54 protein-coding genes, 1 other RNA gene and 2 pseudogenes (1 of these 57 cut by a window edge) are annotated in these 57,671 nt (G+C 37.6%); 32 read left to right on the plus strand and 25 right to left on the minus strand.

Annotated features, from left to right (window positions below; all coding sequences use genetic code 11):
- Positions 1 to 21: 21 nt before the first annotated feature.
- From pyrH to lpxA, 11 genes are all read left to right on the plus strand, one after another.
- On the plus strand, positions 22 to 750 hold the full coding sequence (pyrH, locus tag ACQ7EO_RS09585) for a UMP kinase (protein WP_004719725.1): 729 nt from the start codon (positions 22 to 24) through the stop codon (positions 748 to 750).
- A gap of 125 nt (positions 751 to 875) precedes the next feature.
- The gene (gene frr / locus ACQ7EO_RS09590; protein WP_004719727.1) at positions 876 to 1,430 is read left to right on the plus strand and encodes a ribosome recycling factor; all 555 of its coding nucleotides are present in this window, start codon (positions 876 to 878) and stop codon (positions 1,428 to 1,430) included.
- A gap of 7 nt (positions 1,431 to 1,437) precedes the next feature.
- Entirely contained in the window at positions 1,438 to 2,190 is a 753-nt protein-coding gene (gene uppS, locus ACQ7EO_RS09595; protein WP_434279461.1) for a polyprenyl diphosphate synthase, read from the plus strand.
- A complete protein-coding gene (locus tag ACQ7EO_RS09600) occupies positions 2,190 to 3,014 on the plus strand; it encodes a phosphatidate cytidylyltransferase (RefSeq protein WP_004719733.1) in 825 nt (274 codons plus the stop codon). The genes uppS and ACQ7EO_RS09600 overlap by 1 nt, the downstream gene beginning before the upstream one ends.
- Positions 3,015 to 4,211, plus strand: a complete 1,197-nt coding sequence (gene ispC / locus ACQ7EO_RS09605) for a 1-deoxy-D-xylulose-5-phosphate reductoisomerase (protein ID WP_434279462.1) — start codon at positions 3,015 to 3,017, stop codon at positions 4,209 to 4,211. It abuts the gene before it with no gap.
- Between the two features lie 2 nt (positions 4,212 to 4,213).
- Positions 4,214 to 5,569, plus strand: coding sequence for an RIP metalloprotease RseP (gene rseP / locus ACQ7EO_RS09610; protein WP_151802364.1), 1,356 nt, complete (start codon positions 4,214 to 4,216; stop codon positions 5,567 to 5,569).
- Between the two features lie 36 nt (positions 5,570 to 5,605).
- Positions 5,606 to 8,134 (plus strand): outer membrane protein assembly factor BamA, encoded by a 2,529-nt coding sequence (bamA, locus tag ACQ7EO_RS09615; protein ID WP_239045481.1) that lies wholly within the window; start codon positions 5,606 to 5,608, stop codon positions 8,132 to 8,134.
- Positions 8,135 to 8,177: 43 nt separating this feature from the next.
- Positions 8,178 to 8,663 carry an OmpH family outer membrane protein gene (locus ACQ7EO_RS09620; RefSeq protein ID WP_004822135.1) on the plus strand — a complete coding sequence of 162 codons (486 nt, stop codon included), beginning with the start codon at positions 8,178 to 8,180 and terminating at the stop codon, positions 8,661 to 8,663.
- Positions 8,664 to 8,666: 3 nt separating this feature from the next.
- Positions 8,667 to 9,737 (plus strand): UDP-3-O-(3-hydroxymyristoyl)glucosamine N-acyltransferase, encoded by a 1,071-nt coding sequence (lpxD, locus tag ACQ7EO_RS09625; RefSeq protein WP_004822133.1) that lies wholly within the window; start codon positions 8,667 to 8,669, stop codon positions 9,735 to 9,737.
- A gap of 2 nt (positions 9,738 to 9,739) precedes the next feature.
- A complete protein-coding gene (gene fabZ, locus ACQ7EO_RS09630; RefSeq protein WP_004719745.1) occupies positions 9,740 to 10,225 on the plus strand; it encodes a 3-hydroxyacyl-ACP dehydratase FabZ in 486 nt (161 codons plus the stop codon).
- Positions 10,222 to 11,010, plus strand: a complete 789-nt coding sequence (gene lpxA, locus ACQ7EO_RS09635; RefSeq protein ID WP_004822130.1) for an acyl-ACP--UDP-N-acetylglucosamine O-acyltransferase — start codon at positions 10,222 to 10,224, stop codon at positions 11,008 to 11,010. Before fabZ ends, lpxA begins: the two co-directional genes overlap by 4 nt.
- Before the next feature lie 70 nt (positions 11,011 to 11,080).
- Here the strand turns inward: lpxA and ACQ7EO_RS09640 are convergent, their stop codons facing one another.
- On the minus strand, positions 11,081 to 11,938 hold the full coding sequence (locus ACQ7EO_RS09640) for a YbgF trimerization domain-containing protein (RefSeq protein ID WP_227504240.1): 858 nt from the start codon (positions 11,936 to 11,938) through the stop codon (positions 11,081 to 11,083).
- A gap of 379 nt (positions 11,939 to 12,317) precedes the next feature.
- On the opposite strand from ACQ7EO_RS09640, the gene ffs reads away from it, so the two are divergent.
- Positions 12,318 to 12,414: signal recognition particle sRNA small type (gene ffs, locus ACQ7EO_RS09645), an RNA gene on the plus strand.
- 384 nt (positions 12,415 to 12,798) lie between these two features.
- Here the strand turns inward: ffs and ACQ7EO_RS09650 are convergent.
- The 4 genes from ACQ7EO_RS09650 to ACQ7EO_RS09665 all read right to left on the minus strand — a co-directional run bounded on the left by ACQ7EO_RS09650 (position 12,799) and on the right by ACQ7EO_RS09665 (position 16,387).
- The gene (locus tag ACQ7EO_RS09650; protein ID WP_419285849.1) at positions 12,799 to 13,425 is read right to left on the minus strand and encodes a regulatory protein RecX; all 627 of its coding nucleotides are present in this window, start codon (positions 13,423 to 13,425) and stop codon (positions 12,799 to 12,801) included.
- A gap of 615 nt (positions 13,426 to 14,040) precedes the next feature.
- Entirely contained in the window at positions 14,041 to 15,084 is a 1,044-nt protein-coding gene (recA, locus tag ACQ7EO_RS09655) for a recombinase RecA (RefSeq protein WP_209826022.1), read from the minus strand.
- A 159-nt stretch (positions 15,085 to 15,243) separates the two neighbouring features.
- Positions 15,244 to 15,684, minus strand: coding sequence for an RNA-binding S4 domain-containing protein (locus tag ACQ7EO_RS09660; protein ID WP_004719756.1), 441 nt, complete (start codon positions 15,682 to 15,684; stop codon positions 15,244 to 15,246).
- Entirely contained in the window at positions 15,668 to 16,387 is a 720-nt protein-coding gene (locus tag ACQ7EO_RS09665; protein WP_434279463.1) for an HAD-IA family hydrolase, read from the minus strand. The genes ACQ7EO_RS09660 and ACQ7EO_RS09665 overlap by 17 nt, the downstream gene beginning before the upstream one ends.
- A gap of 287 nt (positions 16,388 to 16,674) precedes the next feature.
- Here ACQ7EO_RS09665 and ACQ7EO_RS09670 point away from each other — a divergent pair.
- The 5 genes and pseudogenes from ACQ7EO_RS09670 to ACQ7EO_RS09690 all read left to right on the plus strand — a co-directional run.
- Positions 16,675 to 16,806: pseudogene (locus ACQ7EO_RS09670) on the plus strand (transposase); the annotation flags it as partial.
- Positions 16,807 to 17,643: 837 nt separating this feature from the next.
- A complete protein-coding gene (locus ACQ7EO_RS09675; RefSeq protein ID WP_224963645.1) occupies positions 17,644 to 18,084 on the plus strand; it encodes a hypothetical protein in 441 nt (146 codons plus the stop codon).
- 491 nt (positions 18,085 to 18,575) lie between these two features.
- The gene (locus ACQ7EO_RS09680; protein ID WP_004719760.1) at positions 18,576 to 19,427 is read left to right on the plus strand and encodes a 3'(2'),5'-bisphosphate nucleotidase CysQ family protein; all 852 of its coding nucleotides are present in this window, start codon (positions 18,576 to 18,578) and stop codon (positions 19,425 to 19,427) included.
- 375 nt (positions 19,428 to 19,802) lie between these two features.
- Positions 19,803 to 20,531, plus strand: a complete 729-nt coding sequence (locus ACQ7EO_RS09685) for a histidine phosphatase family protein (RefSeq protein ID WP_434279464.1) — start codon at positions 19,803 to 19,805, stop codon at positions 20,529 to 20,531.
- Between the two features lie 365 nt (positions 20,532 to 20,896).
- Positions 20,897 to 23,854 carry a M66 family metalloprotease gene (locus ACQ7EO_RS09690; protein WP_434279465.1) on the plus strand — a complete coding sequence of 986 codons (2,958 nt, stop codon included), beginning with the start codon at positions 20,897 to 20,899 and terminating at the stop codon, positions 23,852 to 23,854.
- Positions 23,855 to 23,967: 113 nt separating this feature from the next.
- Here the strand turns inward: ACQ7EO_RS09690 and ACQ7EO_RS09695 are convergent, their stop codons facing one another.
- From ACQ7EO_RS09695 to ACQ7EO_RS09710, 4 genes are all read right to left on the minus strand, one after another.
- Complete coding sequence (locus ACQ7EO_RS09695) at positions 23,968 to 24,492, minus strand: protein tyrosine phosphatase family protein (protein WP_434279466.1); 525 nt, start codon at positions 24,490 to 24,492, stop codon at positions 23,968 to 23,970.
- Positions 24,493 to 24,566: 74 nt separating this feature from the next.
- A complete protein-coding gene (locus ACQ7EO_RS09700; protein ID WP_004719768.1) occupies positions 24,567 to 25,658 on the minus strand; it encodes a 3-deoxy-7-phosphoheptulonate synthase in 1,092 nt (363 codons plus the stop codon).
- Between the two features lie 143 nt (positions 25,659 to 25,801).
- The gene (locus tag ACQ7EO_RS09705; protein WP_239045491.1) at positions 25,802 to 26,680 is read right to left on the minus strand and encodes a sulfite exporter TauE/SafE family protein; all 879 of its coding nucleotides are present in this window, start codon (positions 26,678 to 26,680) and stop codon (positions 25,802 to 25,804) included.
- Between the two features lie 355 nt (positions 26,681 to 27,035).
- A complete protein-coding gene (locus ACQ7EO_RS09710; RefSeq protein WP_434279467.1) occupies positions 27,036 to 27,932 on the minus strand; it encodes a DUF4198 domain-containing protein in 897 nt (298 codons plus the stop codon).
- A gap of 101 nt (positions 27,933 to 28,033) precedes the next feature.
- Here ACQ7EO_RS09710 and ACQ7EO_RS09715 point away from each other — a divergent pair, with 101 nt between their 5' ends.
- The 3 genes from ACQ7EO_RS09715 to ACQ7EO_RS09725 are packed head-to-tail and all read left to right on the plus strand — an operon-like array spanning position 28,034 to position 31,744.
- Positions 28,034 to 29,590 carry a DUF2271 domain-containing protein gene (locus ACQ7EO_RS09715; protein ID WP_434279468.1) on the plus strand — a complete coding sequence of 519 codons (1,557 nt, stop codon included), beginning with the start codon at positions 28,034 to 28,036 and terminating at the stop codon, positions 29,588 to 29,590.
- 60 nt (positions 29,591 to 29,650) lie between these two features.
- Positions 29,651 to 30,241: a PepSY-associated TM helix domain-containing protein gene (locus tag ACQ7EO_RS09720; protein WP_151802376.1), complete on the plus strand. Its 591-nt coding sequence runs from the start codon at positions 29,651 to 29,653 to the stop codon at positions 30,239 to 30,241.
- Between the two features lie 12 nt (positions 30,242 to 30,253).
- On the plus strand, positions 30,254 to 31,744 hold the full coding sequence (locus ACQ7EO_RS09725) for a sulfite reductase subunit alpha (RefSeq protein WP_434279469.1): 1,491 nt from the start codon (positions 30,254 to 30,256) through the stop codon (positions 31,742 to 31,744).
- 206 nt (positions 31,745 to 31,950) lie between these two features.
- Here the strand turns inward: ACQ7EO_RS09725 and ACQ7EO_RS09730 are convergent, their stop codons facing one another.
- Both ACQ7EO_RS09730 and ACQ7EO_RS09735 read right to left on the minus strand, forming a co-directional pair.
- A complete protein-coding gene (locus ACQ7EO_RS09730) occupies positions 31,951 to 33,441 on the minus strand; it encodes an amidase (protein WP_434279470.1) in 1,491 nt (496 codons plus the stop codon).
- A gap of 22 nt (positions 33,442 to 33,463) precedes the next feature.
- On the minus strand, positions 33,464 to 34,939 hold the full coding sequence (locus tag ACQ7EO_RS09735; protein ID WP_034615571.1) for a GGDEF domain-containing protein: 1,476 nt from the start codon (positions 34,937 to 34,939) through the stop codon (positions 33,464 to 33,466).
- 253 nt (positions 34,940 to 35,192) lie between these two features.
- Between ACQ7EO_RS09735 and ACQ7EO_RS09740 the strand changes: the two genes are divergently transcribed.
- Positions 35,193 to 35,681 (plus strand): hypothetical protein, encoded by a 489-nt coding sequence (locus ACQ7EO_RS09740; protein ID WP_004821977.1) that lies wholly within the window; start codon positions 35,193 to 35,195, stop codon positions 35,679 to 35,681.
- A gap of 115 nt (positions 35,682 to 35,796) precedes the next feature.
- Here ACQ7EO_RS09740 and accC read toward each other — a convergent pair whose 3' ends face one another.
- From accC to ACQ7EO_RS09760, 4 genes are all read right to left on the minus strand, one after another.
- Positions 35,797 to 37,161, minus strand: a complete 1,365-nt coding sequence (gene accC / locus ACQ7EO_RS09745; protein WP_004719789.1) for an acetyl-CoA carboxylase biotin carboxylase subunit — start codon at positions 37,159 to 37,161, stop codon at positions 35,797 to 35,799.
- Between the two features lie 16 nt (positions 37,162 to 37,177).
- Positions 37,178 to 37,597, minus strand: a complete 420-nt coding sequence (locus ACQ7EO_RS09750) for an acetyl-CoA carboxylase biotin carboxyl carrier protein (protein WP_004719790.1) — start codon at positions 37,595 to 37,597, stop codon at positions 37,178 to 37,180.
- 17 nt (positions 37,598 to 37,614) lie between these two features.
- Positions 37,615 to 38,070: a type II 3-dehydroquinate dehydratase gene (gene aroQ, locus ACQ7EO_RS09755; protein ID WP_004719793.1), complete on the minus strand. Its 456-nt coding sequence runs from the start codon at positions 38,068 to 38,070 to the stop codon at positions 37,615 to 37,617.
- 235 nt (positions 38,071 to 38,305) lie between these two features.
- A complete protein-coding gene (locus tag ACQ7EO_RS09760) occupies positions 38,306 to 39,622 on the minus strand; it encodes a Y-family DNA polymerase (protein ID WP_034615569.1) in 1,317 nt (438 codons plus the stop codon).
- Between the two features lie 351 nt (positions 39,623 to 39,973).
- Between ACQ7EO_RS09760 and ACQ7EO_RS09765 the strand changes: the two genes are divergently transcribed.
- Positions 39,974 to 40,192 carry a hypothetical protein gene (locus ACQ7EO_RS09765; protein ID WP_178283360.1) on the plus strand — a complete coding sequence of 73 codons (219 nt, stop codon included), beginning with the start codon at positions 39,974 to 39,976 and terminating at the stop codon, positions 40,190 to 40,192.
- 132 nt (positions 40,193 to 40,324) lie between these two features.
- Here the strand turns inward: ACQ7EO_RS09765 and ACQ7EO_RS09770 are convergent, their stop codons facing one another.
- Both ACQ7EO_RS09770 and ACQ7EO_RS09775 read right to left on the minus strand, forming a co-directional pair.
- Positions 40,325 to 41,527, minus strand: coding sequence for a winged helix-turn-helix domain-containing protein (locus ACQ7EO_RS09770; protein ID WP_434279471.1), 1,203 nt, complete (start codon positions 41,525 to 41,527; stop codon positions 40,325 to 40,327).
- Positions 41,528 to 41,634: 107 nt separating this feature from the next.
- Complete coding sequence (locus ACQ7EO_RS09775) at positions 41,635 to 42,174, minus strand: LexA family protein (RefSeq protein WP_151802384.1); 540 nt, start codon at positions 42,172 to 42,174, stop codon at positions 41,635 to 41,637.
- 137 nt (positions 42,175 to 42,311) lie between these two features.
- On the opposite strand from ACQ7EO_RS09775, the gene ACQ7EO_RS09780 reads away from it, so the two are divergent.
- From ACQ7EO_RS09780 to hpaR, 3 genes are all read left to right on the plus strand, one after another.
- Positions 42,312 to 42,650, plus strand: coding sequence for an immunity protein Imm33 domain-containing protein (locus tag ACQ7EO_RS09780; protein WP_262086214.1), 339 nt, complete (start codon positions 42,312 to 42,314; stop codon positions 42,648 to 42,650).
- A gap of 19 nt (positions 42,651 to 42,669) precedes the next feature.
- Positions 42,670 to 43,050: a hypothetical protein gene (locus tag ACQ7EO_RS09785; protein WP_434279472.1), complete on the plus strand. Its 381-nt coding sequence runs from the start codon at positions 42,670 to 42,672 to the stop codon at positions 43,048 to 43,050.
- A 677-nt stretch (positions 43,051 to 43,727) separates the two neighbouring features.
- Positions 43,728 to 44,159 carry a homoprotocatechuate degradation operon regulator HpaR gene (gene hpaR / locus ACQ7EO_RS09790; RefSeq protein WP_004821962.1) on the plus strand — a complete coding sequence of 144 codons (432 nt, stop codon included), beginning with the start codon at positions 43,728 to 43,730 and terminating at the stop codon, positions 44,157 to 44,159.
- Positions 44,160 to 44,298: 139 nt separating this feature from the next.
- Here hpaR and dsbG read toward each other — a convergent pair whose 3' ends face one another.
- From dsbG to ACQ7EO_RS09815, 5 genes and pseudogenes are all read right to left on the minus strand, one after another.
- Positions 44,299 to 45,048 carry a thiol:disulfide interchange protein DsbG gene (gene dsbG / locus ACQ7EO_RS09795; RefSeq protein ID WP_434279473.1) on the minus strand — a complete coding sequence of 250 codons (750 nt, stop codon included), beginning with the start codon at positions 45,046 to 45,048 and terminating at the stop codon, positions 44,299 to 44,301.
- A gap of 57 nt (positions 45,049 to 45,105) precedes the next feature.
- A complete protein-coding gene (locus ACQ7EO_RS09800) occupies positions 45,106 to 45,936 on the minus strand; it encodes a prolipoprotein diacylglyceryl transferase family protein (protein ID WP_434279474.1) in 831 nt (276 codons plus the stop codon).
- 11 nt (positions 45,937 to 45,947) lie between these two features.
- Positions 45,948 to 48,008 carry a protein-disulfide reductase DsbD gene (gene dsbD / locus ACQ7EO_RS09805; protein ID WP_434279475.1) on the minus strand — a complete coding sequence of 687 codons (2,061 nt, stop codon included), beginning with the start codon at positions 48,006 to 48,008 and terminating at the stop codon, positions 45,948 to 45,950.
- Between the two features lie 68 nt (positions 48,009 to 48,076).
- The gene (locus ACQ7EO_RS09810; RefSeq protein ID WP_434279476.1) at positions 48,077 to 48,532 is read right to left on the minus strand and encodes a hypothetical protein; all 456 of its coding nucleotides are present in this window, start codon (positions 48,530 to 48,532) and stop codon (positions 48,077 to 48,079) included.
- A gap of 27 nt (positions 48,533 to 48,559) precedes the next feature.
- Positions 48,560 to 48,760, minus strand: a pseudogene (locus ACQ7EO_RS09815) (DUF7660 family protein); the annotation flags it as partial.
- A gap of 247 nt (positions 48,761 to 49,007) precedes the next feature.
- On the opposite strand from ACQ7EO_RS09815, the gene pepN reads away from it, so the two are divergent.
- Positions 49,008 to 51,617 carry an aminopeptidase N gene (gene pepN / locus ACQ7EO_RS09820; RefSeq protein ID WP_434279477.1) on the plus strand — a complete coding sequence of 870 codons (2,610 nt, stop codon included), beginning with the start codon at positions 49,008 to 49,010 and terminating at the stop codon, positions 51,615 to 51,617.
- A 114-nt stretch (positions 51,618 to 51,731) separates the two neighbouring features.
- Here pepN and xseB read toward each other — a convergent pair whose 3' ends face one another.
- Positions 51,732 to 51,926: an exodeoxyribonuclease VII small subunit gene (xseB, locus tag ACQ7EO_RS09825; protein ID WP_034615548.1), complete on the minus strand. Its 195-nt coding sequence runs from the start codon at positions 51,924 to 51,926 to the stop codon at positions 51,732 to 51,734.
- A complete protein-coding gene (xseA, locus tag ACQ7EO_RS09830) occupies positions 51,919 to 53,181 on the minus strand; it encodes an exodeoxyribonuclease VII large subunit (protein WP_434279478.1) in 1,263 nt (420 codons plus the stop codon). Before xseA ends, xseB begins: the two co-directional genes overlap by 8 nt.
- An 88-nt stretch (positions 53,182 to 53,269) precedes the next feature.
- On the opposite strand from xseA, the gene ACQ7EO_RS09835 reads away from it, so the two are divergent.
- Positions 53,270 to 53,596 carry a hypothetical protein gene (locus ACQ7EO_RS09835; RefSeq protein WP_434279479.1) on the plus strand — a complete coding sequence of 109 codons (327 nt, stop codon included), beginning with the start codon at positions 53,270 to 53,272 and terminating at the stop codon, positions 53,594 to 53,596.
- Between the two features lie 80 nt (positions 53,597 to 53,676).
- Positions 53,677 to 54,078, plus strand: coding sequence for a hypothetical protein (locus ACQ7EO_RS09840; protein WP_434279480.1), 402 nt, complete (start codon positions 53,677 to 53,679; stop codon positions 54,076 to 54,078).
- Between the two features lie 93 nt (positions 54,079 to 54,171).
- On the opposite strand, the gene ACQ7EO_RS09845 is transcribed toward ACQ7EO_RS09840, so the two are convergent.
- Complete coding sequence (locus ACQ7EO_RS09845; protein WP_434279481.1) at positions 54,172 to 54,636, minus strand: DoxX family protein; 465 nt, start codon at positions 54,634 to 54,636, stop codon at positions 54,172 to 54,174.
- Positions 54,637 to 54,846: 210 nt separating this feature from the next.
- On the opposite strand from ACQ7EO_RS09845, the gene ACQ7EO_RS09850 reads away from it, so the two are divergent.
- The 4 genes from ACQ7EO_RS09850 to ACQ7EO_RS09865 all read left to right on the plus strand — a co-directional run.
- Positions 54,847 to 54,972: a hypothetical protein gene (locus ACQ7EO_RS09850; RefSeq protein ID WP_004821939.1), complete on the plus strand. Its 126-nt coding sequence runs from the start codon at positions 54,847 to 54,849 to the stop codon at positions 54,970 to 54,972.
- 108 nt (positions 54,973 to 55,080) lie between these two features.
- A complete protein-coding gene (locus ACQ7EO_RS09855; protein WP_434279482.1) occupies positions 55,081 to 55,458 on the plus strand; it encodes a hypothetical protein in 378 nt (125 codons plus the stop codon).
- Between the two features lie 436 nt (positions 55,459 to 55,894).
- The gene (locus ACQ7EO_RS09860) at positions 55,895 to 56,275 is read left to right on the plus strand and encodes an MliC family protein (protein WP_004719841.1); all 381 of its coding nucleotides are present in this window, start codon (positions 55,895 to 55,897) and stop codon (positions 56,273 to 56,275) included.
- A 415-nt stretch (positions 56,276 to 56,690) separates the two neighbouring features.
- A protein-coding gene (locus ACQ7EO_RS09865) for an acetamidase/formamidase family protein (protein WP_096734281.1) crosses the window boundary here: on the plus strand, positions 56,691 to 57,671 show its 5' portion. It continues 246 nt past the right edge of the window; only the first 981 of its 1,227 coding nucleotides appear in the window; the start codon lies at positions 56,691 to 56,693; the stop codon falls past the right edge of the window.

The following is a 57,671-nucleotide window of genomic DNA, read 5'->3' on the forward strand; positions in this document are numbered from 1 at the left end:
TATAAGTATTGGAGTTTTGTGATGTTAGATTCTAAAAAGCCGCGCTATGAGCGAATTTTGCTGAAACTTTCGGGTGAAGCGCTTGCGGGTAATAAAGACATGGGGATTGATGCCCAAGTCTTAGATCAAATGTCTTTATCTATTGCTCACTTGGTTGGTTTGGGTGTGCAAGTGGGTATTGTGGTTGGTGGTGGTAACTTATACCGTGGTAGTCAATTACAAAAAGATGGTTTGGTTGGCCGTGTAACGGGTGATCAAATGGGTATGCTTGCTACGGTAATGAATGGTTTGGCATTACGTGATGCTTTGGTTCGCCGTAACATCAAAACCCGTTTAATGTCAGCATTGCCAATTGGTGCAGTAGTTGAAGCATATTCAAGCCGTGATGCAATTCGCCACTTAACTCAAGGTGAAGTGTGCGTATTTGTTGCTGGAACAGGTAATCCGTTCTTTACAACGGATACAGCAGCATGCTTACGTGGTATTGAAATTGAAGCAAACCTTATTTTAAAAGCCACTAAAGTTGATGGTGTCTACAATAAAGACCCAAGCAAATATGATGATGCTGTTAAATATGACCATTTAAGCTTTGATGAAGTTTTAGATGAGAAACTTGGTGTCATGGATTTAACTGCAATTTGCTTATGCCGCGATCACAATGTGCCACTTCAAGTATTTGATATGAACAAGTCTGGTGCTTTGCTTTCTGTGGTAATGGGCGAAAAAGAGGGCACTCACGTTACAAACTAATGTACGTGGGTAGTAAAGCTCTTTATACTACTGCAATTTTAGATTAGGGTGTATTGACACTTCGCCTGTTTATGAAATGTCATTAGACCCCATACACATTTAGATAAATAAGTAAGGAAGATCATATGATTAACGATCTTAAAAAAGACGCAGAAGACCGTATGAATAAGTCATTGGAGTCTTTGGAACATGGTTTTGCAAAGGTTCGTACAGGTCGTGCGCATCCATCCATCCTAAATGGAGTTATGGTTCCTTACTATGGTTCTGACGTGCCGTTAAACCAAGTGGCTAACGTGGGTGTTGAAGATTCACGTACTTTGTTAGTTCAACCATTTGAACGTTCAATGGTTTCTGCAATTGATAAAGCAATCCGTGAATCAGATTTGGGCTTAAACCCAGTAACTGCTGATGCGATTCGTGTGCCAATGGCAGCTTTGACAGAAGAAACACGTAAAGATATGCAGAAAGTTGCACGTAACGAAGCAGAAAATGCCAAAGTTGCGATTCGTAACATTCGTCGTGATGTTTTAGGCGATATCAAATCATTATTAAAAGATAAAGAAATTTCTGAAGATGATGAACGTCGTGCAGGCGATGATATCCAAAAAATTACCGATAAATTTGTTGCTGAAGTGGACAAACGTCTTGCTGCGAAAGAAGCTGAATTGATGAAGGTCTAAGATTTAAATGACCACATCTGAAGACAACCATCTTCCAAAACATGTTGCCATCATCATGGATGGCAACAATCGTTTTGCAAAAAAGAAACAACTGCAAAAAGGTGATGGACACCGTGAAGGTAAAAATGTCCTTGATCCGATTGTAGAGCATTGCCGTAAAGTTGGCGTTCAGGCGCTTACTGTGTTTGCTTTCTCAAGTGAAAACTGGAACCGACCGCAGTATGAAGTTGATTTGTTAATGAAATTGTTAGAAGACACAATTCATGAACAAATTCCACGGATGGAAAAATTCGAAATTTCGTTGAGATTTATTGGTGATCGTAGTCGGCTTTCTCCAGAGCTACGTGAATTAATGTTGCATGCTGAACAAATGACTGCTAAGTTCAGTAACATGACTTTAACAATTGCGATTAGTTATGGTGGTATGTGGGATATCGCAGATACTGCACGTAAACTTGCGCAACAGGTTAAAGATCAACAAATTGATGTGAATCAAATCAATACTGAGTTATTTGCACAACAAATAAGTTTGGGGGATTTGCCACCCGTGGATTTATTGATTCGTACAGGCGGTGATTACCGACTGTCTAATTTCTTACTGTGGCAGGCTGCATACGCTGAGTTATATTTTACTGAGACATTATGGCCAGAATTTACAGTGCAAGAGTTGGATCATGCGTTCAATATTTTTTCAGGGCGTGAAAGACGTTTCGGAAAAACCTCTGAACAAATTCAACAAGAACATATAGAGAATTTATAATGTTAGAGCGGATTATAACCGCATTGGTATTGGTGGCAGTTGTACTGAGTTGTATGTTTGCAACAAAATCTCAATATCCAATGTTAGTGTTAATGATTATCGCAGCTGGGGCAGCAGGTTATGAGTGGTTTAAACTCATGCCACATGAATCTGACCATGTGAAGAAAATTAAAGCTGCTGGATTCGGTGTATTGACCGCTTTTTTTTCAGGGTTAGCATTATATTTTAATGATTTGGCGCTTATTCTTTGGAGTGCCTCTATTCTCACTTGGTTGTGTAGTCTGTATTGGGTAAAACATTATCCTGAATATGATGGCTGGTACAATATCACTTTAAATATTGTTGGCTTGGTTTTAATCAGTGCCGCAGTTACCGCTATTTTTGAAGTTTGGAAAAGCTCTCCTTGGTGGTTGATGTACCTGTTCCTGTTGGTTTGGGGCGCGGACAGTGGTGCATATTTTGTTGGGCGTAAATTTGGTAAGCGTAAACTTGCGCCAGATGTGAGTCCAAACAAATCAATCGAAGGCTTAATTGGTGGGATTGTCACTGTTGCGATTGTGATCATCGTGGTTCAATCGATTTACCTACATTTAACGCTTCCACAACATATTCTTTTCCTAGTTTTGTCTATTGTGACTGTGTTTAGCTCTGTGCTTGGCGACTTGTTTGAATCTATGATCAAACGTCGTGCAGGAATTAAAGACTCAGGTCGTATCCTTCCAGGACATGGTGGGGTGCTTGATCGTATAGATTCATTGCTTGCTGCGGCTCCGTTTTTTGCGGCTGGCATGTATGTTTTAAAACTTATTGGTGTAGATTTATAGATGTCACAATCTGTTTGTATATTAGGTGTTACAGGTTCTATTGGGCGCAGTACTTTAAAAATTTTACAACAGCATTCGGACCAGTATTCAGTTTTTGCAGTGACTGGATTTAGTCGAATCAAAGAACTCAGTGAAATATGCAAACAATATCGACCGAAATGTGTTGTTGTACCATCGGATAAAGTAGATGAGTTACAACAGCTACTTGCTATACATCATATTTTTGATATCGAAATCCTTACAGATGAGGCAGGGCTTATCACCGTATCGGAACATCCTGATGTAGATGTGGTGATGGCAGCAATTGTTGGTGCAGCAGGATTGTTGCCGACTTTAGCCGCAGTGAAAGCAGGTAAGCGCGTTTTACTTGCCAATAAAGAAGCCTTGGTGATGTCTGGCGATATTATGCTTCAAGCAGCTAAAGATCATCATGCTTTGTTACTGCCTGTCGACTCTGAACATAATGCTATTTTCCAATGTCTTCCGCAAAATTATTTACAGATTCAACCCAATGGTGAGCCTCAATTGGGGGTCAAGCAAGTTTTGTTGACTGCTTCAGGCGGCCCATTTTTAAACTTTAGTTTAGAACAATTAAAAACCGTAACACCTGCACAAGCCTGTAAACATCCAAATTGGTCGATGGGACAAAAAATCTCGGTAGATTCTGCAACCCTGATGAATAAAGGTTTAGAATTGATCGAAGCATGTCATTTATTTTCAATTAAAGAACAATTTGTTACAGTTGTTGTTCATCCACAAAGTATCATTCATTCAATGGTTCAATATGTGGATGGTTCAACTTTGGCTCAAATGGGTAATCCTGATATGTGTACGCCGATTGCGCATGCACTTGCATGGCCTGAGCGGATTCAAACACATGTCTCGCCTCTGGATTTATTTGTCCATTCACAACTCGACTTTCAAGCACCAGATATTACGCGTTTTCCATCGCTTAAACTGGCTCGGCATGCTATGCAGGCGGGCGGATTGGCACCGTCTATTCTCAATGCTGCCAATGAAATTGCTGTGAGTGCTTTTTTACAGCAAAAAATTGCATTTTTACAAATTTCACAAGTGGTTGAACATACCTTAAATCACGTTCAAAATGGTTTGGCAGATTCGATTGACACGATTTTGCAGACAGATCAACTTGCGCGCCAAGTTGCTTCACAACGCATTACACAATTGGGAAGCTGATCATGAGTGTTCTATTTATCATTGTTGCTGCCATATTCTTACTTGGTCCGCTGATTGCGATTCATGAATTTGGGCATTATTGGGTTGCACGTAAACTCGGTGTAAAAGTACTGGTTTATTCGATTGGTTTTGGTCCAACTTTGTTGAAGTGGACATCGAAAAAATCAGGTATCCAATATCAACTTTCTGCATTACCACTGGGTGGTTATGTCAAGATGTTGGATGAGCGTGAGGGGAATGTTAGTGCGGAAGATTTGCCGTTAGCATTTAACCGTCAGCCACCATGGAAGCGTATTGCGATTGTTGCTGCAGGTCCATTGATCAATTTGATTTTTGCAATCGTCCTATTTTGGATTCTATTTCTGCCTGCACAAGAGCAATTAAATACTCGTGTTGGTGCAGTTCTACCCAATACACCAGCTGCAACAGCTCAAATGCAAATTGGCGATAAAATTGTTGCTGTAGATGGAACAGATGTCAGCACTTGGGAAAAACTCAACTATGCCATCGTTGATCGTGTTGGTGAAACAGGTCATATCGATGTTCAGGTTGAGCGCAATGGTCAGCCGCAGAGTTTTGCTTTACCAATCAAGAATTTCTTAAAAGACCAAAGTCAGTCACCATTTGATGTACTAGGTTTTACCCCATATCGTCCACAGATTCCTGCAACTGTTTATAAGTTAAGTAGTGATGGCGCTGCGATTCGTCAAGGGATGAAAGAAGGTGACCAAATCATTTCAATCAATCAGGTGAAAATGAAAGATTGGTTTGATGTGGTGGATGTGGTACAAAAATCACCTGAAAAGTTACTTAAAGTTGATGTGTTGCGTCAAGGGCAAATTGTACATTTACAAGTAATGCCGCAAGGTAAACGCGACAATATGGGAAATGTAACAGGTATGTTGGGTGTGCAAGCACAGACTGATAAACTGACAATTCCTACTGAATATAAACAAACAATTCAATATAATCCTGCTGAAGCTTTTGTTGTTGCTGTTGAAAAGACCGGGCAACTTTCAGCAATGATTTTGAATTCAATGGTGAAGATGGTACGTGGTTTAATTGGCTTAGATAATTTATCAGGTCCAATTACCATTGCAAAAGTCGCTGGTCAAAGTGCTGAAATGGGGTGGCAAACATTCATTTCATTTATGGCTTTGATGAGTGTGAGTTTGGGGATTTTAAATTTATTGCCTATCCCGATGTTAGATGGCGGTCATTTGGTTTATTACATTGTTGAAGCAATTCGTGGTAAACCTGTTTCTGAACAAATACAATTGGTTGGGTTAAAAATTGGTATGGTACTGCTTGGTAGCATGATGCTTCTTGCAATATTTAATGATTTTATGCGTTTATAACGCAATTGTGGATTAACTTACTGGAAAATAATAGGCATGCAGCACTCACATTTATTTATGCCATTAGCGCTCGTTAGTGCGATGGCAGCTGTACAGCAAGTACAAGCGGCAGATGAGTTCATTGCACGTGATATCCGTGTGGATGGCTTGGTTCGTTTAACGCAACAAAATGTTCTTGCACTTTTACCAATAAATAGTGGTGACCGTGTCAATGATCCTGCAATTGCGGATTCAATTCGTGCTTTGTACGCTTCAAATCTATTTGATGATATCCAAGCATCTAACCAAGACGGTGTCTTGGTGTTTAAAGTGATTGAACGTCCAGTAATTTCAAAAATTAATTTTAAAGGCAATAAACTAATTCCGAAAGAAGCTTTGACGGATGGTTTAAAGAAAATGGGCTTGGCCGAAGGCGAAGTGCTTAAAAAGTCTGCCTTACAAACCTTAGAAACTGAGTTAGAGCAACAATATGCTCAACAAGGTCGTTATGATGCAGATATTAAAGTTGAACAAGTTGCTCAACCTAATAACCGCGTTGAATTGAATATCAATTTTAATGAAGGTAAGCCTGCAAAAGTCTTTGATATCAATATTATTGGTAATACCGTATTTAAAGAAGACGACATTAAACAGGCGTTTGCGGTAAAAGAGAGTGGCTGGTTATCGGTTATTTCTCGAAATGACCGTTATGCACGTGAAAAAATGTCAGCAAGTCTAGAGTCATTGCGTGCGCTATATCTCAATAAAGGTTATATCAATTTTGATATTAACAGTTCAAATTTAAATCTTAGTGAAGATAAAAAACATATCTTTATTGAAGTTTCAGTCAACGAAGGCGAGCAGTTTAAATTTGGCGAAACTAAATTTTTAGGTGATGCACTTTATAAAACTGAAGATTTAAAAGCGCTACAAATCTATAAAGATGGCACAACGTATTCTCAAGAAAAAGTCAATGCTGTAAAGCAGTTATTACTTCGTAAATATGGTAATGCGGGTTACTACTATGCAGAAGTAAATGTCGTCCCTGAAATCAATAATGAAACCCATATTGTTGACTTAAATTACTATATTAATCCTGGTCAACAAGTGACTGTACGTCGTATTAACTTTACTGGTAATACTAAAACTGCGGATGAAGTATTACGTCGTGAAATGCGTCAAATGGAAGGTGCTTTAGCAAGTAACGAAAAAATCGACTTGTCTAAAGTTCGTTTAGAACGTACTGGTTTCTTTAGTAAAGTTGATGTTAAACCTGTTCGTGTACCGAACTTGCCAGATCAAATGGACTTGAATATTGATGTTGAAGAACAACATTCTGGTACCAGTACATTGGCTGTAGGTTATTCTCAGAATGGTGGTATCACATTCCAAGCAGGTTTAAGCCAAACCAACTTTATGGGTACCGGTAATCGTGTTTCTATCGATTTATCTCGTTCAGAAACCCAAGATTATTATAACTTAAGTGTGACTGACCCATACTTTACCATTGATGGTGTAAGTCGTGGTTATAACATGTACTACCGTAAAACCAAGTTAAATAATGATTATAACGTTAACAACTATGTAACGGACAGTATCGGTGGTGGTGTTACATTTGGTTATCCAATTGATGAAAACCAAAACATTAGTGCAGGTTTAAACGTTGACCAAACTAAAGTAACTACTGGTGCTTATGTTTCAACCTATGTACGTGATTACTTAAAAGCCCATGGTGGTAAAACTATTGGTACAAGTACATATTGTGATGGTGAGTGGAAAGCACTAGATTCTACAAAACCAGATGATCTTTCATGTGTTGATTCAGCAGGAAAGGTTAAAGATTTAACACCATTTGATTCTGAGTTTGAAGGTAAGTTCTTAACTTATAATTTAAATTTGGGTTGGTCATATAATACATTGAACCGTCCAATTTTCCCTACTAACGGTACCTCACATCGTGTCAATGCTGAAATTGCATTGCCAGGTAGTGATGTTGAATATCAAAAAGTTACTTACGATGCACAGACTTATTTCCCATTAGGCCGTGATTTCGTATTACGTGGCTATGGTAAGTTAGGTTATGGTAATGATTTACCATTCTATAAAAACTTCTATGCGGGTGGTTTTGGTTCAGTCCGTGGTTATGACAACAGTACATTGGGTCCAAAATACCCTGGTGTGACCTATAACGAAAGAAAAACCAAAGACTATGACCCTGAAGAAGTTGGTGGTAATGCTTTAGTACAATTCGGTACAGAATTGGCTCTACCTGTTCCATTTAAGGGTGATTGGGCGCGTCAGATCCGTCCGGTGATCTTTGCTGAGGGCGCACAAGTCTTTGATACAGACTGTAGCACAGCGACTGGTGATCTTTATCTAGATGGTTCAAAAACACCAATTAATGCAAAACAGTACTGTAAAGACAATAATGATTTTGACTTTGGTAACATGCGTTATAGTGTTGGTGTAGGCTTTACTTGGATTACCATGATTGGCCCACTTTCGTTGAGCTATGCATTCCCATTGAATGACAAACCGGGCGATGAAACTAAAAATATTCAATTCGAGATTGGTCGTACTTTCTAAGTGCGATCTTTTTACGAGATTTAACTTAATATAAGGAACAATGATGAAAACAATGAAAATGGCCATTATGGGCTTAGGCTTGGGTTTTGCTGGATTGGTTCAAGCGGCAGGTTTTGGTGTAGTTGATCTAGAAAAAGTTGTAGAAAGTAGCACCTACTTAAAGCAACAGAATGCAAGTTTAGAACAATCGGTTAAACCGCAAACCACTAAGCTTGAACAAATCACCAAAGATATTGAAGCGTTGAAACAAAAAGCACAGGCCCAAGGTGCAAATGTTCAGCAAATTAATGCGCAATACCAAGCAAAAGTGAATGAATTCCAAACGATTCAGCAAGGTGTTCAGGCGAAAGTACAGAGCACAATTCAAAACACCAATGCAACTTTTGAGGCTCGTGTAAAGCAAGCTGCTGAACAATTGCGCCAAGAAGCTGGATTAGACTTTGTTTTGAATAAAAATTCAGCACTTGCTTATGACGCAAAGAGTGATTTAACTGCTAAAATAATCCAAAAGGTTAATGCAATTAAATAATCAATGAAATCAAATCGTTTTCATCTCGATGAATTAGCTCAGCTTGTACAAGGTGAGCTAATTGGTCAAGCCAATTTTGTTTTAGATGGGCTTGCAAGTTTAGAACACGCGCAATCCAATCATATTTCTTTTGTAAATAACGACAAATATTTGAATGAAGCTCAAAATTCTAAAGCTGGCGCTTTGATCGTCACGGCGGAGTTAAAAGAACAGCTTACAAATTGCCAGAATTTTATTGTTGTTGCCAATCCCTATCTCGCTTTTGCGATTTTAACCCATCAATTTGAAGTTAAAGTAACTAAACGGGGTATCGAAAGTACCGCGCAAATCTCTCCTTCAGCAATTATTGCAGATGATGCTTATATTGGTCATTATGTTGTGATTGGTGATGATTGTGTGGTGGGTGCAAATACAGTTATCCAATCGCACAGCAAAATTGATGATGGTGTTGAAATTGGCAAAGACGGTTTTGTCGATTCTCATGTGACTATTACAGGCCAAACAAAAATTGCAGATCGTGTTCGGATTCATTCCAATACTGCAATTGGTGGAGAGGGCTTCGGTTTTGCACCTTATCAAGGAAAGTGGAATCGTATTGCTCAATTGGGTTCTGTACGTATCGGAAATGATGTACGTATAGGTTCAAATTGTAGTATTGATCGTGGTGCTTTGGACGATACAATCATTCATGACGGTGTCATTATTGATAACCTTGTGCAAATCGCCCATAACGTGCAAATTGGCGAAAATACTGCCATTGCAGCCAAGTGTGGTATCGCGGGTAGTACGATTATTGGCAAAAACTGTGTTCTTGCAGGTGCTGTTGGCATCGTAGGGCATATAAAAATCACAGATAATGTCACAATTACTGGAATGTCAATAGTCACAAAAAGTATTTCTGAAGCAGGTTCTTATTCTTCAGGTACTGGACAGTTTGAAACAAATCATTGGAAAAGAACGGTTGTGCGCTTAAGACAATTAGCAGATGTGCCATTGACCAAACTGGTGAAACAAATAGATCATATGCAGGCTCAAATTGAGTCCATTGAATCAACTTTAAAGTCGCGTAAATAATTATGACTGAGTCTAAATCTCTACCTTTTACGGTTCCTGAATTACCAATGCAAACCCAAACGATTCGCGAGTATTTGCCACATCGTTATCCATTTTTGCTTGTCGATCGTGTAACTGAAGTTACAGAGAATGGGATTGTAGGATACAAAAACGTTTCAATTAATGAAGAATTTATGCAAGGTCATTTCCCTGGCTATCCAATTATGCCGGGTGTTTTGATCGTTGAGGCGATGGCACAAGTTTCTGGTGTGCTTGGTTTTATCATGAATAATGAAAAGCCAAGACCAGGTTCCTTGTTCTTATTCGCTGGTGCTGAAAAAATACGATTTAAAAAACAAGTCGTACCAGGTGACCAACTCGTGCTAAAATCTGAATTACTCATGCAAAAACGTGGCATTTACAAGTATTTATGTACTGCCAGTGTTGACGGCGTGGTAGCAGCAACCGCTGAAATTATCATTTCTCATCAGAAATTAGAGCAGGCATGAGCAGTAACGACTTAATCCACCCAACCGCTATTATTGACTCTTCTGCAGTGATAGCACCAGATGTCCAAATAGGGCCATATTGTATTATTGGTCCACAAGTGACGATTGGTGCTGGTACCAAACTTCACTCACATGTTGTGATTGGAGGCTATACACGTATTGGTGAAAATAACGATATTTTCCAATTCGCAAGTGTAGGTGAAATTTGTCAAGATTTAAAATACCAAGGTGAAGAAACTTGGTTAGAAATTGGCGACAACAACAAAATCCGTGAACATTGCAGCTTACATCGTGGCACTGTTCAAGATCGAGGCCTAACCAAAATAGGAAGCAATAACCTATTGATGGTGAATACGCATATTGCACATGATTGTTTGATTGGAAATAACAATATTTTTGCAAATAATGTCGGCATCGCTGGCCATGTTCACATTGGCGATTTCGTCATTGTGGGCGGGAACTCAGGTATCCATCAATTCTGTAAGATTGATTCTTATAGTATGATTGGTGGTGCATCACTGATTCTTAAAGATGTTCCTGCTTATGTCATGGTTTCAGGCAACCCTGCGCATGCCTATGGTATGAACGTTGAAGGGATGCGTCGTAAAGGTTGGTCTAAGAATGTGATTCAAGGCTTAAGAGAGTCGTTTAAATTGATCTATAAAGAGAATTTAACCACTGAACAAGCCATTGAAAAAATTCGTCAAGAGATCCTTCCAGAAGTTGAAGAAGTCCAGTTATTGATTGATTCAGTATTAGAATCTAAGCGCGGTATCGTGCGTTAATTGTTAAAAATATCAATAAAAAATGCCTCTATTGAGGCATTTTTTTTGGTCTAAATTGTGAATAAGCGGATTAACCTTTTTTGAAAAAACCTGCTTCTTCTGATTTAGGGTAGGTGCTTAACAGTTTGCTTTTATAGACATTTGCAGTTTGTGTATTCTTGTTAACATCTTTGGCAATACTATAAAGTTGGTATAAAGCACGCGGTGCTTTAGACGAGTTTGGAAATTTAGCTGCCACGATTTCATAGTTTTTCTTGGCTTCATTATAGTTTGGTGGATCAATTGCCAATTGAAACTCAGCTAACCAAAAATAAGCATTTCCAGTATAAATACTGTTTGGGTAGTTTTTAATAAAGTTTTGCATAGGAGCGATGGCTTGTTTTGCACCGCCTTTTTTATAGGCATCTAAAGCAATGGTATAAGCTGCTTTTTCCAGTGCAACAGGATCACTGGTATTGTTACTGCTGTTGGCTGGTGTTGCTGGATTTTGAGCCGTTGTTGGTGCCGGGCTATTCGTTGTAGCTTTGCTTGCAGTGCTTGTTTGATCGGTTGCGGTTGAACTATCGACAGGTGCATTTTCAGCAGGTGCTTGTTCTGGTTGATTACTTTCAGGTTCAAGTTTCTGATTGAGCAGTTCAAGACGCTGATCTAAATCGGTATAGCGGTTGGTAAGTTCTTTGTTTAGTTGATCAATGGCATGATCTTGTTCTTCAATCTTGCCACGTAATTCACGAATTTGATTTTCTAATTGTTGATTCTTTTGTATTAAATCCCAATTCATATTTCCAGCAATAGGTGCTGGTGAATTTGCTACATCATTTCGAGATGATGCAGTATCACTTAATCCACGAGATTCTATAGGGATTGCATATAAAGATGCTGAACTGAGTAAAGCAATAGAAAACAGGGCATGCTTTTTTAGCATAATTTAAAATCCATCAAAGTCAAAATTTTTCAAATAGACTGATATGGGCTATTTGAAAATCAATAATTGTTATCATTAAAAACGGCTAGGGGCGGAATTGCAAGATGCTTTTACAATCTTCAGCTAATTCTAATGCAATATGAAGCTTTTTTGTATTTTAACACCTGCAATCTATGAAGTAGCGCTGAGATAAAATTCAGTAGGATATTGACTGATACTTGATAATTTTAATGGGCTATTGAAAAGAAAGTTAGAATTGCTGTTAAAAATTAACCATATTGATGATGAAATAAGCAAACGAATGAATAACTTGAGAAAATCACAATGTTTGGCTTGAAAGAAAATAAAAAATCTCTATACTCTGTTCTTGCAATGGCAGCCCTGCTGGTGGTTTCGCAATTGTACTCTGAAAACCCCGCCAGGACCGGAAGGTAGCAACGGTATCAGAAATACGATGTGCCGAAATTTTGCTAGTAGGGCTGCCACCAGATTTCTAAATCTACCAATAATAATAACTCAAGAGATCCATTCGATTTATATCCTACATTTTAAAACCATCTCTGCTATTTAATTCCTGAAAATTTTATATTCTCAATCTTTAGACCATCTGATTTAATTCAATCATCATTTTTTAGTCGTGACTAAAGATCTATCATCCTTATTGAGCTTATATTGAAAATACGCGTATAGTTTTACGGATGAATGAAATAATAGTTTGTACAGTGCTAAAAGATATTGGATCTGCTTAGAATTTATAAGAAATCAAAAGTGAGAAGAGAATTCTATCAATAGATTTTCAGCCTAAGATTCTCAACCTACCGTTTAATGAAAAGTTGATCTTGAATTGTATCGACTGACCATCATCAATCATCATTTGGTTTTTTTGAAATTGCTTTCATAATCGCATCCATTTCAAAACCACGATATTGTAAAAAGCGAATTTGTTTGGCTTTAATTTTTGGATCTTTGCTGACCTCTGTACCATATTTTTTAACTTTCAATTGATAGGCTTGTTCATACCAATCAATTTCTGCAATATCCTCTTGTACTAAGGCTCTATCCAGTTGTTTTGCGCGTAAAGCCAGTTTGATTCGATTCGGGCCTTTACCTCTACGGACTTGGCTACGTACAGTCATTTCTGCCACACGTTGGTCACTTTGGTAGTTATTCGCTGACAACTCATCAACCAAAGTTAAAACCTCCTCTCGGCTCTGCGCATAGGTCATCAGCTTTTCAATTAGATCAGCTTTGGAATATTCTTTTCGAGTCAACACCGCAAAAGCATAAGAACGCAAACGTGTACCGGTTAAGCCCTGTGGTTTGGGTGCAAGATCCTGTTCCGCATTAAAGGCGTGCTCATCATTTGCAATGCCAGATTCAGGTTCTGCAGGTTGAGATGTAGAATGCTGATATTCTGTCGTTTCCTGTTCACCAAATTGCTGTTTGAGTTTTTGGTAATCTAACAATTTGGGAAATTTTGCTTGGCTCATAGCTATTGATAACAATCTATTTATTTCAGAGATAAACGCTAGTTTAGCTTTAATTCATTTTTTTAACAGTGCAAATGCTATACGGATGAATTTTCCTCCGCCTAAATATCAAAGAATCTAAACCAGTATAAGAGGGGAAGATAAACAGATATCAGGGTTTAGATTTTTTATTTAAAGCGCTTCATGTCGAAGCTTAATAACGCCTAAACTGGCTTACCGATACTGTCCGTTTCTATTTGATCAATGATTCGAATTGATTTAGGGCGAGGGTAGCGAGGGGGATTTTTAAGTAATTCGCTATGTCGTAATGGTGCAACTGATGGACAAGTCTATACATGAGCAATTGATAAAACCCCTTCATTAATTTCGATTCAAATGCTACGAAATTGTTGTCTCAAACTCATCTTTGATAGGTCCTTTTTTAAATCATAGATCAACATAAAATTCCCCTCATCCTAGCCTTCTCCCGAGGGGAGAAGGGACTTTCAATATCAATATGATTGATTCGAAATGGTCATATTTTGGTTTATCAAATAAGATCTATTAGAGTTTATGATCCGGTATAAAAACAAAAAGCACCATGAGGTGCTTTTTGTGGAGCTTTAAATATGTGGATTACACATCTAAAAAGTCAGGCTCTTCTTCTTTCTCTTCTGCTGGTGCGGCATTAGCAGTAGTCAAAAGCTTTTCACGAATCATACGATCAAGATCTTGAGCCAATTGAGGGTTTTCCTCTAAATGTCGAATGACATTATTTTTACCTTGACCGATTTTGTCGCCTTGATATGAGTACCAAGCACCTGCTTTTTGTACAAGTTCTTGTCCAACTGCAAGATCAACCAATTCACCTAAGTGATTTACACCTTTACCATACATAATTTGGAAAAGTGCTTCACGGAAAGGAGGCGCCATTTTGTTTTTCACAACTTTGACTTTGGTTTCAGAACCTACAATTTCATCGCCTTCTTTAACTTGTCCAATACGACGAATATCTAAGCGTACAGAAGCATAGAACTTCAATGCGTTACCACCAGTTGTGGTTTCAGGGCTACCAAACATCACCCCAATTTTCATACGAATCTGGTTAATGAAGATAACCATACAGTTTGAACGCTTGGCATTACCTGTGATTTTACGTAAAGCTTGGCTCATCAAACGTGCTTGTAGACCCATATGAGAGTCACCCATTTCGCCTTCAATTTCGGCTTTAGGGGTTAACGCTGCTACAGAATCGACAACGATCATATCGACTGCACCTGAACGAACCAACATATCTGCGATTTCAAGTGCTTGCTCACCATTATCTGGCTGTGAAACTAAAAGGTTGTCTATATCTACCCCAAGTTTACGTGCATATTGTGGATCTAAAGCATGTTCCGCATCAATAAAGGCACATGTTCCACCTGCTTTTTGGCATTGCGCAATGGCTTGTAGCGTCATTGTCGTTTTACCAGAAGATTCAGGACCGTAAATTTCAACGATACGACCTTTTGGTAAGCCTCCAATACCCAATGCAATATCAAGTGTTAAAGAGCCTGTAGAGACCGCTTCAACCGCTTGAACAGTGTTATCACCTAAGCGCATCACTGTGTTTTTACCAAATTGCTTCTCAATTTGGCTCAGTGCCGCATTCAGTGCCTTGCTTTTGTTATCATCCATCTCGTAAACCTCAAACGATGTAATATCACTAATATCTTAAGTGGATGTCATTAAATTTGATCTTTCGTCCACGGCAGTAATAGTGACAGAAAATAAAAAATGGTTCTATATTAAAAAACATTAGTACGACATAAGATGTCGTACCCAACCTAAACGAATTCAGTCATCATCATAGGACCAAGATTGGTCAAATTGTTGATCATTTTCTTGTTTAAATTTGCTAATTTGTCGTCGATCTTTTTTACTTGGTCGATGATCAGGGCGCGCTAGATTATGCAATTTTCTTTGGGATGAAATCAACTCTCTACGTGCCACACTCACCTCAGTTTCTTCATAAAGTTGTTGGGCAATCGGTGCGCCGCCACGAACAACGGAGAGTGCTTTAATCACTACCGTTTTACGATCAAAACCTTGTTGTATGGTGAGCTCCATTCCAACACGAATCTCTTTTGAGACTTTAACACGCTCATTATTATGATGAACTTTACCACCCTCGATTGCATCTTTGGCAATAGAGCGTGTTTTAAAAAAACGTGCAGCCCAAAGCCATTTGTCTACACGCATTGTTTCAAGTTGTTGTTTCTCAGGCTGTTTTGACATCGACATCCTTATGTTCTAAATCTATTGACTGTAAATTTGCTAACGCTAAGTTTTTCAGTAATGGTAAAAGCTCAGTTAAATGATTAATTGCAGGGTATTCCAATTCTAATTGATGACGCGCAACACGACCACTGGAAGGTTGGGTAATCGTGATTAAGTGCGCTATACCAAACTTTTCAGCACCTTTTAATACTGGGATGGTGTCATCCACAAAACATGCATTTTGTGGATTAAATGGATGCTTTTGCTGCAGGATTTGCCAAAACTCAATAAACTCTTTGGAATAGCCAATTTCTTCACTACTGATCATTACTTCAAAATAAGGGCTGAGATCAACATTTTCAAGTTTAAGTTTTAAGCCAGCACAATCTGCATTGGTCAGTAACCAACAATGATAACCTTGTGCTTTTAATTGTTTTAATAATTCAAAACAGCCCGTTCTTGGGGTGATTTTATCTTTAAAATCATATTGTAACTGTAGGACATCAACCCCAACTTTTTCAGACCAGTATTTTGAAGAATACCAGCAGAGGGTATGATTATGTTGTTGATAAAATGCATTTAGAATGTTTTGACTGTCCTCTAAACTACATTGGTGGGTTTCTGCATGCCGTTCAGGGAGTTTTGTGTTCCAGATCAGATCATCAAAAGCTAAATCAAGGAGTGTACCGTCCATGTCAAAAAAGATGATCGGTTTTTGCATTCAAGGAACTCCAAAGTTTTTTAAAGTTTAGCAAAATTCATCTGAAATTGTAAAACGAGTTCATTTTTAATAAATTAACTGTATATTAAAGCCCATTAATCACTTTCAAAGTTTAAGAAAGTTATTTAGGTTAAAAGAAAAATTATGTACATATGTGTGTACATAATTTTTTAAATTGCTTTTATAAGTATAAAGTATTTGGACTGAAAAAATCATAGGTAATCCCCCCTAAAAATAATTGAAGTTAAAAGTAGAAAATCGAATAATCCTGTTGAAGGAGATTTTCTATGAAAACATCTAAATATTCAGACAGCCTAATCATGAGTATTTTGAAGCAAGCCGAATCAGGAACCCCTATTCCTAATCTGTGTCGTGAACATGGCATGAGTTCCGCTACATTTTATAAATGGAAAGCGAAGGTCGAATAGAGTTGTTATTATGTTTGGATGTGGTGCTTAATGGGGTTGTGAAAAAAATAAAAGCCCATAAATTGGGCTTTTAATAAAGACTTCACTGTTACCATGATTCTTTTTATCCTACTCAGTGTCAAAAGACCTGTTAGGGGCGGCGTCCTTCGTTCTTTAGGTCTGCTAGGGAGTTACCTTAACGCAAACAGACCAGTTTAAAACTGACCCAACGGCAGGAACCCTGTGCATTGAATCATCAAGCCATCGGGAAGTCCTTGCTCCTGCATCGTGAGTATAAATTGTCAATTGTGATTAATCAATTTGCAGATTCAGTTAATTCAACTTGGACATTCAAAAACGAGTGTGAAATGTGAGTGAAGTCGATTAATGAGCGTGTAAAGAATATTGAAGAGGGATACAGAAAAAATAAAAGCCCATAAACTGAGCTTCTAATAAAGACTTCACTGTTACCATGATTCTTTTATCCTACTCAGTGTCAAAAAAGACCTGTTAGGGGCGGCGTCCTTCATTCTTTCGGTTGCCCACTGGCTGGTTACAGGTTGTGGCAACAGGTTAGCAATGCTATTAAACCCAACGGCACGGACCCTGTGCATTGAATCATCAAGCCATCGGGAAGTCCTCGCCCATGCGTTGACAAGTATAAATTTTCAATTGTGAATAATCAATTTGCAGATTCAGTTAATTCAACTTGGACATTTAAAAAAGAATGTGAAAAGTGAGTGAAGTGGATTTATGATTTTGTAAGGAATGTTGATGAGGGCTGGAAAATATAGGTAATCAATGCTAGTTTGGTTTACTATAAATCAGTAAAGTAAAATTAAAAAAATCATGAAACTAATTTTAATCATTCCACTTGTTTTTACTTTGACAGCTTGTGTTAGCCTGCCTAAAAGCTCTCAAGAGCTTCAAACAAAAAGTACCACTAGATACCAGTTTAATGTAAATAGGGATTTAGATGTTGTTGAAAGAAATTTTGATGAGTTTTTAGATAAATGTTACTACACACTAAATAATGCAAAGATTTATTTAAACCATGCACAAGTTGGGGTAGATCAAGGTTTTGATAAGTCTAAAAATGGTAATCATATCAAGTATTCGATTTATGGTGGGTTATCACCAAAGAATTATGTTTTAGATTTGGATTTGACTAAAGCTACAGATTCGAGCAGTGTAAGAGTCGATGTGGTGGCGGTGACAGGTATGTGGAAAAGGCATTTTCCGAAGTATGAACGGGTTGCTAATGGGGAAAAAGAAAGTTGCCCATGGTAAGAAATAATTAATTTAATCTCTCTTCTAGGGAGGTTTTTTATGACTAAAAATAAATAACAAGTAATTTAGAAAGAAAGACCCACTTAAAAAAGTGGGTCTTTGGGGTGGCGTCCTTCGTTCTTTCGGTTGCCCACTGGCTGGTTACAGGTTCTGGCAACAGGTTAGCAATGCTATTAAACCCAACGGCAGGAACCCTGTGCATTGAATCATCAAGCCATCGGGAAGTCCTTGCTCCTGCATTGTGAGTATAAATTTTCAATTATGATTAATCAATGAGTGGACTTCTTTTGAGTTTGCTAGGTTAAATATTCGATTGAATGTAGATAATCAGATTAGGCAAGTCGTTAGAGAGTGTAAAAGACAAATAGATTTTGCTTTTTATCACGCCAAACTCAGGATATTTATTAGTTAAAAGCTATTGTTTTCATGCACTCAACATAAAAAAATGGTAGGCTTGTGGACAAAAATCAGACATCCTACAGGTCGGATCAATGTTTATTACCACTCAAGCACCACAAGATGAACAAATTTTAAAATTAGTTCCAGTTTTGGCATCTGCAAGTCAAATCTTGCTCGAGGAATACCAAAATTATTGTGCTGGAAATGCGTTTAATATTGATAAAAAGGATGATCAGTCACCTGTTACACAAGCTGACCTAAAAGTGAATGCTTATTTAATTGAACAATTGGCGAAAATCACTCCTGAAATTCCAGTGCTATCAGAAGAGAGCGATTATTCTCAACGACATACATGGAATATCTGCTGGATGTTGGATCCTTTGGATGGAACCAAAGAATTTATTCATGAACGTGATGAATTTACGATTAATTTAAGTCTAATTCACAACCATCAAACCATATTTTCAATCATTGCTGTACCGACAGAGCAAGTGATGTATTTGGGATATTTAACAGAATTGCCTTATAAATATTGCTTTATTCATCGTACTTGGGAACGTTATTGCAAGTTTAAAGCTGTAGAGGAAGATGCAATTCAAATTGGACTAAGCCATAGCAGTAAAAATCCAAAGTATCAGCAATATATTGATTATATTGAACAAGAGTCGCCTGTCATTAGACGAGAGGCGGGCAGTGCCTATAAGTTTTGTATGATGCTTGAAGGCGAAATTGATATTTATCCAAGATTCCATCCTACCTCTGAGTGGGATACCAGTGCAGGACAAGGATTATTGGAAAGTATTGGTGGTGGATTACTGAGTTTAGCTGCGGTTCCATTTACCTATAATCAACGTGATACCGTGTTAAATGATGGATTTATCGCATTTCGGAATGTCGAAAATAAAGAAATTGCTTTAGAAGCATTAAGCAATGTGAGCTTTTAATCTGATATACATATGCATTTTATAGATAATTTAACACTTTGATATTGGGTCTGTTGACAATTCGTCTATGTTTGCGACTACGTGTGTTTTTTAGGCGATACTAGGCACGAAATACGAAATTTAGTCATTCTAAATAAGTAGTTCGTAAGGACGTAACGGCAAAAAACACGCTAGTCCCGAAGGGTTGTGGCTAAAATTATCTCAGCCTTTGTTATGAAACTCGAAAATAGTCTCGCTATTCTCCTCGTTTCCTGCCTTGCCTGCTCAATTTTAACCTACAACGCAAGCCATTTATGAAATGTTAACAGACCCTAGATTGAGCGCTTGGCTGCATATGTTATAGTAAGCTTGTATAAAAATGAGTTTTAAGTTGATATGGCCTTAGATTTATTGCCGAACAGTATGCTAAAAGCAATAGATTTATTGCCCGATGCGAAAACACCTCTAACCTTATTCACGCGTCATTCAATTCGTGAGGTTGTGAATGGGCAGGGGCTGGCAGGTTATGATCTGCAATTAACTTCCCAAGGTCGTGATTTAGCCCAAGCTTGGGGCTGTTATTTGATTGAAAATACGGATCGTGTGATCCAACATTGTATTTCAAGCCCCATTCAGCGTTGTGTCGATACCGCGGCTTTGATGATTCAAGGCGCTGACGGAATTTCTTCTTATCCGAATACCCATCATATCGAAATTGTAGAAAAGGGCTTATTGGTTGAGCCGGGAAGCTTTGTGCTGGATATTAAACAGGCCGCTCCCTATTTTAGAGCACAAGGTGCTTTAGGTTTTATCAACAGTTTTGTAAATAATGCCTTACCTGGTATGAAGCATCCGATTACGGGTGTGGTGGATGTGCTTGAATTAATCTATGAAACACATCCTACGCTAAACAACGGTATTAGTTTGGCTGTGAGCCACGATACGATTCTTGCTGCGATTATTGCGGTGATTTCAAAACGTACCTATATCAGTCAAAGTGATTGGCCTGAGATGATGGAAGGTCTATTTGTTTGGTTTGAAGGCGAGCGTTTTGCAGATAGTCATTTAAAATGGATTTGGCGAGGTGAACGTGGTGAATTGTCGATACGAGAGTTTCAGCAATAATTGGATCAAATACAAGAAGAAGATTAAATAGCAGTGTATTCCTTACACAATGGGCGACATCCATGTCGCCACACGATAGCAATAACATGTAAAAAAAATGTAAAAAGTAAAGTCTTAAGTTAGTAATGCTATTGCTAACACCATGTTGTAAGCAGGCTTGGTGTGATTAAATAACAACCTAAAACTCAATAAATCCATAAAAGTAAAATTTAGAGCAATAATGTCCTTTTTATATTTTTTAAATAAAAATCACATGATTACAAACAATATGATATATTTAAATAATTGAAATATATAATTATTTTAATCTAATCTCAGAAACCAAGGATAGAGATAAGTCGTTATAAATATGGGGAAGATATGTGATGCAATTACGGTTTAAATATTTAACAATTTGTACGCTTTCAGCAATGCTTATCGCATGTGGGGGCGGTAGTGATAGCCATTCAACAAATGATCAGCCATCGAATATACCGCAAAACCCTGGCGATGGTACAAATGAGTTACCTGGAGATGGTACACCAGAAACTCCAGACAACGGTTCAGGTGGATCAACAGAGACACCTCCTGAAAGTGGTTCAGGCGGCTCAAACGGTGGTACAACACAACCTCCTGAGAGTGGTTCGGGCGGTTCAAATGGCGGTACGACTCAGCCTCCAGAGAGTGGTTCAGGTGGCTCAAATGGTGGTACAACACAACCTCCTGAAAATGGTTCGGGCGGTTCAAATGGTGGTACAGGCACAACACCACCTGTAGTAGAAAAATATCCAGAACCAGTTAAAAATAAAATCTCAAGCAGTGTATTAGGCTTTTATGATTTTAATGCACAGGGTGGAAATCGCTTATTGCGCAATGATTTAAATGGTGACTTTGCTGCAATGCTACAGTTTGCCCAAAGCCATGTGGTAAATCCGAAGAATAATGAACAGGATAAAATGCCACGCTTAACAACGCAGAAAGATGCATTGTTATTGGTTACACCGTTGGTTTCAATGGGAGATGTTGATAAATTACAAGCGGAAATTTATCAAGGTAACCAACTGATACGTACCGTAAATCTAAAAGAGCCTTCACGTCTTGCTGCTTCCGATCAATCTAATCAGGATGATCGAGCGCGGGTGATGTACTCTAAACAGGCATGGTCAGTAGCATTAAAGTGGGATGAGGTACGTTCAGGATTATCCATCCGTATTATAGACTCTGTAAACAATCGCAGTGGTTCTTTAGCTGGAACAGATATTGATTTTGCAGCACCAGGCGAGTTGGTGGTACAAAGTATTCGTTTAGGTTTATTGACTGATGCGCCTAAATCCAATGGTCACTATATGCTGTTGGAACCTGAAAAAGCAGGAACCGATTATTTCCAAACCATCCCTGCTGCAAAAATGATTGTCAGCAAATACGATGAAATGAAGCTTAATCGGGTTATGGTTGCAAGTGGCGTCATTTACGATTCTGTTAGTGCAACAAATGGTGGTGTCTATGATGGAGATATGCGTGAAAACACCGCTAAATCGACATTTAGTGTTGGAATTAACTTAGCGAATTGGGGTGTCACCAGTTCATCGATGCAAAGCCAAGAGCAACCACAAGTGACTCAAAGTGTGGTGATTCATCATGCCAGAGGTAAATATGCCAATGGTGAGTCCAATCACGGCTTAAGTGGTGGAAATGGTATTTTGACATTGATCGATTCGGTGGGGAATGAATTTAGCCATGAAATCGGGCATCACTATGGTTTAGGGCATTATCCTGGCTCAGTCGAAACAAGTGGAAGTCCTACAAATTATTTCTGGTCTGCACACCATGCGGATAGCGGCTGGGGATATATTGCATTTCGAAATAAAATGCGTGGCAATTTAAATTGGGGCAATACCAATTTAGGTGATGGCAGTAATGGTGTACCAAACTTCCAAAATCTCTATGCCTATGGTTGGGATGCCATGAGTGGTGGATCTAGCGCTAGCTCAATTTCCAAATATACCCACTATACTGGTTATAGTATGTGGTTAAAAATTCAACCTGCTTTTGATAAATACGTGTGGGATCCAAACTCTACGACAGGTTATAAAAAATGGAATGCAGCAACACGTGAAATGGTTGATGCACAACCCAAAACGCCAAACTCAGGCAATGTTTGGTATAACAGTGCCGATGGTAACTTTTTAAAACCACGGTTGTTTAGTGTGCCTGTTTATACGATTTTAGGTGGCTATGATCCAGTTAATCAGGTGGGGATTATTTATCCTGCGGCACGAGGCAATTGGGGCAATGTCTTTAATCTACCTCAGGCCAACACGGCTGGCACAGCTGCAAGTTGTTGGTTAAATGTGCAGTATGCCAACAAAGTAGAAAATATTGCACTTGCACCACAACGGGTAAATTCAGGTAGCAATGCCAATAAGTTCCATATCAACCTTGCGCAAAGTGATACACCTCAAAATGTTGATCTTTACTGCCAAAAAGCAGGTCAGCAAGCAGTGAAATTGTCGAATATCAATATTCCAGTCACTACACAAGCAATGGCACCTTTTGTTTCTATTGGTAAAGAAGCAGAGTATTCGGCATTAAGAACACTTGAAATGCCACAGCTCGAACAAGCTTTGCTGAATAATAAAGGTAAAGAGGTGGTCAGCCTAGATGCGGATTCACGCTTATTATTTGACTCTTATCGTCAATTTAAAACTGAATTGTCAGCGGACGCGCAAACAGAAATGGTCCGTTATACCCAACAGCAAATTAAACTTTATCGTTTAAATCGTTGGATAAATGCATATCGAACTGATCTTGAAAGTGGCAATGTAGAAGCAATTGAGGCATTTAATCAGTTTGTGGCAAAGTTGGAACTAAGTACTGATTTCAATTTAAACCATGTTTCCAGTATTAAAAATGGGACAAATTGTCTAAAAGTTGAAACACTGGCTAATGGCAAATTGAATGCCTATATCAGTGGTAAGAGTGGCTGTACGGGTGATGACACTGAACAGTGGATCTACGATGCAATGGGTAAAATCCACAGCAAAAAATATATGGATCAGTGTTTAGCCAATCAGGGTGGTGTGATTAATCTAAGCTCATGTAACCATGATGCAGCAAGCCAAGTGTGGGCGATGAATGCCACACTGCAACGTATCGAGCAAGGTTCAAAATGTTTTGATTTGGAATATGGTTATTTAAGCAATAACCGAGCACGTTTGATTAGTTATAATTGCGGTACTGGTGGGAATCAAAAATGGACAAATCTTACTGCCAATAACAGTTTGATTTTGGCTGCAACCCGCGCTGAAAATTTAGCTTTGATCAAGCAACTATTGATCAAGTAAGCAAATCAAACATTAAGTTATCACAATAAAATAAGCGCCATAAGGCGCTTATTTTTGTTCATGTTGATGATTTTACTTAAATGTATCAATGATTGAACTGTTGTTATGCTGGTTTAAGAAAACTGATCCGCATTCATCAAAGAGTGTTGTAAATCTTCAGTGGCTTTACGCCCTTGCAGTTGTAAGGCAACAGCATGTATTAAGCCTGTCCAAGTTTCATTGGGTTCCCAAATTTGATGCATCAACTCTTGTGCGGCTGGCATATCGATATCCATATAATATTGGCGATATAAATACATCAAACAACTCACCCGCATATTTTTTGCACAATGTACCCAAACGATTTTTTCCTGTACCAAATGCGCGATCAAATCTAACACAAATAAGCATTGATCATCTGCTGGTGTATCCCAATGGATTGGAATTTGAATGTAGTTGAGTCCAAACTCAGCACAGATTTTATCTTCATGTTCAAGGTGTAAGATGGCATCTGTAAATGCCAGATTGATGATTGTATCTACGCCGTATTCTTTAATCTGTTTCAGTTGTTCAGCACTCGGCTGACCTGAAGTCAGTAAATGTTCGTGGACAAACTGGAAGTTTGCGATTTGACAGAGTTCTTGTTCAAGTTCGTTCATAGCATTCTTACAGAAAATGTTTAATAACATCATAAACAAAAACGCCATCTATGTAGATGGCGTTTTTATATTAATTAACGATTTGGTAAAATTTCTTTTAAAGCCGCATCCATTTCCAGAAGCGCTTTTTCAGTGGTTTCCCAATCGATACAACCATCAGTCACCGATTTACCATATTCTAAATCAGCAAGATTTTCAGGAATATCTTGGCGTCCACCTTTGATATGGCTTTCAACCATAATGCCGACAATAGATTTATTGCCATCTAAGATCTGTTCAGTGATATTTTTCAACACAAGTGGTTGTAAATACGGATCTTTATTTGAGTTGGCATGACTGGTATCAATCATGATTTTATTGCTGACTTTGGCTTTTGCTAACGCATTTTCCGCTTCAGCAACAGAACCTGCATCATAGTTCGGCTTACCATTACCACCACGTAATACAACGTGTGCATAAGGGTTACCACTAGTACGAATCACTGAAACTTGGCCTTCGTTATTTAAACCCAAGAAACTATGACCATGTTTAACAGACTGCATAGCATTGGTTGCAACGGTTAAACCACCATCTGTACCATTTTTAAAGCCTACAGGTGAAGAAAGACCTGAAGACATTTCGCGATGCGTTTGGCTTTCCGTTGTACGTGCACCAATTGCAGACCATGAAATAAGATCTTGGTAATATTGTGGTGAGTTTGGGTCAAGCGCTTCAGTCGCACAAGGTAAGCCTTTATCGTTTAGCTCAAGCAATAGTTTGCGACCTAAACGTAGACCTTTTTCAATATTAAAAGAATCATTCATATCTGGATCATTGATCAAACCTTTCCAACCAACGGTTGTACGAGGTTTTTCAAAATAAACACGCATGATGATATATAAAGTATCTTTTACTTTTTCACTTAATACTTTTAAACGATTTGCATAATCATGTGCTGCAACAGGGTCATGAATAGAACAAGGGCCAATCACAACAAATAGACGTTTATCTTTACCATCTAAAATATTACGAACAGTTTCCCGACCATGAAGTACAGTTTGGTAGGCATTTTCATTTAATGGTAATTCAGCTTTAAGTTCCGCTGGGGTTACCAGCGTTTGAATGCTTTGGACATTCACGTCATCAATATCTGATTGAGTAATTGGATTTGAATTTAATGTATTCATTGCCGTCACTGGGTATTAGAAACATACAGAAAGTATTTTTAGTGGTCAGAATATAACATGAATTGGCCGAAGTTTTGTCATAAATAAATCATTAAAACTTTACGGTCAATTCATAATTATTAGTTATCAATAAAAGCTTAATTTTAAACCTGTGGTTGTTGGACGGATGGTGTCACTATTGCAACCTGTGGTTTTTCTACGGGTTTGGATTTAACTGGGTTTAAGATAAAGTTAATACCCAAGGCAAATAGGGTGATCCCCAAAACCTTGCGAATCATTTTTTCTGGCATTTTAGAACTGATTAAGGTTCCCACCACAATTGCAGGAATTGAGCCCACCAGTAACCATCCAAGCAGATGAAAATCTACATTGCCAGATGTCATATGTGCAAACCCAGCAACAGAGGTTAATAAAACAGCATGTACCACATCTGAACCAATGATACGAATCATCGGTAAATTGGGAAACATGAGGATCAGCGCCATGATACCAAATGCGCCAGCACCTACAGAAGAAAGGGTCACGAATACACCCAGTACAATCCCCATAATCACAACATAAGTACGTTTGCCTTCAATGTTGAAATTATTGGCCTCATGAAAATCTTGTTTTTCTGCACGAAATTTGGCAAAGAATTTTTCAATTCTAGAACGGAACACGATAGACAAGCCTGTTATGGTCAGCATAAAGCCTAACACCATGGTTAAAATGGCTTTGTAGTGTGTTGAACTGCTGAGGTAATTATCTAAAACCCAATGGGTGATAAATGAAGCAGGGACACTGCCCAAGGCTAACCAGAGAACAATCGGCCAAACGATATTGAGTTTTTTAGCATGGACCATTGAGCCACAAAACTTAGAAATAGCCGCATAGAGTAGGTCTGTTCCGATTGCGATGTGTGGTTCTATTCGAAATAAACTAATCAGGATGGGGGTCATAAGAGAACCACCGCCTACACCAGTAATACCTACACAGAAGCCGACTAAAACGCCAGCTAGAATAAACTCAACAGGACCAAACATGACTTATATTGCCAGATATCAAAAAACAGGCATATCTTATGACTTTTTTGTATAAGTGGTTGTCTTGATTGTTGATTTGCTTATGCAAAAAAATGCTAAAGTCTTTTAACTTTAGCGAAATGCAGGTTTGTATATCTATCTAATTGATTATTATTCTAAATTTTGATTCGGTCTCTTTGGTGGATTGAAAAATGATCATTTGAATTGAATCATATTGGTATTGAAAGTCGCTTCTCCCTCTGGGAGAAGGCTAGGATGAGGGTGCTTTTATGTCGATTTATGTTTTTAAAAACACTTGTAAAAGAACTTAATAAATATACTAATTACTAAATAAAAATTAAGATCTTAATAGGATTTACTCAGCAACCTCAACGGTTAGACCATAAGTAAAAATTTCACTTTCTGGCTTTTTGCTATTGTCAGGATTAGCCTCTGGATAAGAAGTCGTAATCAAATAAATTCCAGGTTTTTCAAATTTAACTTCCACTTCACCTTTTGCATTGGTTTTTACATGTGGTTGTTCACGTTGCGCACTGGTTTCATAACTACTGGCGCCTTTAAACACATCAACTTCAAGGTTTGGTACAGCTTTGCCATTGAGTAAAATCTGCGCTTTTAATGATTCACCCGCAAACAATTCATTTGGATGGGTTAAAAACTTAACTTCAAATCCTTTATTAGTGATTGCTGGGACAGGACTTGGTTTACCTTTAGTAACAAAGCTTTCAGCAATAATATTGTTTTTCACATCTAAGATTTGTGCATTTGCAGGGACTTGGTCTGCTGAAACTGAACGTGGCGGTTGTGGTGGTGTTACTGGTTTTTTTTCAGCATCGGCTTTTTGTTGTTCAGATTTAGGCGCTTGAGCATTTGCATTTTGCGGACGTACAGGGCGGATACGTAACCATCGACCATCTATAAGGGCATATTTACTACTATTCCCTAAAGCATTATCTGTACGGATACGGTAAGTCCCTTCACTTGGAAGATCAAACTCAGCAACATTAAAGCGTTTTAATTCGGCAGCAGGGTTTATTTTTATTTGCTGACCTTTAGGATCTGTAAGGAGATAGTTGGTTTTAAAGTTAATGCTGGGGACAAAAAATTTTTCAAGGGTCAGTGAACTCTGGAAGCTTACATTTTGGGATGCGCTGGTATCAAAAACTTCAGGGAGAATAAAAGGGCTGATGGTATGTGCAGAACCAACTACGGGTAATGCAGATAGCAAGGCAATTTTGAGCCATTGATTCATTTTAAGCGTCCTGTAAACTTAAGTTAAAATATTTTACATAATGTACTTGATAACAAGTATCATTATCAATATTATTTTAACAAAATTCAGAGACTATCCGTATGTCCTCATCAAGCAGACGTTCACCCTCAACTCGTGCCGTATTTCGTCTTTCGCCTCTAGTCATGGCATTAGCACTGATATCTCCACTGCATAGTTATGCAGAAACAGTGCAGGTTTCTGCTACAAGCAATAACCATGTTGAATTGGAAAGCCATCATTTCCATCGTGATCATGTTTTGGGTACATCTTTAGATGTGGTGATTACTGGAACTTCGCAACAAGAAGCTGCGCGTGCAACAGCTGCAATCGAAAAAGAAATTTCTGATTTGAATCGAGTGTTATCTACTTGGCAAAATGACAGTGAAATTTCGCAACTCAACCAACAAAAGCATCTCACAGCATCTGCGGATTTGTATCAAGTCATCGCTGCATGTGAAGCTTGGCGTGGTAAAACCTGTGGCGCATTTGATGCACGTTTGGGCAATTTGATCGCGATGTGGCAACAGGCCAATGGCGTGCTTGAAATTGATCAAAGTACACGTGATCAATTACTTTCGCAGTTGCAAGATAACAGTGTTCGTTTGGATGAAAAAACAAAAAGTGTGCAAATGGATAGCTCTGTTACTTTTGCACCAGATGGCTATGCAAAAGGCTATATTATTGATCGAGCTTTAATTGCAGCACGCCAAACGGTACCGAATTTAAAAGGCATTTTACTGGATATTGGTGGTGACATGCGCGTTTGGGGAACCTCACCCAATCAAGCGGGTTGGAATGTTGGTGTACAAGATGCCTTTAATCACTATGACAATCTAGCACCAAGCCAAGTTTTAAACTTAAAAGACCAAGCGGTCGCATTCAGTGGTCAGGGTTATCGTAGTCTGGCGGGGCAATCTCATCTTTTAGATCCACATACCGGTTTGCCAATCCAACATGTTGAGCAATGTGTAGTTGTTGGAAAATGTGCTGCGGATGCAGATGCTTTAGCAACAGCCTTAACTGTGATGAAGCCAGCAGAAGGCATGCAACTGATCGAATCTTTGCTCGGTTATGAAGCTCAACTGACACTATCAACGGGTGAAACGCACCAAAGCACAGGTTGGAATGCTTTGGTTCAACTGCCACAGCAAGCAGATTTTCATAATGTTGCAGCAAATGCTTCAGCAAAATGGCCCGCAGGTTATCAAGCGGTGATCGATTTGGTTATTCCCAAATTGGTTGTGGAAAATTATCGTGCACCTTATATCTCGATCTGGGTGACCGACAGTGATAAAAAATTAGTGCGGACACTTGCAGCTTGGGGCAAAGACCCGAAATGGATTAATTCAAACTATGTATGGTGGCGCCGTTATGGTCGTCAAATAACGAACTTGGATGCAGTTGCTAAACCGTCACGCCAACCGGGTAATTATAAACTGGCTTGGGATGGTAAAGATGACAATGGTAAAACTGTAGATGCAGGACAGTATCAAATACATGTTGAAGCTTCACGTGAGCATGGTGATCATTCTTATCAAACTTTTAACTTGGACGTAAAAGCAAAAGCTTCCTCTCAAAATTTACCTGCACAAAAGGAAATAGGTGTCGTCAAACTGAATTTCCAGAAAGTGAATTAATTTGCTGACTATGCCTGTTCGGATAAGCGTTTTGATGAAAATTTTGATGAGAATTTAATTGTGTATCAACGTCGAGATTTTTACCGCCATGCACGTTATGTGCATGGCTGGTTATCGGCTTTTGCCTTTATTGTATTAATCTTTTTTGCTGTTACGGGATTAATTTTAAACCACCCTGAATGGTTTACCCCTGCAACAGATGAAAATACTGAAACGATTACTTTACCTGAAAATGTCCTGACTCAAATTAAAGACCAAGAGAATCCAAGCACTCAAATCGTAGATTATCTACGACAACATCATGCAGTCATTGGTCGTTATAAGAGTGGTGAAGTCATGGACAATGAGGTCATGATTCATTTGGCAAGCCCAGCAGGTTCAACAGATATTTGGGTCACTTTAGACAATGGTCAAGCTGAAATTACACTTAAACCAGCCTCTACCGTTTCATTGATCAGTGATTTGCACCGTGGAAAAAATGCGGGTAAAGCATGGACTTGGCTGATTGATATCAGTGCAATCATCATTACGATCTTATCATTGGCAGGCTATATCCTATTTTTAAGTATTAAGACTCGCTTAAAAACACATCTTTTCTTGACGGTATTCAGCTTAGCGTTATTGATGCTTCTGGTTTGGACAGTGGTATAAAAGGTTAGAACAATGACACATGCTGTACTGACTGTACTTATATTTTTAGCAATCTTGTTTATATTTCATGGCATTTTTCTGTTGCTTTTATTGAGACCTCAATCAAAACGCAATTTAGCTCAAAATGCAGATGAATATTTGATTGTATATGCAAGTCAGTCAGGGCAGACAGAAAGTTTTGCTTTGCAAACAGCCCAGCAATTGTCTGCTTCAGGTTATTTGGTTCAGTGCTTGAGTATTGAACAGGTGAATGCCGCTTTATTTAAACGTAGCTTAAAGATTCTATGGATCGTTAGTACTTATGGCGAGGGTGATGCACCAGATTCAGCACGTCAGTTTGTTAAAAACGTAATGACAAAGTCATTTGATTTAAATGACATTGAGTATGCTGTGTTGGCTTTTGGTGATTCGCATTATGCAAATTTCTGTAATTTTGGTAGACAATTGGATTTATGGTTAACTGAAAACCATGCACAAGCTTTATTTCCCATGATTTGTGTTGATCAACTAAACCCTACAGGTCTGACGGAATGGCAAACTCAACTTGACCTAGTTTTGCCGCAATATTCAGCTCAACCTGTTCAATTGACACAACATCCATTTCATTCCGTGGTTTTATCTGAACGCCATTTGTTAAATCAAGGCAGTTTAGGGCATCCAATGTATCATCTTGTGTTTACCCAAGTTGAAGCATTATGTTGGAAATCTGGTGATATTCTTGAAATTCAATGTGCCAACACAGATTCACAAATCAAGGATTTTTTAGATCGTTTTAATCTTCAAGACTCCAGTGTGTTTCAGGCTAATCATCCAATAGCGTTATTGCGGTTTAAGAATTTACGCTCATTTGATGCCATGCAGCATTCAACGGCATTTGAGCAATGGTTGGCACAGGCAGAAGACTTACCGATTCGTGAATATTCGATTGCCAGTATTACATCGCAAAATCAGATTGAGTTGGTGGTCAGACGAGAAGTTCATCAAACAGGTTTAGGGCTGGGTTCAGGCTATCTTACCCATGCGCTGGCTTTAGGTGAGCAAATTTCTTGTCGAGTTCGTTCAAATCCCACATTTTATCTGGTTCAAAATGATCGGCCTATTATTCTGATTGGAAATGGTTCTGGGATAGCAGGCTTGATGTCACATATTCGGCAACGCGCAGAATGGTCTTTTCAGCAAAACTGGTTAATTTATGGCGAACGTCAGTACCAAGTTGACCTTGGCTTTGCAGATCAATTGAATCTATGGCAACAACAGTCTGTACTACCGCAAATTGATTATGCGTTTTCACGTGATACAGATAATCAGAAATATGTACAAGATTGTGTATTGGAGAAATCAGCACAACTTAAACAATGGATTGAGCAAGGTGCATCAATTTACATTTGTGGTAGTTTAAAAGGGATGGCACAAGGGGTTGAAACAGTATTAATCGATATTTTAGGTGAAAATCAGTTTGAGCAGTTGATTGAACAAAAACGTTACTTACGTGATGTATATTGATTGCGTGATGTTTCTCATTTCTATATAGATGATTAATGTAGCGAATTAAGAATAGTCTTATGAAAGCAAACTTTATAACTTATGGAAATTATACTCTTCTATAGAAATGAATATGTATGATTGAAAAGCTTGCAATGCCGCGCTATTCTCAAAAAATATTCACACCAGTACCAGATGACTAATGTGAATATTTAAGCTGATAAAATTTATATCGCAATGCCTTTATATTTAGCTACCCAAGGTTGCGTTTGCTCCAATTGTGCCGCCAGTTGTAATAACACATCCTCACGTCCAAAAGGTGCAATAAATTGTGAACCTAAGGGCAGATTATCTTTATTCCAATATAAAGGTACTGACATGGCAGGTAAGCCCGTGATATTGGCCAATTGGGTAAATGGAACCCATTGCAAATTATTTTTAATCATTTGCTCAACCAGCTTACCTTTTGCCAGTAAGTGGGCTTGATCGACTTTGAGCAAGGCTTTTAAAATCGGAACCTGCCAAGATGGTGTTTTTACCTCACCATTTTTCGGTGCTACTGAGGCTGTAGACGGAATCAGAAATAAGTCATAACGCTCAAAGAAATGGTTCATTTTTGCAACATAAACACCCCAGTTATTGAGGTTGTTAATATAGTCCACAGCAGAAGCTTTGGCACCAAATGCGGCAATTGCCAGTGTATCTAATTCAAAATCTTGATCTGTTGCACCAAATCGTTGTTTGACTTGATTGACTGTATAAGCGCATTGACTAAACCATGTGGTAATAAAGTCTTTGGCAAGCGCCATACCGTCAATCTGAGGGGTTGCTTCTTCAACAATATGTCCTAAAGATTCTAAAAGTTTGGCGGTTTTTTGAATGGCTTGTACTGCATCTTTTGAAACTTTGGTTCCAATTGGGGAAACAGTGGAAAAACCAATTCGCAAACGTTTTGGGGCTTTTTCAATAATGTCCAAATAGCGTTCAGTTGGACTTTGGATATTGAAAAGCGCCGTGCGATCTGAGCCTTGAGTAGCATCTAACATAGCGGCACTATCACGGACTGATTTACACAATACATGTTGCATCGCAGCCCCATGCATTGCTTCACTGATTTCAGGTCCCCAAGGTGTACGTCCACGACTTGGCTTTAAGCCAAATAAGCCACAATACGAGGCTGGAATCCGAATAGAACCGCCTCCATCACTTGCACCTGCAATTGGTACGATACCTGCTGCCACGCCAGAAGCAGAACCTCCAGAAGAACCACCACTATTGTGTTTTAAATTCCACGGATTTTTGCAACTGCCCCAAGCTTCAGGTTCAGTGATACCTTTAATGCCAAACTCTGGCGAATTGGTTAAACCAAAAGTAACCACACCCGATTTTACCCAGCGATTGACGATTTCTGAGTTTTCTTTGGCAATATATTTTGCATTTTTAAACGCCTTAGAACCAGATGAGGTTGCGACACCCGCATATTCTTGATGTAGATCTTTGAGTAAAAATGGTACACCTGAAAAGGGACCAGTTGCATAGTTTTGGGTATTTTTTAATGCCTGTTCATAAATCGGAATAACGATCGCATTAATTTTAGGATTTACCTGTTCAGCACGTTGAATTGCGATTTCTAATAATTCATGTGCTTGTACTTCTTTGTTTTGAACAAGCTGTGCTAAACCGATACCATCATATTGAATATATTCTGAAAATTTCATAGCTTTCCCTTGCTGTTTTGAGTTATTGGGCAAATATCTTTTGGTTTTGTTCGATCGTGGTTTCTAGACAAAGTTGATTTCTACCTTTTTCCTTGGCTAAATACAAAGCATCATCAGCCCGTTTAATCAGCTGTTGAAAAGGTATGCAATAGGGTAAAGTCTGATAACTTAAGCCAATACTGACGCTGATATTTAAGCTACGCTGATCATCTAAATGAATCGGGGTATTAAAAACGCTATTACAAATTCTTTGTGCAATTGCAACACTTTGTTCTAAAGATAGATCTTTTAATAATATAGCAAACTCTTCGCCACCTAAGCGACCAAATAGATCATTCGCACGAATTTGTGCTTTGACTTGATGGGTAAACTCTTGCAAAACATAATCGCCAATCACATGGCCATATTGATCATTAATTTTCTTAAAATGATCTAAATCTAAAACCAAAATCGTGACACTGTGTGCTTGTTGCTTTTCAACATCCTCAGCAATGGTACGTTCACTTTCTTCATAGAAATAACGACGATTGAGTGTGGTGGTGAGACCATCATGATTGGCTAAGTATAAGATTTGGTGATAAAGCTTTTGGCGATTTAAACTGATAATAGCAAGGGTTAAAGGCCCTAAAGCCAACATCATTAAACCGATGCGTACAGACAATGTAGTGCCCAAATAGGCATCTGGAGATTGAGCGATATAATATGCAGTCAATGCATTATAGAGCAGCATACACACGATACAGTTAATGATAGAGACAAAGAACAAATTATAGCTTAGTGCAGCCCAGACCAGTGCTGCAATGGGGAACATGATTGCACCTGGTCCCAGAAAAAAATGAGTCAGAATGACCGATAAAATCACGCCCAACAGCGGAAGAAATTTTTCGTATTGAAAAGGCTGTTGTTTAAATTGTTGGATATGGCTTTGAATGGTTTTTTTATCTGGGATTGCCAATATAATCGGTAAAAAGGCAATGACATTGAGGATTTCACCCGTCCACCACATGCCAAAATCAATCCAGATTCTATCCATAACCATAAAGGTATTTGGTAAATAAGGGACTGTTAGACTTGCAACGATTGGTGAGGCTAAACAACCGCCAAAGGCACTGATTGCAAATAAGTATAAAAATGTTAGGCCTTTATTATATTGTTTATAATCCAGTTTAAAAAAACGAATCAGTCCTAATGTGACCAAGGCATGAGCTAGATTGGCCAAAGTCAGAAAGAAGGTGATTAAAAATGAATTGCCAGTAAGCAGATCTGCAAGCATAAAGGCGGTAAATGCGCCAATCCATCCCCCTATATTTTTTAAGCGATGAAACCTTAAAAAAAGTCCAAGTAAAACAGCATTTGCGGGCCAAAAAATGGCAAGAAAGGATAAGGGTCTACCAAATATTCCAGCCAATGCGCAGACAAAAATAATCATTGCAATAATAAAAAATGCAGAGATGTTGTCTTTAAGCGTTTGACTTAAATATGCGATAGCTCGAGGCAATTTTCTAACCTATTCTAAAGAGGGATTAATCTCTAAGCCAATATTTTACCTGGCTCTGCTAAGGTATTAATAAGTAATCATATCTATTTATATCGATAAATCAATAGTTTTAGTTACCTTAATTCGGGCTCGTCACAAAAATGTTTTTGCCTAGACTAAACAAGAAAGATTGTTCATATATCGTTAATTTTACATGTTTTATTCTAAATCTATGCTAATTTATGTCTGATGAAATATTACATACAGACTTGGTATGAAAAAAACAGCACTTATAATTTCTTTATTGCTTAGCCTTTCACCTTTTGCGAGAGCTGAAACAGTTCAACCTCAAGCAACCAATCCTGCGACTGTGGCTGCAACCAATACCACAAGCACAATTCGTATAAATACTCGCCCTGAAATTTTAGGCTTATGGGGCATGGAAATTCCAGAAAATAAGAAATGTACAGAATATTATAATTTCCGCGGTTCCAATGAAGTGGTGGTGAATAGTGCCAAAGAGTGGTCAATCGGTCTGTTTGATTATCAGCCTTCACCCGATAATACGCTGGAAAAGCCACCCGCATTAATCATGCAAATTCGCTATGAAAATAATGAAACTGATTGTTCGGGGCGTAAAGAAGATCAGTCAGGTGAAGTTACCCAATATTTTGTGAAGTGGGTTAATAAGAATACTTTGAATTTTTGTATTTCTGACAAAGGCGATCAGTGCTTTGCTACTTTACGCAGAGTCTTGCCTTAAGTTGATTTAAAGCATCAATGCTTGGCTAAATAGTCAAGCATTTGCTTTAAAATAAAAAACCTCTGATTTTACAGAGGTTTTTTATTGGATTTTTTACTGGATTAGAGGATGCATATTAAGCATCTTTTTCATGTCCTTGAACTTGTTTTAACAAGTGTTTTTCAAGGTAGTGAATATCCATTGCTTGTGAACAGAAGTTTTTGTCTTCAAGGATCAGATCTTTATGTAATGGAATATTGGTTTTAATTCCAGTTAAGATCATCTCATCCAAGGCTTGTTTCATACGGGCAATCGCAGTTTCACGATCTTTACCATAAGAAATCAACTTTGCGATCATTGAGTCGTAATACGGAGGAATGCTATATCCTTGATAGATATGAGAATCTAAACGGATACCTGCACCGCCTGGCGCATAGAATGATTCAATTTTACCTGGCGATGGTAAGAAGGTCGACGGATCTTCTGCATTGATACGGCATTCAATCGCATGACCTTCGATTTTAATATCTTCTTGTTGAAGATTTAAACCTAGACCCGCAGCGATACGTAATTGCTGTTCAATAATATCTACACCAGTCACTTGTTCAGTCACAGGATGCTCAACTTGAACACGGGTATTCATCTCGATAAAGAAGAATTCACCATCTTCAAATAAGAACTCAAAAGTACCAGCACCACGGTATTGCATCAACTTACATGCATTGACACAGGCTTCAAGAATATGCGCGCGCGCTTCTTCTGGTAAACCTGGTGCAGGTGCTTCTTCAAGCACTTTTTGATGGCGACGTTGTAAAGAGCAGTCACGGTCATATAAATGAATCGCTTGACCATTACCATCTGCTAAAACTTGTACTTCAACATGACGTGGTTTTTGCAGGAAACGTTCCATATAAACCGTATCATCACCGAACCACATTTCAGCATCACGTTGTGCAGCTTGAACCGATTCAAGTAATGTATCGACACGTTCAACAATACGCATTCCGCGACCACCACCGCCTGAAGCAGCTTTTACAATCAGTGGGAAACCAATTTCTTTGGCTTCAGCCAAAGCATTGTTGGGTGTCACTGCATGTGCTGAACCAGGAACTGTTGGTACACCTGCTTTACGCATCGCCGTAATTGCAGAAACTTTATTTCCCATTAGACGAATATGTTCAGGACGCGGTCCAATGAAAATAAAGCCTGAGTTTTCTACAATTTCTGCAAATTCAGCATTTTCAGATAAGAAACCATAACCGGGATGGATGGCATCTGCGCCTGTAATTTCTGCTGCGGTAATAATGGCAGGAATGTTTAAATAGCTTTCGCTACTTGCACCTGGACCTATACATACTGCTTCATCACAAAAACGTAAATGCATCAAATCTTTATCAGCGTCTGAATAGATGCCGACAGTTTTGATTCCTAAAGTTTTGCAAGCTCGAGTGATGCGTAATGCAATCTCACCTCGGTTTGCAATTAAAACTTTTTGCAACATATCAACCCCCGAGGTATTACGCGCGGTAGCGGAATAAAGGTTGACCGAACTGGATTACATCACCATTTTTTACTAAAATTTCTTCAACTACACCACTTTGAGTTGCTTCAATCGGGTTCATAATTTTCATTGCTTCGATGATCCCGAGGGTTTCACCTGCAGAAACAGTTTGACCTACATTTACAAAGGGTGCTTCACCAGGACTTGGTGCTGAATAGAACACACCAACCATTGGAGACGTTTCTACTGCACCACGAGAGGCAGCTTTAACTACAGGCGCTTCAGCGGTTGGGAGGGCAATAGGTGCTACACCAGCAGCAACCACAGGATTACGGCGAGTTAAAGCAATCGATTGATCGCCTTCTTTCACTTCAATTGCTTGAAGATCAGATTCGATCATCAAATCGATGAGCTTTTTAATTTTGCGAATATCCATGGGTTCGTATTCCTAAATTATGATTGGGTTGAAGATTTAAGTTTTTCGATGGCGAAATCAAGTGCAAAAGAATAGCCTTTGGCACCTAAACCACAAATGACGCCAACGGCTTTATCTGATAAATAAGAATGATGCCTAAATGCTTCACGTGCATGAACATTAGAAAGATGTACTTCAATAAATGGAATCGCAACGCCAAGTAGGGCATCACGTATAGCGACTGAGGTATGGGTCAGCGCGGCAGGATTAATAATGATAAATTTTATGCCGTCTTGTTGTGCTTGGTGAATACGATCGACCACAGCACCTTCCCAGTTGCTTTGAAAAGTATCTAAACTTATATTGGCTTGACGTGCTTGGAGACTCAATTGTTGGTTAATGTCATCCAATGTGAGGTGACCATAGACCTCAGGTTCGCGCTTTCCTAGCAAGTTTAAGTTTGGTCCGTGAATGACCAAAATGGTCGAACTCATTGAGAGTGCTCCAATTCAAAAGTCGCAAAAAAATTTGCAAGATGTCTGCAAAGTTTGCATATTATGGCATATTTTTCCACAAATACTTTATATTTTCTTTGAATCGTCGCGGAAACGCAGTGCCTTGTATGGGCTATATAATGTTAATTTTGTCTGTAAATGGCAATGTTAAAATATGACATTTTTAGCAGATGTTTTACAGAGACTTTATTTTAAACTGAGTGACCAAAACTATTCATTTGATTTGTGTAACAGCCATATGACTATCGTCAATAGATAAGATCTCACTACAACGTGTTGTATAGCTTGGAGATCGATTTTGCTGGCGCATTTTCCATGTTTCTTGGTTGGAATGATAACCCACTTGTATACAGTCTGAGCCAAAGCGTTGTTTCATACTTGAGAGCGTATCCATAAGTTGATCACGTTGCTGAATAAAGTCTACAGGATGCCATAAGTCATTGATGTGCTGGCTTTTGCTATGCAGTGCTGAGAACATCACAGCAACTTTTACATACTTTAAATTTTCTTTAAATAAAACATCAATTTGCTGTAATGCTGACTTGGTTAAAATCATCAAATCGTCTGTTGCATACATCAAGCCAATGACACTACTTTGTGCCTTTTTATAGGGCGCCTGTGCAACTTTTTCATATAAGGAAACATGCACAACTGCACACAGTTGCCGTTGCTTGCTGAGTCGTTGATGTGCACGATTGACATGGAAAATAATTGCTTGTTTGATAATCTCAACATTGTTTAGGGCAGATGCAAAACTGCGTGAGGAAAGGATGCGTTTGGAGGGAATGTCTGCATCGTCCAATGCAATGCAGGATTGACCTTTTAGCTCACGAATGGTGCGCCCAATGACCACTGAAAACTCGCGTGCAAGGTAATGTTCATTGGCAAAAGTTAAGTCATAGCAATTATAAATATTATAAGCTTGTAAGCGTTTGCTGGTTTTACGTCCAACGCACCAGACTTCTGCAACACTGGTTTCAAGCAGTAGGCCTTCAAAACTGCATAAATCTAAACCAGTCAGGTCACAGACGCTATCAAAGCCTCTACGTTTCTTGGCAAAATTGTTGGCAAGCTTGGCTTGAGTTTTACTATAGCCAATACCAATGCAACAGGGCAGACCAAGCCATTTTTGGATGGTTTTGATGAGTTTTCTACAATAATCCTGTAGATCGAATAAGTCTTGGTAAGAGCTGAGATTGATAAAACATTCATCAATAGAGTAGGCTTCCAAATCCTCATCTTTAAAAAAAATCTTTAAAATTTTAAAAAAACGATCTGAAAAATCACCATATAAAGCATAGTTACTTGAAAAGGCGAGTACCCCAGCTTTTTTAGCTTGTTGTTCAACTTCATGCCAAGGGATTGCCATATCTATGCTTAACGCCTTGGCTTCATTGCTTCGTGAAACGACACAACCATCATTATTGCTTAAGACGACAACGGGCTTATTATTTAAACTGGGGTTAAATACGCGCTCGCAACTGACATAACAATTGTTAATGTCGATCAAAGCAAAAATTTGTTCGCTCATGGGCTGTCTTGAAAAAGTTACAAATTCAAGTGAAATATTAAAAGATGTTTAAAATAAATTCAAATCAAATCTAGTGTGGATTTGTTCATCCTTTGGGCTGGATGATTAAATCGTTGGTGTGGTGAGATGCAAAACTGACTAAGCACTGTTGAGCTTCGTAGTGGTTTAAGTAATTTAGGTAAAAAGAGCAAATAGAGAAGTGGTTCTTTTAAAAGGTATATCTTAAATTGCAGCTTACAATGTCGAAAAATGAAACATCTCAATCCTTGTATAGAAAACTGAGAGGGCTAAATTAACAGTTGTCGTCGATTTGTACGGCATATCCCAATATTGAAAAGGATGGATATGAAAATGGCTAATCAACAACATAACTCTGAACAGAATCAGCAACAAAATCAGCAACAAAACCAGCAGAATGACCAACAAGGTCAACCCAACCAATCTAATCAGCAGCAGAAGCAACACAGTCAGCAAGATCAACAATCAAATCAACAAAACCAGCAAAAGCAACAATCCAACCAACAGGCTCAACAAAATCAGCAAAGCCAACACAAGCCTCAGCAAAAATAGGGCTTTGAACTCATCTTAATCGTAGCTTCTAAATGACAAAACGCCTCAATTGAGGCGTTTTGTCATTTTAGCTATTTTGAATTTTAAGCTTCTTCATTTTTAAGTGTCTTGATTTTAAGCTTACGTTGTCGATTACTTAAATCGTTTATTGCTTTCATCAAGAATTTTATGAAGACCTTCATTTATATTTATACATTGATTAAATTGGGCAAAATGGTGTATTTCAGTGTTTAGTGCGCTAAAGAAATGCGCTGGGTCTGCAATAGTATGATTAAGATGCTGGGGTTCAAGATGTAGGCTGATGACTTCAAATTGATTTTTTGCCCGATGTGCTTTGCAATCTATACGTCCGACAATTTGATCCCCATATAAAATAGGTAAACAAAAATAACCAAATACACGTTTAGGTGGTGTCACATAACATTCCAAACGATAATCAAATTTAAACAGGGTATTTAAACGTTCACGATGTATTACCAGATTGTCAAAAGGAGAGAGAATTTTTACTTTTAACTCAATATTCGGGATCTGTTCTAAGGCATCGGTTTTGATATAAAGATTTTGACTCTCTTTGTCACTATTGCCGAATTGAGCTAAAGTGGTGATCATACCTGCATCTAATTGTTCATTGACGATGTCACGCATTGCCTCACGAATCTTTTGCCCAACTTTTAAATGCAACAATTGCTTCCATGCAAACACCCCATGTGCACGGAGTGTGGTATTGAACAAGTAGCGGGCATATTCCTCTAGTGTAGGAACACTCAGATCAAGATGACTTGGGATACAATATTCGGTCAGTTGATAGACTTTTTCCATACCATTACGTTCAGAAATCATCAAATCGCCTTGCATAAACAATTGCTCAATCGAACGACGCGCTAAACTTGAGTTCCACCAGCCCCCCGAATTTTGCTTATTGCCTTGTTCAATGTTGCGTAATCGAATACTGCCTTCAGCTTTCGCCCGAGCCAGAATCTCACTCATAAAAGCTTGATCACCACGATTAAAATAACGATGCTCACCATTTCTAATTGATGTCATATGAGGAAGTGCATAGCGATAATCTTGCATTGGTAAATAAGATGCTGCATGAAACCAATATTCAAAAATATGCTGCTGTTTGACCAGTTGATTTAAGTGGCTTTGCTGATAGTCTGGAACACGGCTCCATAAAATATGGTGGTGGGCACGTTCTACTACAGAAATTGTATCAATCTGAACATAGCCAAGATGTTCAATCGCATGGCGTGTTCCAGATAATCCTGTACCAAAGGAAGCAGGTGAAATTAGGCCTTGATGAGAGAGTGCCAGACGTCTTAATGATTCAATCATAACAATTATTTTTTTAACCTATTTTTAGTGAGTCTTGGTTACTAGGGGGGTATCACAAATGAAGCTTGAAGGTGAGTAGCACAAACAAAGGCTATGACGTTCAATGATCATTTTAATTTTTTAAGAATACAAGTAACAACACCCCAAATCATAATTTGTTCTTCACTGTGTGGATGAATATCTGGAAAATCAGGATTTTCTGCTTTGAGCCAAATATCATAAATTCCTGTAGATACTTTAACTTGCATAAAGCGTTTGACTGTAAATTCATTGTTGATTAATGCCAAAACAACATCGCCGTGTTCAGCCTCTAGGCTACGGTCAATTAAAATTTCATCTCCAATTTCAATACCTGCATTTTTCATTGATAAGGAGTTAACTTTTAACATAAAGGTTGCAATAGGGTTATGAATTAAGTGTTCATTTAAATCAATTTTCTTTTCAGTATAGTCTTGAGCGGGTGATGGAAAACCTGCTGCAACGGTTTCCAAAGGATAAGGAATACAGATGTTGCTACGAAATTCAATTGTACGTAAATCTTGCTTTGAGATAGGCTCGATAATAGAAATAAGAGAATTGATTGTCTTAAAATTTTCCCTTACAGAGCGATCACTTAACTTCGATGGTGGAGTCAAATTTGGAGGCATCACGATTCACCTTGAAAATGTAACACAATCAAGTTTAACAAAATAAACGCGTGATGCAAGATTCTTTTGGTGAATTGATTGTGATTGTCAAACTGTCAGCTTACAATTTGACAAAATCCAATCGCTCGGAAATGTACATGTTGCAAGATTTTGTAGAAGAACAGAAATTAGTGTGTGAAGAATTTGACTCTCGATATATCAAAGTCAATGAAACAGATCTCGTGGCTATCGCTAAGCAAACCTTAAGTAAAGAACCGATCGTGGGTTTGCGTAAACAGCCAGATGCTGAAAATGTGTCATGGTTTATTTATGGTGGTGAGTTGGAAGAGGGTGAAGATTTTTTTGATGTGATCAGTGTAAAAGAGCTTGAAGAGGTTTTTCCTGATGCGATCCCTTATCTGGCTTTGGAACAAGGCTTTAGATTTATGATAGATGCTGATGAATACGAAGATGTATGGAAAGCAGATGTTTTATAAATAAAAGGTTTGCTTCAGCATGATCTATAGATTTATTTTGAGCCTCTGCAGTATTGTTCTGAGTAGTGGATTGAGCACGCAAAGTTTTGCTGAATCATCCATGCAAAAACTCACCCAAGAACAGTATGACCAACGTATTCAAACCTATACTGATCAAGTCAATGCAACTAAACATATCTTGGATGAAGCGCATAGCACGATCACTGCGATTGAACAGCATCAAGCATTTTGTTCACGTTTAGATGCTTATCAAGCGATTGCTAGGATTTCGAAAGAAAATTTAGAACTTGATACGGCCAATATGATGTTGGTGATCGCCAATAATTTTTTAGATCGACAAAAGCAAAGTATTGAGCAGTCAGGAATGACGCTTGAGCGATTTTGTTCGATTAAGAAATAAACAAAATGTCATTTAAGCCTTATTTTAGTCAGAAAATGATATTTAATTGGCTGAAAATGATAAGTTGTTTTTAAAAAAATGATCAATAATAGACGCATTAAAGCAGTACAAGATTTGATTTTCCCTGGTCTGTATTTTGTGTGGCTTTAAGCGTCAATCGTATGATTGACGCACCCTAAACTCGCTTAATTGCGAGTTTTTTAATGCATTTTTTATGGATTTTATTTGCCTGAATATCGGAAAAAGACAGCAAGCCGATTAAAAAGAAAATAACCACTCAAAAAAGAAACAGAAAAATCAACCAGCATTCGCTTTTGCGCAGAATTTTAAAAAGAATAGCAGGGCAATTCAAGATCGTGGATAAAGCCAAACAGGCTGAAGCACTTGAACAAAAGCTGAAAATTTTGCTATATACTACAATCATATAAATAAAGTGAGTCATTCATTTTATTGATGATTTTTTATGATATGCAACAAGCATTACCACAATATTTTTATTTTGCGTAGATGTTGTTACTGTAAGATTGTTCGCATGAGCAGTATAAATTTTTTATTATCATTTTGTCGTCAAGAGAATATGGATTTGTATGAATTCACTCATCAGTCAAATCGTGAGGCTATGTATTGAATAAATTCTTTAATTAATCTCTCTATAAATTTTTATTTAAAGGATTTTTATGAAACCGATTCGCGTATCGCCATCTCTGACTTTAGCTTTGTTACAAGCGCGAGAAGCTACAATGATGCATTTTAGACCGATTTTAAATGAAATGGGTTTGACTGAGCAGCAATGGCGTGTGATTTCTGTACTTTATCAATATGATGAACTTGAAAATAACCACTTGGCTGATTTGGCATGTATTTTAAGACCCAGTTTAACGGGGATTTTAAATCGTATGCTTGATCAAAATCTGATTAAGAAACGAAAAGATCTACATGATCAACGAGTGAGCTTGATTCAGCTGAGCGATGAAGGTAAAAGATACTTTGAGACGCAAGCGGTGAAAATGGAAGAAAGCTATACAGATATTCAAACACAATATGGTGCAGAAAAAATCCAGCAGCTTATGGAATTGTTAAACGATCTCTCTAAAATAAAACCACGATAAATTTTAAATTATCAGATTTCAAGTGAAACAATGGTTTAGGGATTAAAGTATAAAATTGCATGTCACTCAATTCATTTTAAATATGCAAAACACCCTAATCAAAAATGAGTGGGTTTTAATCACTCATTTTTATCACTGTTTAATCAAATAACTTTTTAATGTCTTTCGGTGCGCCTTGCTGGCTTTGAATTTCACCTTTTGTATCTTTCCATACCATTGCTGGAGTAGCATAAAAACCGTATTTATCCATGAGTTTGGTATTTTCATCTAACTTTTCAGATAACGGCTTAGGAATGCTTTTCATTTCCACCAATTTATTCTTACCGTTGCTTAAATTGTATTGTTTAAAAATTTCTGCAGGATTGGCATTGTTTAAAATCGTTGCGGCTTGTCCTTTGCTGCTTGGGCGAATGACCCCAACCATAATATGACGTAATTGAACTTTTCCTGAATCTACAAAGGGACGTGCTTGTTGCCAGAAGGTATGGCAGTAGGGGCAGTTTGGGTCATTAAACACATAAACGACTTTTGGTGCATTGCGATCGCCGTCTTGAATCCAAGTTGATTTTTCTAGGCTTTTCCAAATTTCATCTAATACGGCACCTTTAACATGGGTGTTAATCGCTTCTTCGGTTAAATTTTTTCCTGAAGCATTAAATAGGTCACCGACGATATAGTGCTTTTGATCTTTTGAAATAAAGATAGTCGATGGATATTCATCTTTATAGCCCGTCCAACCTTCTAAACCCTCGGGTGCATTTATTTGCTTAACAAAGTTATAACCTTCTTTTTCCAATTTATTTTTAAGGAAATTTGCATCAGCAGCAAACAAAGAGCCACTTAATACCAAACCAAGCGAATAAATACCGAGTGTTTTTAAATCAATCATCAAGATGACTCCTAAGGTTAAAAGCAATAATTCTTTAATCAATGCCAATGAAATAGATTATTCCGAAACTATCCTTTGAACTTTTTGGTGAAGTGCAGCATGGGTAAGTTCCCCCATATGTGTATCGATTAATTTGCCTTGTGCATTAAAAAATAAGGTGCTGGGTAAGCCAAACATTCCCATTTTTTGTGCCGTTACACCGTCAAAGTCCAGTAGAACCCAATGCAAATTAAGTTTGTGTTGTTGTAAATACGTTTGCACCGTTTTGGCATCTTCATTCTGATTAATAAAGACAAATTGCACATTGGGATATCGTTGTTGAGCATCATTTAACACCGGCATTTCACGTCTGCAAGGCGGACACCAACTGGCCCAAAGATTAATTACGGTGGGTTTGCCGAGGAACTGAGTCAGCTCAACATGCTCTAGTTGAAGATTGACTAAATTGACTTGAGGAAATTGTTGGTATTGCAATTGTACCTGTTGATAGAAATATTGACCTGAAATGAAAAACAGGGCAAAAGCTGCAAAGCATAGTGCAATAAAGCTTTTCTTTAGAGATCGATTTTTCCAAACCATCCATAGGCCAGCGCAAGCAATTCCCACATAAAGATGAAAACCTTTATCTTGAATCTTCAAGATCTCAATTGGATGCTCTAAATAAACATCTAAATTGAGTAAGACAAACCCCAGTCGTGCAGATAACAAGCCAACCAAGAATGCAGACCAAATCGAGTCTTTAAACGTAGCCCATTGTAAATTTGAAATGCTAAAATATTGAAAGCTAAACTTTCCAATTACCACACTCATCAGTATCGCAAGCATGAGGATGGTTAATCCCCATGGCAACATAATCGGTCCTAAATGAATTGCTTGTGCAGTGATCATGGAGAGTGTGCTTAACGTCCTGTGTGTATTTTTTCAGTTTGTTGAATAAGTTGTGGTGCTGAGAAGGTACCTGTAAAGCGCAATTCACGGATTTCTTGTGCATTGCTATTTAAAAACAGCATGGTTGGCGGACCTAAAATTTCACGTTGTTTTAAAATGATGTCTTGTGAGGCGTTGTATTCCGTTAAGTCTAATTGGATGAGGGTGAAGTTTTTCAATGCCTCTTGTACATCGGTACGTGGGAATACCTCTTTTTCAATCGGTTGACACGCCACACACCAGTCCGCATAGACATCAATAATGATGGGTTTGCCTTGCTGTTTTGCATTGATCAAAGCCTGTTCTAATTGTTCAGCGGTGGTCACTTTATTCCAAACTAAATGTTCTGTTTGGCTATGTTGAATTTGATAAGCAGAATAACTTTGTTGAATATTCCAAAAACCAGCCATTAAACTGGCTATTGCGATAATGGCAAGAATAACTTTATTAACCGTTTTTTCACTGTCACGTAGAGCAATAAAGAGATAGATTGCCAATGCAATACACAGCAAGGCAAAAATTGCAGCATAGACAGTCGAAGGCAGCATAGGGCGAATAAAGTACAATGCAACCATCAGCATAATAAAGCCAAAACTGACTTTAATCCGATCCATCCATTTACCTGGTTTTGGTAATAATTTAGAACCAAATACACTGGCGATAAATAAAGGTAAACCGATACCTAGACCAAGAATAAATAAGTACAAGCCACCTAATACAGCACTTTGAGTTTGTGAAACAAATAGTAATGCGCCAGCAAGTGGGGCACTCATACAAGGGCCAACAATAAGTGCTGATAATGCACCCATAACTACAGCACCGAGCACTGTCCCAGCTTTTTGATTATTTTGCAGATGACTTAATTTATTGGTGATGAATTGCGGTAAGTTTAATTGATATAAACCAAATAAATTTAAAGCTAATACAACAAATAAAACTGCAAATAATGAAACGATCCAAGGGCTTTGGAACCAACGTTGAAAGCTATAACCAATTTCAGCAACCACAATCCCCATAATGGCGTAAACCACCGCCATACTCACTACAAAGCACAAGGCAATCACAACAGCTTTATAACCTTTCGCGCGCTGAATGATGATGCCAGAGAGAATTGGAATAAGTGGCAGCGAACAGGGTAAAAACGCCAGTAAAATACCTAAACCGAAAAACACCAATAAATTTAGAAACAGAGAGTCTTTAGACAATAGTTTGAAGAATGATTGATCATCATTCCATTGTAATGACGATGTATTGTTTTTAGTGCCCGTATTGCTGTTTAAATCAGCAGAATTTTCTGTATCTGTATCTGTATCTGTATCTGTATCTGTATCTGTAATTGTATTGCTACTTGCAACAGAAGCATTGGGGTCGATTAGATTTACAGTGTTATCTGCTTTATTGACAGTTTTTTGTCCAAGCTGAGTGGTTTGATCATCCAATACTTTGTTTGGAACTGGTTTTTCAACAGTTGAATTGGCTTTAGTTTCAGCGTTTTCTTTGAGCTTTTTATCTTGAGCTGAGGCAGTAGCAGGCTGATTGAGTAATGTGCTATTTGAATTATTATTGAATAGGTGCTTAGACGATGTATTGCTTTGTGGTAATAAGCCATCTGCATCAGTTGCAATAGTTTTTCTTTGTAATGGATAACATAAACCATCCGCAGAACAACCCTGATACATCACTAAATATTGTGAATTTGGTTTGACCTGAATCTGTGTAGTCACATTTTCATAATGAACTTCTGTTTTCCCAAAGGTTGGATCATCTTTGATATGACCTTTTGGGAGGCTTAAAGGTACAGCTTTATTGTTGACTGTTACTTTAAATTGATCATGATAAAGGTAATAGTGAGGTGCAACTGTCCATTTCAATTGTGCTTTATTTTCTGAAATTGATTCAGCAGAGAATTGAAAAGCTTGATCTGGGGGGAGAAACTCAGGATTTGCGTGGCTGATGGTACTTAGACTCAACAAAGTAAAACCACATACACTGAGCAAGGTTCGCAACTTCATAATTCCATATCTTTGTTTCATTTACAGCCATTATCCATAATTTCAGATAAAGAAGGCATTATTCTAAGTTTTTCTTTGTAAAAATACCGTTAAAAGCATTTAACCCCATTTTGCTTAAGTTTTTGAAAAATTTGTCCATCATCAGGATAGAGTCTGTCGAATTGGGTCATTTTCTTGGTTTTTTTGCTGGTGTAATTGACATTGTAAAGCACAGCACCTTGATAAACGATTTCATAAGTTCCTGTTTCTTTCTGATTGATTATTTCTTTATAGAAATCGTGAAATTCACTTGGTCTACCTTGTGCTGTATCAACAGCATCATAGTGGGTAAATTTTAACGAGATTTTTTTCATATAAGGATAATATTGAACTGTTTTGACTTTTGGAAATTCTTCCTCAGAAATAAGCAGAAGGTTCGAGTCTGTTGACAATTCATCTACGTTGTTTTGACTTTCTTTAAAGCAAAAATATGGAGTAGTTTGCTTTGCATAAACAGGCAAAGGGAGAAGACTCATTATAGTTATAAATAGCCTAAGCGATTTCATACTCTTTCCTCAAAGTTTTCCTTGTTATTATCCATAGATTTTTCCAGCCATTAAAATATCTGCAAAAATTTTCCATGGGATGCACTCTGGTTGTGGCTGTTGGGTATTTGCATAAAAACCCTCCATATCTTCCACCCAATTGTGCATTGCTGCTAAAAAGCTTTGCAAATCTTTATTTTCCCATTGTTGAATATTTTCAAGATGATCTTGTTTGAGATTATCTAAAAATGTTAAAAAATCTTATTTGCTTTTTATTGCATTAATTTTCATAAGCATCATTTCTAATTTACAGGATAAATTGTTGTATAAATATAGGCCATCTCGCACGTTTTTTGCATTCCAACAATTGAAATTAATTTCAACTAGACCCATATAGAAATTAATCAACAGTACAGAACAGACACTTTGTGAAATTTGATTGATGATCAAGCTCACGATAACAAGTCGAAGCTCAACAATAGGATTAGGACATCATATGAATATCGCGGCAAACCCAGTAGTTGAAGCAGATCAAACTATATTTCTAAAAGATTATCAAAAACCTTCATATGTTGTAGATTCAATCAATCTCGATATCCAAGTTTATGATGACCATACCAATGTAAACAGCAAATTAGTCATGAAACGCCAAGCAGCAGGAGATATGGTATTGCTTGGACGCGATCTTGAGCTTAAATCAATTTCTATTAATGGTAAGCAGCTTACTGAAAGTGAGTATAAGCTTGATTCTGAGCAATTGGTGATTGCCAATGCACCAGATGAAGCCATCGTTGAAACATCTGTGGTCATCCATCCTGAAACCAATACACAACTCGAAGGTTTGTATCTTGCGGGGAGTGATTTATTTGTCACTCAAAATGAACCAGAAGGTTTCCGTAAAATTACGTTCTATCCTGACCGTCCAGATGTCTTATCTGTGTTTACCACTCGTGTAGAAGCCGATAACAAATATCCTGTACTTTTGGCAAATGGTAACTTGATTGAAGCGGGTAAAACTGGTGATGAGCGCCATTATACCATTTGGGAAGACCCAACCAAAAAACCAGCTTATTTATTTGCCTGTGTGATTGGTGATTTAGCAGTTTTAAAAGACCGTTATACCACTTCAGAAGGTCGTGATGTGGCTTTAGAAATCTATGCAGAAGAAAAAGATATCCCAAAATGTCATATTGCGATGGAAGCGTTAAAGCATTCTATGCGTTGGGATGAAGAACATTATGGACGTGCATACGATCTAGACAATTATATGATTGTGGCAACCAGTCAGTTCAATATGGGTGCAATGGAAAATAAAGGTTTAAATATTTTCAATACATCATGTGTGCTTGCTGATGAAGAATATACCACTGATGCCGCAATCATGCGTGTACAGTCTGTAATTGCTCATGAATATTTCCATAACTGGACAGGTAACCGTATTACTTGCCGTGATTGGTTCCAATTGTGTTTAAAAGAAGGCTTAACAGTTTTCCGTGATCAGTCTTTTTCAGAAGATTTACAATCGGCTGCAGTACAACGTATCGACGATGTTGCGGTGCTTAAAGCGCATCAATTCCCAGAAGATGCAGGCCCATTATCGCACCCGCCACGTCCAGATCATTTTGTAGAAATCAACAATTTCTATACCGCGACAGTGTATGAGAAAGGTGCGGAAATTAACCGCATGATGTCAACTTTATTGGGCAAAGAAAAATTCCGTAAGGGTACCGATGAATATTTTCAACGTCATGATGGTCAAGCGGTCACTGTTGAAGATTGGGTTGCTGCCTTAACTGCGGGTTCAGGTGTCGATTTATCTGCATTTTTAATCTGGTATAACCAACCAGGAACGCCAAAGCTTGAAGCGAAAGGTGAATATGATGCGAGTACTCAAACTTATCGTTTAAGCTTTAAACAAAGTTTAAAACCCCATCCTAAATATCCAAATTTAAAAGCTGTACCTATTCCTGTGGCTTTAGCATTGTTTAATGCAGAAACAGGTGAGCAGTACACCTTGCATTCTGAGGCTTTATTTGAGAATGGGGTAAAAGATGGGGTGTATTTGTTTGATCAAACAGAAGCAAGTATTGAATTTACAGGTGTGACCGAAAAGCCTGTAGCATCTTTATTACGTAATTTCTCAGCACCGGTAAATCTTGAATTTAACTATTCAGATGAAGAACTTGCCTTCTTATTACAATATGAAACCAATGGTTTTAACCAGTGGCAAGCCACACAGACTTTGCTTGAGCGTATTTTGCTTAATGGTCATGATGCTCAAATTTATGTAGATGCAATTAAACAGACCTTACCAAGTGTAATTGAAAAAGATCCGCTATTGGCGTCACGCTTATTTGATGTACCAAGTGAAGGTTATTTGGGTAGTCGTATTGATCAAGATTATAATCCTTTGATTGTAAATGAAGCACGTGAAGCCTTGTTGAATCAATTGGCTAAAGTCTTGGGTGACTTTGTTAAAGAAACATATTTATCACTTGATCCAGATTCACAAAATGAATTTTCACAAGCAATGGGTGTTCGTGCTCTGAAAAATATCATGTTGAGTTTTATGGCGCGTCAGGGGGATACCGCAGTATTTGATTTGGCTTATGCACAGTATGAAAATTCTGTGAACATGTCTGAGCGACTTGGCGCACTTAAAGTATTGGTATGGAATGATGCTCCACAAGCAAAAGCAGCCTTAGCGGACTTCTATAAGCGCTTTAAGGATGAAGCATTGTCATTAGATCAATGGTTTATGATTCAAGCAGCGCATCCGAAAGCAACGGCTGAAACAATTCAGTATTTAACGTCACATGCTGATTATGATTTAGGTACTCCTAACCGTATTCGTTCAGTGAGTGGTGGTTTAAATGCCAATCCTGTCAATGCATGGAGTTTTGGTGTTCAGCATTTTGTAGATTTGGCGAAGTATTTGGATGAGAAGAATCCAATTGTTGGCTCTCGTTTACTCCAAGTCCTTACACGCTGGTATACATTAGCTGAACCACAACGAAGTGAAGTAAAAGCCGCACTTGAAGGATTAAAATCTCAAGTGAAATCAAAAAATGTCAGTGAAACCTTAAATAGTATGTTAAGTGTTTAATGGCTTATAATTCTTGATTTAATTATATTTGTAGTGCTATTTCTCTTATTGTTATAGGAGAAATAGCATGTTTAGAAGTTATAAAGTTATTGAACATTTAGATAGATTATCTATCTATTCTTTAAAAGTCTCATTTAGAGCCTGTTGCACAGCATCTACACGTGACTTACAGGCTTTATATGCAGACATGGATTCTTCCACAATCTTCATTAAATTATCAATATCAGGTTCTTCTTGAGATTCTAATAATTCTGCATTTTTCTTTAGAACGTCATAACCTTCTTTAAATGTTAAATCTTGTTTAGCCATTGCTTAATACCTGTGTCACATTTGCGTTGATCGTACCATCCAATAACTCTACTTGGATGTGATCAGTTGAAATTTGTTGAATAGAACGAATGGCTTTACCATCACTACGCACAATAGCATAACCTTTAGCCATGACATGACGTGGATTTTGCAAAAGCGTTTCGCGCATGAGTGATTCAACTTGATTGGATGCCAATTTAATCAGTTGCTGTGCCAAATACTGAACAGTACCTTTCATCAAATCTAAGCTTTTATTTGCTTCATTGATCTGCCCTTGAGAAAGCGTTTTAATGACTTTGATGTACTGATCATTCTGGCTTTGATAAGCAGTAATTTGATGCTGAGATAACAGTTTAATCTTATGTAGAGAATCTAGCACATCTTGAGTGCGCTCTACGATTAGATTTCGAATACCTCCAATCACTTTACTCGGTGTATCAAAAGAACGGTTCGCCACTTCATCTAAAATGGTTCTATCTTTTTCATGGCCTATACCTACCCAGATTGGAACAGAGCGTTTGCAGAGTAGCGCAGCGAGATTGTAGTCATTGAGATAGGCTAGATCATTGACTGCACCTCCACCACGAATAATCACAATAAGATCTGGTGGTGTACTGAGGTCTTTCGCCCATTGTCGTAATGCATTTGCTAAAGCTTCAGAAATACTTGTCGCTGCAGTGTTCCCCTGAAACGTTGCTGTATGATAGACAAAATGACAAACCCCAGCTTGATTGAGAGCATCTGCATCTTTCTTAAAGTCACCCAAGCCAGCAGCATTTTCAGGAGCAATAACGAGGACATTTTGAATATCAAATGGGGTAGGCAGTAATTTATTTTTATTGAGCAGACCTTCGCTGGTCAGTCTTTCTAAAATTTGTTGATAACGCCGTGCAATATCACCAAGGGTATAACTTGAATCTATTGCTTCAATATTGACTGAAAAACCGTATTGGGGACTAAATACAGCTTTCACTTTAATCAGTACATTGAGATCGCGAGAGAGTTCAACACCACTTTCTCGTTCAAACTTTAATACCATTTTGGCAGCAGAGAATTTCCAGATTGTTGCCTTACAACTGGCAATGACTTTATCTGAATCTTCTTCCTTTTCTGCAAGTTCTAAGTAGTAGTGGCCGCCCTTGATGCTTAGATTTCTAATTTCAGCTTTTACCCATATTGCTTCATCAAAAGTTACACGTATAACTTCTTGAACTGTTGCAAGGTATTCACTTAAGGAAAGCTGTAAGTCAGACATACAAAGGTAATTACAGTAAATTTATCTAAAATAGTATATAACATGGTGACTCAAGACGGTGAAGATATATTGATCTTATACATCGGATATGGCATATTTTTATGATGTAGACGGGCGTTATCAACATCTACTTAAACCAAATTATTTTTTAGCCTTTAAAGTAAAAACACAAGTGAAATCATTAATATTTATTAGCTTTTTTTTCTTGGTATCTTGTACCAGTTATGATTTAGAAAGTAATCATGCGTATTGTATGGGATATGGAGCAGATGTCAGTAACATTACATCAACAATGAGTGATTATGATCGCTTTAGATATCAGAGTCAGAATGGGATGAGTATGCTTAACAGCAATACACTCTCACCGAAGATGCGAACCGATTGTTATAAAGTTGACCCGAAACAAACCAAATAACTGAAAGGCTCATCAATGGATGGGCTTTAATTTTATGTAAGCTAAATTTATTTTATAGAGCATTCAAAAAATTATAAATTATGAAAAAAATCCTTTTTTTATTTCTTTTATGGATATCACAGCTTTGTTATGCAGATCCAATAACGCCAATTTTTGATAAAAAATTAAATATAGAGAAATTCAAAGAATATTTTGATCGTGATCATACTCGGTATCTTGGAAATGATAAATTAATCGCAGAACGAGAAACAGATTTAGATCAACCTAAATATAAAGTGATTGTTACTAGAATAATATTTGGTAGAGAATATGAGCTTCAAAATTATATCAAAATGATTGGTTATCACGACTGCGAAGCTAGAAAAATTTTCTTGTATGCAGGATATTATGATTACAATGCAGATCTTATTGAAACTTATAGAACTGTGACTCAATTTCCACAGGGTAGTAAGTTGATTGAAGATGCTTGTTCAGATAAATAAACTTTAAAATTTCATTTAAAGAGAAATTCTCATACATCATAATCAACTGATATATTATTTTAATAACATACTTTCCCAAAAAGTGGGTATTTTCTAAAAGTGTTTTTTGAAAAAAAGTTTATCTAGCGTGAAAGAATCTGGCTTGTTTGTAAAAATAAAAAGTAAAATGAAAATATAAAGCAAATCATGGATATAGAAAAACCAGCTTATCCAAGTGATCAAATTAAGACCCGGAGGGATTGTATAAATGCCAACTGTTATAAGTGCTACAAAGCAAATAAAGATCAATATAAGGCTGGTTAACTGAGTAAATAACCCTAGGGTTAGCAATAGCCCGAATACAAATTCAAATAAAGAAACAATGATAGCTGTCACTTCTGGAAAAGGTATACCTGCCGAAACAATCGTTTCCAACATGATTTGTTGATTTTTCTTTACAAATAATTTGTTATAACCCGTTGTTAAGAAAAATAAACCGATCGAAATTCTGGCTAATATTAAGGCGAAGTGACTAAATTTTGGCGAATTAAATGGATTTTTAAAGAGAAAACCAAACATGTGTCTATGATTCTGAAAATTAAAAAATATCTTAATAATCTGAGTAGATTTTTTAAATGTAAGCATTGTTGGTGAGTGTATCTAATTTGTCATCTATACTGATTTAAAACTTTGCTAAGGCTGTGGGAAATGTTACGCAAGTTTCACAAAATACACATCAAGAAGTCCATAGTTTGATATGGTGTATTTTTAAGCAAAACTGAGCGAACTATGAAAATATTTTCAATTTTAAGTTTAGCTATGTTGATCGGCTTAACAGCGTGTCAAAAAAGAGATACAGATACACAAAAGCAAGATCAAACAACAACACCACATTCAGTCGATAAGGACAGTTAATCCAACGCCCACTGATACAGTGGGCTCATTGATATAGCATAAGATTCCTAGATTTTTTTTAAAACAATGCTGTATAATTTTTAGACTTAATAAAGCTATAGAGCAATTATGAATCTAAAATACTTTATAAAAAATTTATTAGCCTCATTTATTGGGTTATGTGCGTTGGCTGGAATAGTAAAAGTTATCTTTCTATACAGCAGTAATTTATATGAGCAAGCGCTAACTGTTCTTGTGGTAATGATCATGATTCTTGGATTGATGATCGTTGGTTATCTTAATGCTGTTACTGCAATAGGCAGTAAAATCAAACAACCCTTTTATTTACATTTAATTTTAGTGGCTTTTCTTTTTGTAACCGATTTAGCTTTTGGTGGTTCAAGCATTACTGAAGTTATTTTGAGAAATTTGGGATATTTTGCTGTATTACAATTTGGGGTTTACCTTTATATGAAACGAAGTGCTCCGAAATTATTGCTGAATTAATATTTTAATAAAATAATGAATAAATTAGCCTCTTAATGGAGGTTTTACTCTATAGAAAAGTGGGGGAGTTATTAATTTTAAAGCAAAGTTTTATTTGGATTTTTTATATCTAATTCAAGTAATTTTTGGGCTTTCTCTATAAGAAATCATACTGTAGGCATAAGCTAAGATAGCCGAGTAATTTTCTTTAATGATATACAACCGTCTCGTCCTAATCGGCAATGACAGCACTTATCTGGGCTTAATACATCTTATCCATTGATCAAAGAATTAAACTAAATATTTAAATTAAAACAAAATTCAAGCTTAAAATGTATAAGGTTCTAAGTGATTGTTATAATTTGTGTAGGCAACAAGTAGTTATTCGCAATAAGTGGTTGGATTGCTCTAAAGCGCTATGTTAGAACTTAACTTCCATATTTATTCGAGATTAAACATGAAAAAATTATTATTAATTTCATCTTTTTTAGCTGTTGTTTTTGTTGCTGGGTGTAGTGCAAAAGACAAAGATAAAGCGACATCTCCTGATAATGAGGTAAGTAGTAGTGCCGTTGCTGTTGATACAAATGAGTCAGCTGAAAAAACGGTAAAATATGAAACCGCTGATAAGAAACAATTTACACTTAAGACCAGTGATAATTTTGTTACAGCGACATTAACGGATAGCGATGGAAATAACTATTCATTGAAAGAAGTACCTGCTGGAAGCGGTATGCGTTTAGAAGGTGACAATGGTGTTTCAATTCATTCTAAAGGCGATGAAGGAACCATTGAACTTGCTAAAGATAAATCTTTTACAGTGAAAGAAGTTAAATAGAATTGTGACGTAAATAGCCCCACCATTTGGTGGGGTTTTTTATTCGTAGTTCATCAATCAAAAAATGATCGTATTGAGTGAATCATATTGATTTTGAAAGTTCTTGCTCCCTTTGAGCGAAAGCGAGGATGAGGGGGTATTTATGTTGGCATATCATTCTAAAAAGGACTTATGAAAGAAGCCGAATAGGTTGAGAGAAAACTGTACGCATTAAAATTAAACACTTTAAAACCCACTCAAAAATAAGATATTTATGGGCATTTCATTATTTATGCACTTGAATAGACCGACTAATTGTAAACAATTGGCGCAATAGCTATTGAAATGAACAGATTAAAGTAATTTTACCGTGGCATGAAATTTGCTGAAAACACCTTTGCAATATTTTTATTTTTCAATTATTAAAGGTATTTTTATGTTTAAGCACACGGTTCTTTCACTGTTTATTTTCAGTGCTATCAGTACTTCAGTCGTTCATGCTGAAAGTTTTAATGTTCTTAAGCAATTATCCAATAAGCCGGTTCAATTAAAAGACGGTGAATACAAAGGCAATTATTATGTACCTTCGACTTTAAACACGATTACTTGGGGTTACTTACCGAATAAAGATGCCAAGCCTGTGATTTCTGTTCCGTCGGGGAGTGTGGTGACTTTTGATACAGTTTCACATGAAGGCTTACTTGAAGATCAAGGGCGGGATGCGGAAAAATTCTTTAAATCAAAAGGGGTGAAAGATGAATACATTTTAGATGAAGCAAAAAATATTACAAAATCTTCTCTAAAACATGATTTTCATAAAGATGGACCTCATATTGTGACTGGCCCAATTGAGATTCAAGGTGCACAAGCAGGTGATATTTTAAAAGTAGAAGTCATTAAAGTAGAGCCTCGTGTGCCCTATGGCGTCATTTCAAATCGTCATGGTAAAGGTGCTTTAGTGGGCGAATTTCCTAAAAGACCTCAGCAAGAAAATGCTTCGGCTGAACATCCTGAGCGCTATGGAAACGTTTCAGTCTTTACCCCAATAGAAAAAAATGCCAAGGGTGAATACGAGGGGGTACTAAAAACACAATCAGGTAAATCGATTCGTTTCCCACTAAGTCCGTTTATGGGCATTATGGGGGTCGCACCGAATACATCACAGCCAGTTCATTCAGTACCACCAGCGATGTATGGCGGTAATATTGATATAAATGAGTTAGGTGCTGGATCAACTGCATATTACCCAGTACAAGTGCCGGGTGCATTGTTTTATACAGGTGATAGTCATTTTGCCCAAGGTGATGGCGAAGTTGCATTAACTGCATTAGAAGCTTCAGCAAGAGCAACACTCAAGTTCACTTTATTAAAAACAGGCAAAGATAAGATTCCGGGTAAAGAAATCGTACAGCCATTA

This window comes from Acinetobacter sp. CE-15 (assembly GCF_051059255.1).
GTDB classification, from domain to species: domain Bacteria; phylum Pseudomonadota; class Gammaproteobacteria; order Pseudomonadales; family Moraxellaceae; genus Acinetobacter; species Acinetobacter guillouiae.

Excerpts from the sequence above, each read along its gene's own strand:
- lpxD (WP_004822133.1), top strand. The coding sequence starts at position 8,667 with ATGAAATCAAATCGTTTTCATCTCGATGAATTAGCTCAGCTTGTACAA.
- ACQ7EO_RS09675 (WP_224963645.1), top strand. The coding sequence starts at position 17,644 with ATGAAACTAATTTTAATCATTCCACTTGTTTTTACTTTGACAGCTTGT.
- ACQ7EO_RS09695 (WP_434279466.1), bottom strand. The coding sequence starts at position 24,492 with ATGAACGAACTTGAACAAGAACTCTGTCAAATCGCAAACTTCCAGTTT.
- frr (WP_004719727.1), top strand. The coding sequence starts at position 876 with ATGATTAACGATCTTAAAAAAGACGCAGAAGACCGTATGAATAAGTCA.
- ACQ7EO_RS09775 (WP_151802384.1), bottom strand. The coding sequence starts at position 42,174 with ATGCCTCCAAATTTGACTCCACCATCGAAGTTAAGTGATCGCTCTGTA.
- xseA (WP_434279478.1), bottom strand. The coding sequence starts at position 53,181 with ATGTCTGACTTACAGCTTTCCTTAAGTGAATACCTTGCAACAGTTCAA.
- pyrH (WP_004719725.1), top strand. The coding sequence starts at position 22 with ATGTTAGATTCTAAAAAGCCGCGCTATGAGCGAATTTTGCTGAAACTT.
- dsbG (WP_434279473.1), bottom strand. The coding sequence starts at position 45,048 with ATGATTGATTTAAAAACACTCGGTATTTATTCGCTTGGTTTGGTATTA.
- ACQ7EO_RS09715 (WP_434279468.1), top strand. The coding sequence starts at position 28,034 with ATGTCCTCATCAAGCAGACGTTCACCCTCAACTCGTGCCGTATTTCGT.
- ACQ7EO_RS09725 (WP_434279469.1), top strand. The coding sequence starts at position 30,254 with ATGACACATGCTGTACTGACTGTACTTATATTTTTAGCAATCTTGTTT.
- ACQ7EO_RS09600 (WP_004719733.1), top strand. The coding sequence starts at position 2,190 with ATGTTAGAGCGGATTATAACCGCATTGGTATTGGTGGCAGTTGTACTG.
- ACQ7EO_RS09860 (WP_004719841.1), top strand. The coding sequence starts at position 55,895 with ATGAAAAAATTATTATTAATTTCATCTTTTTTAGCTGTTGTTTTTGTT.
- uppS (WP_434279461.1), top strand. The coding sequence starts at position 1,438 with ATGACCACATCTGAAGACAACCATCTTCCAAAACATGTTGCCATCATC.
- ACQ7EO_RS09650 (WP_419285849.1), bottom strand. The coding sequence starts at position 13,425 with ATGAGCCAAGCAAAATTTCCCAAATTGTTAGATTACCAAAAACTCAAA.
- ACQ7EO_RS09730 (WP_434279470.1), bottom strand. The coding sequence starts at position 33,441 with ATGAAATTTTCAGAATATATTCAATATGATGGTATCGGTTTAGCACAG.
- pepN (WP_434279477.1), top strand. The coding sequence starts at position 49,008 with ATGAATATCGCGGCAAACCCAGTAGTTGAAGCAGATCAAACTATATTT.
- ACQ7EO_RS09835 (WP_434279479.1), top strand. The coding sequence starts at position 53,270 with ATGGCATATTTTTATGATGTAGACGGGCGTTATCAACATCTACTTAAA.
- ACQ7EO_RS09770 (WP_434279471.1), bottom strand. The coding sequence starts at position 41,527 with ATGATTGAATCATTAAGACGTCTGGCACTCTCTCATCAAGGCCTAATT.
- ACQ7EO_RS09685 (WP_434279464.1), top strand. The coding sequence starts at position 19,803 with ATGGCCTTAGATTTATTGCCGAACAGTATGCTAAAAGCAATAGATTTA.
- ispC (WP_434279462.1), top strand. The coding sequence starts at position 3,015 with ATGTCACAATCTGTTTGTATATTAGGTGTTACAGGTTCTATTGGGCGC.
- rseP (WP_151802364.1), top strand. The coding sequence starts at position 4,214 with ATGAGTGTTCTATTTATCATTGTTGCTGCCATATTCTTACTTGGTCCG.
- ACQ7EO_RS09680 (WP_004719760.1), top strand. The coding sequence starts at position 18,576 with ATGTTTATTACCACTCAAGCACCACAAGATGAACAAATTTTAAAATTA.
- accC (WP_004719789.1), bottom strand. The coding sequence starts at position 37,161 with ATGTTGCAAAAAGTTTTAATTGCAAACCGAGGTGAGATTGCATTACGC.
- ACQ7EO_RS09705 (WP_239045491.1), bottom strand. The coding sequence starts at position 26,680 with ATGTTTGGTCCTGTTGAGTTTATTCTAGCTGGCGTTTTAGTCGGCTTC.
- ACQ7EO_RS09855 (WP_434279482.1), top strand. The coding sequence starts at position 55,081 with ATGAATCTAAAATACTTTATAAAAAATTTATTAGCCTCATTTATTGGG.
- ACQ7EO_RS09620 (WP_004822135.1), top strand. The coding sequence starts at position 8,178 with ATGAAAACAATGAAAATGGCCATTATGGGCTTAGGCTTGGGTTTTGCT.
- ACQ7EO_RS09660 (WP_004719756.1), bottom strand. The coding sequence starts at position 15,684 with ATGTCAAAACAGCCTGAGAAACAACAACTTGAAACAATGCGTGTAGAC.
- bamA (WP_239045481.1), top strand. The coding sequence starts at position 5,606 with ATGCAGCACTCACATTTATTTATGCCATTAGCGCTCGTTAGTGCGATG.
- dsbD (WP_434279475.1), bottom strand. The coding sequence starts at position 48,008 with ATGAAACAAAGATATGGAATTATGAAGTTGCGAACCTTGCTCAGTGTA.
- ACQ7EO_RS09690 (WP_434279465.1), top strand. The coding sequence starts at position 20,897 with ATGCAATTACGGTTTAAATATTTAACAATTTGTACGCTTTCAGCAATG.
- ACQ7EO_RS09785 (WP_434279472.1), top strand. The coding sequence starts at position 42,670 with ATGATCTATAGATTTATTTTGAGCCTCTGCAGTATTGTTCTGAGTAGT.
- ACQ7EO_RS09765 (WP_178283360.1), top strand. The coding sequence starts at position 39,974 with ATGGCTAATCAACAACATAACTCTGAACAGAATCAGCAACAAAATCAG.
- ACQ7EO_RS09840 (WP_434279480.1), top strand. The coding sequence starts at position 53,677 with ATGAAAAAAATCCTTTTTTTATTTCTTTTATGGATATCACAGCTTTGT.
- xseB (WP_034615548.1), bottom strand. The coding sequence starts at position 51,926 with ATGGCTAAACAAGATTTAACATTTAAAGAAGGTTATGACGTTCTAAAG.
- ACQ7EO_RS09760 (WP_034615569.1), bottom strand. The coding sequence starts at position 39,622 with ATGAGCGAACAAATTTTTGCTTTGATCGACATTAACAATTGTTATGTC.
- ACQ7EO_RS09750 (WP_004719790.1), bottom strand. The coding sequence starts at position 37,597 with ATGGATATTCGCAAAATTAAAAAGCTCATCGATTTGATGATCGAATCT.
- ACQ7EO_RS09740 (WP_004821977.1), top strand. The coding sequence starts at position 35,193 with ATGAAAAAAACAGCACTTATAATTTCTTTATTGCTTAGCCTTTCACCT.
- recA (WP_209826022.1), bottom strand. The coding sequence starts at position 15,084 with ATGGATGATAACAAAAGCAAGGCACTGAATGCGGCACTGAGCCAAATT.
- fabZ (WP_004719745.1), top strand. The coding sequence starts at position 9,740 with ATGACTGAGTCTAAATCTCTACCTTTTACGGTTCCTGAATTACCAATG.
- ACQ7EO_RS09665 (WP_434279463.1), bottom strand. The coding sequence starts at position 16,387 with ATGCAAAAACCGATCATCTTTTTTGACATGGACGGTACACTCCTTGAT.
- ACQ7EO_RS09845 (WP_434279481.1), bottom strand. The coding sequence starts at position 54,636 with ATGTTTGGTTTTCTCTTTAAAAATCCATTTAATTCGCCAAAATTTAGT.
- ACQ7EO_RS09700 (WP_004719768.1), bottom strand. The coding sequence starts at position 25,658 with ATGAATACATTAAATTCAAATCCAATTACTCAATCAGATATTGATGAC.
- hpaR (WP_004821962.1), top strand. The coding sequence starts at position 43,728 with ATGAAACCGATTCGCGTATCGCCATCTCTGACTTTAGCTTTGTTACAA.
- ACQ7EO_RS09810 (WP_434279476.1), bottom strand. The coding sequence starts at position 48,532 with ATGAAATCGCTTAGGCTATTTATAACTATAATGAGTCTTCTCCCTTTG.
- lpxA (WP_004822130.1), top strand. The coding sequence starts at position 10,222 with ATGAGCAGTAACGACTTAATCCACCCAACCGCTATTATTGACTCTTCT.
- aroQ (WP_004719793.1), bottom strand. The coding sequence starts at position 38,070 with ATGAGTTCGACCATTTTGGTCATTCACGGACCAAACTTAAACTTGCTA.
- ACQ7EO_RS09850 (WP_004821939.1), top strand. The coding sequence starts at position 54,847 with ATGAAAATATTTTCAATTTTAAGTTTAGCTATGTTGATCGGCTTAACA.
- ACQ7EO_RS09710 (WP_434279467.1), bottom strand. The coding sequence starts at position 27,932 with ATGAATCAATGGCTCAAAATTGCCTTGCTATCTGCATTACCCGTAGTT.
- ACQ7EO_RS09800 (WP_434279474.1), bottom strand. The coding sequence starts at position 45,936 with ATGATCACTGCACAAGCAATTCATTTAGGACCGATTATGTTGCCATGG.
- ACQ7EO_RS09780 (WP_262086214.1), top strand. The coding sequence starts at position 42,312 with ATGTTGCAAGATTTTGTAGAAGAACAGAAATTAGTGTGTGAAGAATTT.